The 55145-nt window shown below is 31.9% G+C and carries 56 protein-coding genes (1 of these 56 only partly in view); 17 read left to right on the forward strand and 39 right to left on the reverse strand.

The genetic code is table 11. The features are described from left to right. The 3 genes from AAC024_RS02415 to AAC024_RS02425 all read right to left on the reverse strand — a co-directional run. Window positions 1-328 carry the 5' end (the start) of an aminotransferase class I/II-fold pyridoxal phosphate-dependent enzyme gene (locus AAC024_RS02415; RefSeq protein ID WP_339893586.1) on the reverse strand. The gene continues 932 nt to the left of window position 1, outside the view, so 328 of the gene's 1260 nt are visible here — the first part of the coding sequence; it begins with the start codon at window positions 326-328; the stop codon falls past the left edge of the window. A gap of 447 nt (window positions 329-775) precedes the next feature. Beyond that, window positions 776-1816 (reverse strand): cysteine synthase family protein, encoded by a 1041-nt coding sequence (locus AAC024_RS02420; RefSeq protein WP_339893587.1) that lies wholly within the window; start codon window positions 1814-1816, stop codon window positions 776-778. A gap of 79 nt (window positions 1817-1895) precedes the next feature. Then, window positions 1896-3956: a S9 family peptidase gene (locus AAC024_RS02425; protein ID WP_339893588.1), complete on the reverse strand. Its 2061-nt coding sequence runs from the start codon at window positions 3954-3956 to the stop codon at window positions 1896-1898. Window positions 3957-4042: 86 nt separating this feature from the next. Here AAC024_RS02425 and AAC024_RS02430 point away from each other — a divergent pair, with 86 nt between their 5' ends. The 3 genes from AAC024_RS02430 to AAC024_RS02440 all read left to right on the forward strand — a co-directional run bounded on the left by AAC024_RS02430 (window position 4043) and on the right by AAC024_RS02440 (window position 7122). Beyond that, the gene (locus AAC024_RS02430) at window positions 4043-4366 is read left to right on the forward strand and encodes a YbaB/EbfC family nucleoid-associated protein (protein ID WP_339893589.1); all 324 of its coding nucleotides are present in this window, start codon (window positions 4043-4045) and stop codon (window positions 4364-4366) included. A 279-nt stretch (window positions 4367-4645) separates the two neighbouring features. Further along, the gene (locus AAC024_RS02435; protein WP_339893590.1) at window positions 4646-5878 is read left to right on the forward strand and encodes a hypothetical protein; all 1233 of its coding nucleotides are present in this window, start codon (window positions 4646-4648) and stop codon (window positions 5876-5878) included. 458 nt (window positions 5879-6336) lie between these two features. Continuing rightward, a complete protein-coding gene (locus AAC024_RS02440) occupies window positions 6337-7122 on the forward strand; it encodes a glycosyltransferase (RefSeq protein ID WP_339893591.1) in 786 nt (261 codons plus the stop codon). Between the two features lie 37 nt (window positions 7123-7159). Here AAC024_RS02440 and AAC024_RS02445 read toward each other — a convergent pair whose 3' ends face one another. From AAC024_RS02445 to AAC024_RS02465, 5 genes are all read right to left on the reverse strand, one after another. Then, complete coding sequence (locus AAC024_RS02445; protein WP_339893592.1) at window positions 7160-7828, reverse strand: HAD family hydrolase; 669 nt, start codon at window positions 7826-7828, stop codon at window positions 7160-7162. Continuing rightward, on the reverse strand, window positions 7821-8783 hold the full coding sequence (locus tag AAC024_RS02450; RefSeq protein WP_339893593.1) for an ATP-grasp domain-containing protein: 963 nt from the start codon (window positions 8781-8783) through the stop codon (window positions 7821-7823). The genes AAC024_RS02445 and AAC024_RS02450 overlap by 8 nt, the downstream gene beginning before the upstream one ends. Before the next feature lie 36 nt (window positions 8784-8819). Next, window positions 8820-9836, reverse strand: coding sequence for a glycosyltransferase (locus tag AAC024_RS02455; RefSeq protein WP_339893594.1), 1017 nt, complete (start codon window positions 9834-9836; stop codon window positions 8820-8822). Between the two features lie 76 nt (window positions 9837-9912). Continuing rightward, on the reverse strand, window positions 9913-10935 hold the full coding sequence (locus tag AAC024_RS02460) for a glycosyltransferase (RefSeq protein WP_339893595.1): 1023 nt from the start codon (window positions 10933-10935) through the stop codon (window positions 9913-9915). A 76-nt stretch (window positions 10936-11011) separates the two neighbouring features. Beyond that, a complete protein-coding gene (locus AAC024_RS02465) occupies window positions 11012-12040 on the reverse strand; it encodes a GntG family PLP-dependent aldolase (protein ID WP_339893596.1) in 1029 nt (342 codons plus the stop codon). A gap of 221 nt (window positions 12041-12261) precedes the next feature. Here AAC024_RS02465 and AAC024_RS02470 point away from each other — a divergent pair, with 221 nt between their 5' ends. The 5 genes from AAC024_RS02470 (at window position 12262) to AAC024_RS02490 (ending at window position 19029) form a co-directional block, all read left to right on the forward strand. Then, window positions 12262-14052, forward strand: a complete 1791-nt coding sequence (locus tag AAC024_RS02470) for a hypothetical protein (RefSeq protein ID WP_339893597.1) — start codon at window positions 12262-12264, stop codon at window positions 14050-14052. Window positions 14053-14390: 338 nt separating this feature from the next. Then, window positions 14391-15501, forward strand: a protein-coding gene (gene prfB, locus AAC024_RS02475; RefSeq protein WP_339893598.1) for a peptide chain release factor 2 whose coding sequence is annotated in 2 segments (ribosomal slippage) — window positions 14391-14453 and window positions 14455-15501 — 1110 coding nt in all. Because the reading frame shifts where the segments join, the coding sequence is not laid out codon by codon here. A 57-nt stretch (window positions 15502-15558) separates the two neighbouring features. After that, entirely contained in the window at window positions 15559-16179 is a 621-nt protein-coding gene (locus tag AAC024_RS02480) for an HAD family phosphatase (protein ID WP_339893599.1), read from the forward strand. Next, a complete protein-coding gene (arsC, locus tag AAC024_RS02485; protein ID WP_339893600.1) occupies window positions 16179-16520 on the forward strand; it encodes an arsenate reductase (glutaredoxin) in 342 nt (113 codons plus the stop codon). The genes AAC024_RS02480 and arsC overlap by 1 nt, the downstream gene beginning before the upstream one ends. An 88-nt stretch (window positions 16521-16608) precedes the next feature. Continuing rightward, window positions 16609-19029, forward strand: coding sequence for an outer membrane beta-barrel family protein (locus AAC024_RS02490; RefSeq protein WP_339893601.1), 2421 nt, complete (start codon window positions 16609-16611; stop codon window positions 19027-19029). Between the two features lie 15 nt (window positions 19030-19044). On the opposite strand, the gene AAC024_RS02495 is transcribed toward AAC024_RS02490, so the two are convergent. Together AAC024_RS02495 and AAC024_RS02500 are read right to left on the reverse strand one after the other, a co-directional pair. Beyond that, complete coding sequence (locus AAC024_RS02495; RefSeq protein WP_339893602.1) at window positions 19045-19218, reverse strand: hypothetical protein; 174 nt, start codon at window positions 19216-19218, stop codon at window positions 19045-19047. 94 nt (window positions 19219-19312) lie between these two features. Continuing rightward, a complete protein-coding gene (locus AAC024_RS02500; RefSeq protein ID WP_339893603.1) occupies window positions 19313-19954 on the reverse strand; it encodes a peroxiredoxin in 642 nt (213 codons plus the stop codon). A gap of 182 nt (window positions 19955-20136) precedes the next feature. Here AAC024_RS02500 and fumC point away from each other — a divergent pair, with 182 nt between their 5' ends. Continuing rightward, the gene (gene fumC / locus AAC024_RS02505) at window positions 20137-21534 is read left to right on the forward strand and encodes a class II fumarate hydratase (protein ID WP_339893604.1); all 1398 of its coding nucleotides are present in this window, start codon (window positions 20137-20139) and stop codon (window positions 21532-21534) included. Window positions 21535-22000: 466 nt separating this feature from the next. Here fumC and AAC024_RS02510 read toward each other — a convergent pair whose 3' ends face one another. Both AAC024_RS02510 and AAC024_RS02515 read right to left on the reverse strand, forming a co-directional pair. Beyond that, complete coding sequence (locus AAC024_RS02510; RefSeq protein WP_339893605.1) at window positions 22001-22594, reverse strand: Crp/Fnr family transcriptional regulator; 594 nt, start codon at window positions 22592-22594, stop codon at window positions 22001-22003. 5 nt (window positions 22595-22599) lie between these two features. Beyond that, window positions 22600-23292: an aspartate/glutamate racemase family protein gene (locus AAC024_RS02515; RefSeq protein WP_339893606.1), complete on the reverse strand. Its 693-nt coding sequence runs from the start codon at window positions 23290-23292 to the stop codon at window positions 22600-22602. 56 nt (window positions 23293-23348) lie between these two features. Between AAC024_RS02515 and hutI the strand changes: the two genes are divergently transcribed. Beyond that, complete coding sequence (gene hutI / locus AAC024_RS02520) at window positions 23349-24587, forward strand: imidazolonepropionase (protein ID WP_339893607.1); 1239 nt, start codon at window positions 23349-23351, stop codon at window positions 24585-24587. Between the two features lie 53 nt (window positions 24588-24640). Here hutI and AAC024_RS02525 read toward each other — a convergent pair whose 3' ends face one another. Beyond that, window positions 24641-25519, reverse strand: a complete 879-nt coding sequence (locus AAC024_RS02525; RefSeq protein WP_339893608.1) for a chromosome partitioning protein ParA — start codon at window positions 25517-25519, stop codon at window positions 24641-24643. Window positions 25520-25626: 107 nt separating this feature from the next. Here AAC024_RS02525 and AAC024_RS02530 point away from each other — a divergent pair, with 107 nt between their 5' ends. Further along, entirely contained in the window at window positions 25627-26646 is a 1020-nt protein-coding gene (locus AAC024_RS02530; RefSeq protein WP_339893609.1) for a formimidoylglutamase, read from the forward strand. Beyond that, window positions 26639-27100 (forward strand): GNAT family N-acetyltransferase, encoded by a 462-nt coding sequence (locus tag AAC024_RS02535; RefSeq protein WP_339893610.1) that lies wholly within the window; start codon window positions 26639-26641, stop codon window positions 27098-27100. Before AAC024_RS02530 ends, AAC024_RS02535 begins: the two co-directional genes overlap by 8 nt. On the opposite strand, the gene AAC024_RS02540 is transcribed toward AAC024_RS02535, so the two are convergent. The 10 genes from AAC024_RS02540 to AAC024_RS02585 form a co-directional block, all read right to left on the reverse strand. Continuing rightward, a complete protein-coding gene (locus tag AAC024_RS02540; protein ID WP_339893611.1) occupies window positions 27097-28791 on the reverse strand; it encodes a hypothetical protein in 1695 nt (564 codons plus the stop codon). The two genes, AAC024_RS02535 and AAC024_RS02540, sit on opposite strands and share 4 nt — an antisense overlap. A 99-nt stretch (window positions 28792-28890) precedes the next feature. Next, window positions 28891-29457: a hypothetical protein gene (locus AAC024_RS02545; RefSeq protein WP_339893612.1), complete on the reverse strand. Its 567-nt coding sequence runs from the start codon at window positions 29455-29457 to the stop codon at window positions 28891-28893. Window positions 29458-29473: 16 nt separating this feature from the next. Then, the gene (locus AAC024_RS02550; RefSeq protein ID WP_339893613.1) at window positions 29474-29662 is read right to left on the reverse strand and encodes a four helix bundle protein; all 189 of its coding nucleotides are present in this window, start codon (window positions 29660-29662) and stop codon (window positions 29474-29476) included. After that, complete coding sequence (locus AAC024_RS02555; protein WP_339893614.1) at window positions 29640-29831, reverse strand: four helix bundle protein; 192 nt, start codon at window positions 29829-29831, stop codon at window positions 29640-29642. The genes AAC024_RS02550 and AAC024_RS02555 overlap by 23 nt, the downstream gene beginning before the upstream one ends. A gap of 60 nt (window positions 29832-29891) precedes the next feature. Next, window positions 29892-31127, reverse strand: coding sequence for a DUF6638 family protein (locus AAC024_RS02560; protein WP_339893615.1), 1236 nt, complete (start codon window positions 31125-31127; stop codon window positions 29892-29894). Window positions 31128-31290: 163 nt separating this feature from the next. Beyond that, window positions 31291-31878: an NUDIX domain-containing protein gene (locus AAC024_RS02565; RefSeq protein WP_339893616.1), complete on the reverse strand. Its 588-nt coding sequence runs from the start codon at window positions 31876-31878 to the stop codon at window positions 31291-31293. 63 nt (window positions 31879-31941) lie between these two features. After that, window positions 31942-33906 carry an AAA family ATPase gene (locus tag AAC024_RS02570; protein WP_339893617.1) on the reverse strand — a complete coding sequence of 655 codons (1965 nt, stop codon included), beginning with the start codon at window positions 33904-33906 and terminating at the stop codon, window positions 31942-31944. Window positions 33907-34157: 251 nt separating this feature from the next. After that, on the reverse strand, window positions 34158-34388 hold the full coding sequence (locus AAC024_RS02575) for a four helix bundle protein (RefSeq protein WP_339893618.1): 231 nt from the start codon (window positions 34386-34388) through the stop codon (window positions 34158-34160). 88 nt (window positions 34389-34476) lie between these two features. Then, window positions 34477-35526 (reverse strand): hypothetical protein, encoded by a 1050-nt coding sequence (locus tag AAC024_RS02580; protein ID WP_339893619.1) that lies wholly within the window; start codon window positions 35524-35526, stop codon window positions 34477-34479. A gap of 273 nt (window positions 35527-35799) precedes the next feature. Further along, window positions 35800-37143, reverse strand: a complete 1344-nt coding sequence (locus AAC024_RS02585) for a microtubule-binding protein (protein WP_339893620.1) — start codon at window positions 37141-37143, stop codon at window positions 35800-35802. 228 nt (window positions 37144-37371) lie between these two features. Between AAC024_RS02585 and AAC024_RS02590 the strand changes: the two genes are divergently transcribed. Next, complete coding sequence (locus tag AAC024_RS02590) at window positions 37372-37608, forward strand: hypothetical protein (protein WP_339893621.1); 237 nt, start codon at window positions 37372-37374, stop codon at window positions 37606-37608. A 35-nt stretch (window positions 37609-37643) separates the two neighbouring features. On the opposite strand, the gene ettA is transcribed toward AAC024_RS02590, so the two are convergent. The 7 genes from ettA to AAC024_RS02625 form a co-directional block, all read right to left on the reverse strand. After that, entirely contained in the window at window positions 37644-39335 is a 1692-nt protein-coding gene (gene ettA / locus AAC024_RS02595; RefSeq protein ID WP_339893622.1) for an energy-dependent translational throttle protein EttA, read from the reverse strand. Window positions 39336-39424: 89 nt separating this feature from the next. Beyond that, window positions 39425-39607, reverse strand: coding sequence for a CAL67264 family membrane protein (locus AAC024_RS02600; protein ID WP_237230750.1), 183 nt, complete (start codon window positions 39605-39607; stop codon window positions 39425-39427). A gap of 103 nt (window positions 39608-39710) precedes the next feature. Next, window positions 39711-40427, reverse strand: coding sequence for a pirin family protein (locus AAC024_RS02605; RefSeq protein WP_339893623.1), 717 nt, complete (start codon window positions 40425-40427; stop codon window positions 39711-39713). Window positions 40428-40680: 253 nt separating this feature from the next. After that, entirely contained in the window at window positions 40681-41550 is an 870-nt protein-coding gene (locus AAC024_RS02610) for a pirin family protein (RefSeq protein WP_339893624.1), read from the reverse strand. A 50-nt stretch (window positions 41551-41600) separates the two neighbouring features. Further along, on the reverse strand, window positions 41601-42038 hold the full coding sequence (locus AAC024_RS02615; protein WP_339893625.1) for a MarR family transcriptional regulator: 438 nt from the start codon (window positions 42036-42038) through the stop codon (window positions 41601-41603). 35 nt (window positions 42039-42073) lie between these two features. Next, window positions 42074-42604: an NAD(P)H-dependent oxidoreductase gene (locus AAC024_RS02620; RefSeq protein WP_339893626.1), complete on the reverse strand. Its 531-nt coding sequence runs from the start codon at window positions 42602-42604 to the stop codon at window positions 42074-42076. A gap of 60 nt (window positions 42605-42664) precedes the next feature. Beyond that, window positions 42665-43021, reverse strand: coding sequence for a DoxX family protein (locus AAC024_RS02625; RefSeq protein ID WP_339893627.1), 357 nt, complete (start codon window positions 43019-43021; stop codon window positions 42665-42667). A 143-nt stretch (window positions 43022-43164) separates the two neighbouring features. Here AAC024_RS02625 and AAC024_RS02630 point away from each other — a divergent pair, with 143 nt between their 5' ends. Next, on the forward strand, window positions 43165-44793 hold the full coding sequence (locus AAC024_RS02630; protein ID WP_339893628.1) for a carboxyl transferase domain-containing protein: 1629 nt from the start codon (window positions 43165-43167) through the stop codon (window positions 44791-44793). A 1-nt stretch (window position 44794) separates the two neighbouring features. Beyond that, window positions 44795-46069 (forward strand): MFS transporter, encoded by a 1275-nt coding sequence (locus tag AAC024_RS02635; RefSeq protein ID WP_339893629.1) that lies wholly within the window; start codon window positions 44795-44797, stop codon window positions 46067-46069. 67 nt (window positions 46070-46136) lie between these two features. Here the strand turns inward: AAC024_RS02635 and AAC024_RS02640 are convergent, their stop codons facing one another. The 7 genes from AAC024_RS02640 to AAC024_RS02670 all read right to left on the reverse strand — a co-directional run bounded on the left by AAC024_RS02640 (window position 46137) and on the right by AAC024_RS02670 (window position 52201). Next, a complete protein-coding gene (locus AAC024_RS02640) occupies window positions 46137-46295 on the reverse strand; it encodes a hypothetical protein (RefSeq protein WP_339893630.1) in 159 nt (52 codons plus the stop codon). Between the two features lie 370 nt (window positions 46296-46665). Next, a complete protein-coding gene (locus AAC024_RS02645) occupies window positions 46666-47739 on the reverse strand; it encodes an AMP-binding protein (protein ID WP_339893631.1) in 1074 nt (357 codons plus the stop codon). 3 nt (window positions 47740-47742) lie between these two features. Next, window positions 47743-48702, reverse strand: coding sequence for a CPBP family intramembrane glutamic endopeptidase (locus AAC024_RS02650; RefSeq protein ID WP_339893632.1), 960 nt, complete (start codon window positions 48700-48702; stop codon window positions 47743-47745). Window positions 48703-48704: 2 nt separating this feature from the next. Then, window positions 48705-49742, reverse strand: a complete 1038-nt coding sequence (locus AAC024_RS02655; protein ID WP_339893633.1) for an o-succinylbenzoate synthase — start codon at window positions 49740-49742, stop codon at window positions 48705-48707. Then, the gene (locus tag AAC024_RS02660) at window positions 49743-50420 is read right to left on the reverse strand and encodes a metal-dependent hydrolase (protein ID WP_339893634.1); all 678 of its coding nucleotides are present in this window, start codon (window positions 50418-50420) and stop codon (window positions 49743-49745) included. 33 nt (window positions 50421-50453) lie between these two features. Further along, window positions 50454-51374: a 1,4-dihydroxy-2-naphthoate octaprenyltransferase gene (gene menA / locus AAC024_RS02665; protein ID WP_339893635.1), complete on the reverse strand. Its 921-nt coding sequence runs from the start codon at window positions 51372-51374 to the stop codon at window positions 50454-50456. Then, window positions 51362-52201: a 1,4-dihydroxy-2-naphthoyl-CoA synthase gene (locus tag AAC024_RS02670; RefSeq protein ID WP_339893636.1), complete on the reverse strand. Its 840-nt coding sequence runs from the start codon at window positions 52199-52201 to the stop codon at window positions 51362-51364. Before AAC024_RS02670 ends, menA begins: the two co-directional genes overlap by 13 nt. A 351-nt stretch (window positions 52202-52552) precedes the next feature. On the opposite strand from AAC024_RS02670, the gene AAC024_RS02675 reads away from it, so the two are divergent. After that, on the forward strand, window positions 52553-52729 hold the full coding sequence (locus AAC024_RS02675; RefSeq protein ID WP_339893637.1) for a hypothetical protein: 177 nt from the start codon (window positions 52553-52555) through the stop codon (window positions 52727-52729). Between the two features lie 178 nt (window positions 52730-52907). Here the strand turns inward: AAC024_RS02675 and ung are convergent, their stop codons facing one another. Together ung and holA are read right to left on the reverse strand one after the other, a co-directional pair. Continuing rightward, complete coding sequence (gene ung, locus AAC024_RS02680) at window positions 52908-53573, reverse strand: uracil-DNA glycosylase (RefSeq protein ID WP_339893638.1); 666 nt, start codon at window positions 53571-53573, stop codon at window positions 52908-52910. A gap of 8 nt (window positions 53574-53581) precedes the next feature. After that, complete coding sequence (gene holA, locus AAC024_RS02685) at window positions 53582-54586, reverse strand: DNA polymerase III subunit delta (RefSeq protein WP_339893639.1); 1005 nt, start codon at window positions 54584-54586, stop codon at window positions 53582-53584. 61 nt (window positions 54587-54647) lie between these two features. Here holA and AAC024_RS02690 point away from each other — a divergent pair. Then, window positions 54648-55145 (forward strand): type I restriction enzyme HsdR N-terminal domain-containing protein (locus tag AAC024_RS02690; protein WP_339893640.1); only part of this gene is annotated, 498 nt, incomplete at its 3' end.

The raw sequence follows: 55145 nt of genomic DNA on the forward strand, positions 1-55145 counted from the left end.
GGTATGCCGCTTCTTTGCTAACAAAATCAGCTAATTCATTTTGGAGCTTTTCATGTAAATCTGTGTGACCAGACATCATTCTTGCTCCCATTGGATAAGCTGAACCATATTTAGCACCAGCCTCAGCATCTACTTTACGTACTTCTGGGTGATTTGCTAAACCTAAATAGTCATTAATACTCCATGTAATAACATCTTTCCCTTGAAATTTCATACGGTTTGAAATCTCTCCTTCTAACTTAGGAAATACAAAGTAACCTTCTGCTTGTGCTGCCCATTTGCCTAATGGTCCTTTGTCTTTATAAATTTTTTCGAATAAATCTTTCATTTAGTAAATCTTATTGCTATTAAAATTAAGACGTAACTACAACTAGATAATTGCTTTTTAATAGGGATGCAAACATTAAAATGTTTAAAAATTCAAGAAGCCTTTAGTTCTTAGTTAGTTGATGCAAAACTAAATATTTATATGCTTTGAACATAATTTTTAATGCTCAATTATTAATTATACCAAATAAACTTCAAAATGATGGGTTAAATTCGTTTCTATTTCCTTTATACCTGCCTGCCGGCAGGCGGGTTTCATTATAAAACAGACCCGTTCCCGATAGCTATCGGGATATTGCTATGCTTATATTTTCTATCTTATCTAAAGAAAATATAATTCAAATTTACCATCAATAATTTTAAAATTTAATTGGTGTTAAATGCTAAAAGAGATGAAATTTTGCTTATCCAACAAAATCACATCTCTTTTTATAGGTTAATATTTCTATTATTTTATGTATTGTATATTTTGCGCAGCAGCTTCATTAATACTATCAAAGAAACCTTGTTCGCTCATCCATTTATCACTGTAAACCTTACTCATATACCGAGCTCCATGATCAGGAAAAATAACTACTACATAATCATCTTTCTTAAATCGGCCCTCTTCACCTAATTGTATTAAAGCTTGTGTTACTGCCCCTGACGTATATCCAACAAACATACCTTCAGTTTTTGCAATTAATCTTGCAGTATGCGCACTATCTTCATCTGTAACTTTTACAAATTCATCTATAACATCAAAATCTGTGGCTGTAGGAATTAAATTTTTACCTAAACCTTCTATTCTATATGGATAAATTTCTTTTTCATCAAACTCTCTAGTTTCATGATATTTCTTGATAACAGAACCAAAGGCATCAACACCAATAACTTTAATGTTAGGGTTTTGTTCTTTTAAATATTTAGCTGTACCAGAAATAGTTCCTCCTGTTCCACTACACGCTAATAGATGTGTTATTTTACCAGCAGTTTGTTCCCAAATTTCTGGACCTGTAGATTTATAATGTGCATCAATATTTAATTGATTAAAATATTGATTGATATAGACTGAACCTTTAATCTCGCCATGTAAACGCTTAGCTACTTCATAATAAGATCTCGGATCGTCTGCACTAACGTGTGCAGGACAAACATAAACCTTAGCGCCCATTGTTTTTAGCATGTCTATTTTGTCTGGAGACGATTTAGAGCTTACCGCTAAAACACAATCATAGCCCTTAATAATACTTACCATAGCAATACTAAAACCTGTATTACCAGATGTAGTTTCTATAATAGTATCGCCAGGAGAAAGAATACCTTCCTTTTCAGCTTGTTCAATTATGTAAAGTGCTATTCTATCTTTAGATGAGTGCCCTGGGTTAAAAGATTCAACTTTTGCATAAAAGTCACCTTTAAACTTGGAAGCTATTTTATTAAGTTTAACAAGCGGTGTGTTGCCTACTAAATCTAATACATTATCAAATACTTGATTTTTGTGTTTCATATAAGCTTTTTATAAACTGCGTGTTTTCAAAAAACACAAATACAGTCTAAACCGCACAAAAATAAAACATTTTTTTTTATTAACCATGAATTCCTTCTAAATCTAGCAAAAACGCATATTCCAGAGCAACTTCTTTTAGACTTTCAAAACGACCAGAAGCTCCTCCATGCCCCGATTCCATATCAGTATGCAACAATAATTTATTAGAATCTGTTTTCATCTCTCTTAGTTTAGCTACCCATTTTGCTGGCTCCCAGTACTGTACCTGTGAATCATGCAAACCAGTGGTAACAAGCATATTTGGATAGTCTTTGGCCTCAACATTATCATAAGGTGAATAAGACTTCATGTAATTGTAATACTTTAATTCATTCGGATTTCCCCATTCATCATACTCACCTGTAGTTAGAGGTATGGTATCGTCAAGCATCGTTGTTACAACGTCTACAAAAGGAACCGCTGCCAACACGCCATGATAAAGTTCTGGATTCATATTAATGATTGCCCCCATTAACAAACCTCCTGCAGAACCACCATAAGCGTATAAATGCTGGTTTGATGTATATTTCTGATGAATTAAATACTTTGAGCAAGTAATAAAATCTGTAAACGTGTTCTTTTTAGCAAGAAGCTTTCCATGCTCATACCATTCACGCCCTAAATACTCACTACCTCTAACATGCGAAATGGCATAAATAAAACCTCTATCTAACAAACTTAAACGAATACTTGAAAACGAAGGGTCTATGGTTGAACCGTAAGATCCATAAGCATATTGGAGTAACGGATTAGAACCATCTAGCTTAATCCCCTTTTTGTAAACTAGCGATATTGGTATTTTAACACCGTCACTAGCTGTAGCCCAAATACGTTTAGATTCGTAATTTTCTTTTTTAAACTTTCCTCCTAAAACCTCTTGCTCTTTCTTAATTTCGCTCTGCTTTGTTTTTAGGTTATAATCAATTACAGAACTTGGATCCGTTAACGAATTATAACCATAACGTAACAAGTCACTCTCAAAATCTGGGTTATTACCAATATAAGTTGTATAGGTTTCAGAGTTAAAAGGCAAATAATAGTCTTCTTCTTTGTTCCAACTAATTATTCTAAGTTTATTGAGTCCGTTTTCACGCTCATTCACTACTAAATAATCTTTAAAAATTTCGATATCTTCAATCAAAACAGATTTTCTATGCGGAATAACATCCTGCCAGTTTTCTTTCCCTGTAGTGTTTTCACTGGTTTTTGAAATCTTAAAATTAGTAGCATCATCTTTATTAGAAATGATATAGAAACTATCATTATAATGGGCTAGATTATATTCTAAATCTTCTGTTCGTTCTTGAAAAATCTTAAAATCGCCATCTGGTGTGTCAGCATTTAAAAAACGATATTCAGAGGACAATGTACTTGAAGACCCGATAATTATATACTTTTTAGATTTTGTTTTATAAACAAACGTATTAAAAGTTTCATCAACTTCATAAAACACTTCAATATCAGTTTCAGGATCAGAATATAATTTATGTTTAAATATTTTATGAGAACGCAAGGTTACTTCATCCTTCATAGCATAAAATAAAGTGTTATTATCATTTGCCCAAGTAGCACTACCTGTTGTGTTTAAAATTTTATCTGAATAAATCTCACCAGTAATCAAATTCTTGATTTGAATAGTGTATTGACGTCTACTAACGGTATCCGTTGAAAATGCTGCTAATGTATTATCTGGACTTATGGAAATTCCCCCTAAATTAAAATATGCATGGTCTTTTGCCATTTTGTTGCAATCAAACAATATGTCCTCGTTGGCTTCCAACGTTTCCTTTTTCCGCACGTAAATTGGATAATCTTTTCCTACCTCATATTTAGTAAGGTACCAATACCCGTTTAGTTTATATGGCACAGAGGTGTCATCCTCTTTAATTCTACCTTTGATTTCTTCAAATAAATCCTTCTGAAACCCTTCTGTATGGAGCGTCATTTGCTTTGTGTACGCATTTTCGGCATTCAAATAAGCTATAACATCCGAATTATTTTTATCGTTTAACCAATAATAATTATCAATTCTTTTATCATTATGAATGGTTAATTCTTTTGGTACTTTTTTAGCTAGAGGAACTTGAATAGTTGTTTTCAATGAGGGTGTTTTTATTCTTAAAAAATTAAGCTTTCAAAAATAGAAAAATTAAATAGCTTTGTGAACTAATAATTAATTTAAAAACTATGTTTGGAGATATGATGAATATGATGGGTAAACTTAAAGAAACCCAGAAGAAAGTGGAAGAAACGAAAAAACGCTTAGATACCGTTCTAGTTGATACATCAAGCAATGATGATAAACTTAAAATTACGTTGACAGCCAATAGAACAATTAAGTCTATAGAAATTGATGACGAATTACTTAAAGATAAAGAACAACTTGAAGATTACTTAATCCTTACTTTAAATAAAGCTATAGAAAAAGCCACAAAAGTTAACGAAACCGAATTGGCAGCAGTAGCAAAAGATGGTATGCCTAGTATTCCAGGAATGGATTTGTTTAAATAACAACAACTCCTTATGATATAATCAAATAAAAATTAGTTTTAGTGAAAATTTGCTAAGTGTAAATCATAATATATTATCAAATTGATAATTATATGATTTCTATACCGAGTTCATGTATTTCAATTTTTATATTTTAACCTTTTAAATGTAAATAAAACCGACAAAATGTAATCATAAATTCAGATATCTAATAGTTTGGTATTTTGTCTAAAAAAACCGCTACCAATATACTCGTCTCATATATTTGTTAGTGTAAATTGTAAAAAACTATTAAATATTATGAAACACATTACTAAACTTTTATTATTAGCGATACTTGTTGTATTTGCTTCGTGTCAAAATGAGACACTAAATGAGGGAGCTTCTTCAATAGTTGAAGATGAAGCGGCATTAGAAAACGAAATTTTAGTTTCTGATGGCGAAGAAGACGAAACATTCGTTTTAAATGAAGACAGTGAAGTCATGCCTACTCGTGAGCTTTCTTTTTCTATGTCTAGTAACTTATCAAATGGTTCTGCTGAAGTGGTTCAGGAGTATACCGTTATTGATGCAGATAGAGACCCTTTCGGTGCTAATCAACCAGCAGCTAACTTTTGGTGGCCAGAAACTTCAAGTAGTTATTTTTCTGGTTATTTTTCTTCAAGTGAGGAACATAAATTAACTTACACAGAGTACAATAATGGAACTGCCAATATTAAAGGCACTACGGTTAGGGGAACTTGTGTTGTAGAAGTTAATGTTTGGCTAAAGGATAAAAAATCTTGGAGCGAGTGGAATGCTATAGGTGGAGAACATAAAAGTGAAGGTACTGCAGGTCTTGCTGCAAATAAAGAAGATTTAAACTATTACGTTATTGACTCCGAAAGAAGTGTAATAACTGCAAATGGAGGAGATTGTTTAGAAGAAGGTACTTTTGGAGCTGAACAAAGACCTGATCCAAATGATTTAAATACACCTAACTACGGTGCTCATGTTGGTCCAGGAGGTGCAAATCTTGACTCTAATATTGGTGCTGACGGAATTAGTACTTGGGGATGGTTAACTAAAAATGGGCAACGTACTCAATGGATTTTTGATTTCAATTTCGTTATTGAACCAAAAGAAGTGCCTTGTAGTGATTGTGAAGGAAAAGTTACTGAACTAGAATTAGAATTCGACTGGCATTACGCTAAAAGAGTAAAAATTTACCAAAAGAAGGAGAACACATGTTACGGTGTTAAAATCTTTGATAAAGTTTTACAACCTGGTGAGAAGTTCACAATTGATGGTGCCAACCAAGATGGTTCAATAGGTAAATATGCATACATCTATATCAATGGATGTTATTACACTAAAATTAAAACCAATTGTTATATTAAAATTGGTCCTGGATATACTAAAGGTGTATTTAATGTAGTAAGTGGAACTAGTTCAGAAGGTGGAGAACTTTGTGAATATGTTAAGCCAGATTATAATAAATGTTACAGACACTGGAGTTGTAGATACTATAGCCGTTGTAGATATGGTTACTAAAAAATCAAGTTAACTTAATAAAGCATATTAACAGAAAGGTTGTCTTTAAATTTAAGGGCAACCTTTTCTGGTTAAAATTTTCGAAGTAATTCTTATTTTTAAGAATGTTTAGAAAATTAGTTTTGAAAGTTTGGGTAATACTCCTATCCTGTTGACTAGTATAACAACAGAACATTCTTAGTAATTAGTCATATTAATAATAACCTTAACACATAACGCATGCTGATTAGAACTTTTAATTGATTAAAGTAAAGCATTCTTTTTGACTGTATAATCGATAGTTCTTTTATTGAACTGCAAGATACAGAGAGGTATCCATAATATACACACAAAACCTTAACCTAGTATCTCTGTCTTTTACAAAGGTTTTAATTTGGACAAGTACCGCCTTGTTTGTATTTTAGTTTTGTTAAACAATAGCTAAAATGTACTTTACTTATTAAAAAATTAGCAAAATTATGATTCCAAAAATTATTCATTTTTGTTGGTTAAGTAATGAAGAATATCCTAAAACTATTAAAAAATGTATTTCTTCATGGAAAAACAAACTACCAGATTACGAATTTATCCTATGGGATACTAAGAAATTTGACATAAACTCAACACTCTGGACCAATCAGGCTTACGAAGCCAAAAAATATGCTTTTGTAGCGGATTATATTAGATTCTATGCTGTTTACAAATATGGCGGTATATATCTAGATATGGATGTTGAAGTCTTAAAAAAATTTGACGCCCTTCTAAATTTACCATATTTTATTGGAAGTCAATTCGATAATCTTATTGAAGCGGCTATTTTTGGTGCTGAAAAGAAAACTGATTGGGTTTTAGATTGTTTGAAATATTATGAGGATCGATCTTTTATTAAAGAAGATGGTCATTTAGATCTATTGGTTTTACCAGTAATTATGCAATTGCAAATCAAACAAGCTCGAAAGATAATATTGCTTAAGCCTAATGACATAAATAACATTTCCGAATTAATAGTGAATAGAAATTTATTTTTCTTATTTTCTTCAGAATACTTTAGTCCAAAAAACCATCAGACAGGAAAAGTATTGGTATCAAGAAAAACGTATACGATTCATCATTATAATAATTCTTGGCTGCCTTTTATATCTAAAATTCGCTTAAAACTTGTAAAGTTTATTGGAGTTAACAATACTGAAAAAATTATTAATTCGTTAAGTTTAAGAAAAGTTACTACTAAATTAAAAAGAAAAACCACCTTAAAAAAGACTTAACTGTCCTTTTGTTTTTTATAAATCACAATAAATTCACTTATTTTATAATAACCTTAATTTCATAAAAATTAGAAACTGTATATTTGGCATAATAGTACTTATTCTCTAAATCAATATTTTGATTGTGAATATTTAGTCCATTATCTTTTAAACAGATGGTGATCCAACCAAGTTTGTTTGGTGAAATGAAATCTTTTTTTAAATTGTCTCCAATGTAATAATATTGAGAACTCCCAAATACATCTTCAAAATATTTATAGTTATCAACACAAGGTTTTTTGCTTCCAAATTCTTCAGATACAATGATTTTAGAAAAATATTTTTCTAAGTTCAAAGCTTCAATTTTATTACGCTGTTGCACACTTCTACCATCAGTTAACAAACCAAGTGGTATTTTCTTTTTCTTTAGTATTTCTAGTACTTCAACAACATCAGGTGATAATTTAATATTTGGTTTATGATTTCTATAAACTACTAATAGATTATCAGTTGTTAAAGATGTCTTGTAAATACTCAATATACCTTCAAAAACATTTTGTTTTAAATTATATAATTCCACCATTTTTTCAAAAATAGTATTTTTATCTTCTGGAACTTCTAAAGAAATACTATGGGCTATACTAGAAAAGGCAGATTTTAAGAAATCTATTTCCTTGTATAATGTGTCATCTAAATCAAATACGACAACTATTGATGGGTTAGTCATTATGAATTAAAATTTCGTCATCATATCGAAGCATCAATAAATTATTTTCCCATTCGTCAAAATATTCAATTTCTTGATTAAGTAAATATTCTTCTATGATCCATTTCGGGTAGTTCCCTCCAGCAAGATAAGAAAGAGGAAAACCGCCTCCAAACCTAGGGTTAATTTCAATAGCAACAATTGTAGCTGTTTTTTCATTGAAAAATACCTGAAGTGTTATACAACCTTTAGCTCCATCAATTTTGGAGAATTTTTTTTCTACAAACGCTTTCACATCGTTTTTACAGGTAATTGCTTTTGAGACTTCTCCACCTCTTACCTCTAATCTTTTTCTTGGAATTACACATTTTAAGTTACTTTTTTGATCATAATATAAATCACATGTGTATTCATCATAAATATCATGATCTAAATACTCAAAAAATTGTAAATAATCATTTTCAAAATGATACGCCGAAAATTGATTTTCATTCCTTATTATAAAATTTTCTTTCCCTCCACTTCCAAAAACTGGTTTTATAAACAATGGGAGTTTGTAATTGTTCTTATTTAATATTTGAGCTGTTTTAACATTAAGAGAATCAAAAAAGCTTTTTGTTTTTATTTTGTTAATGGAAATCTCAATAAAATCAACGTCAGATAAAACTATAGAAACTCCTTTTTTAAAAAATTCTTGTCTATTTTTAGCTAAAACTGTAAGCTCTGTATCTATAGTAGGCACAATTAGTTTAATATTGTTTACTAAACATATTTTTAATAATAATTCAATATAGTTATCATCATCAATTTTACATGTTTTAAATGCTCTATCTACAATTTGTGCCGCCGATGATAGGTTAGGCTGAAAGTCAGATACGTATACACTTCCTTTAGGATTAATCTTAAAATATTCTTTTTTGAAGGCCCTCACTAAAGAGACTCTTCTTCCTACTGAAGTTATCAAAATATTACTCATTAATTTTTGTTTTAACAGGGGCTTTTTATTGAAAAATTATAACCTTTTTAAAATTGGATTAAAAATTATAAATATAAGATAGAAAACAGGTTTAATATTAAATAATTTAACTAATATAGCATAACTAGTTTTATTATAATCTTCACTAATAAATGAATTAAGCGGGTAAGCACTGACTTTTTTTAAATTGTTTAATGTTGATTTTATTTCTTTTAAAGTAATTGTTGATTTCAGCATTCTTATCATCATAAAAAACACAAACGACTGCTGTCTAGTTATTAATCGTTTTATACATAAGTTTCCTTTCGGGCTTAATGTATCGATACTTCCAATAATGGATTTAAATACTTCTGCCGCATTTGCATTATCTCTAATCACTCTCAAATAATGACTAGGTTCTTTATTTGTCATTGCAGATTGAGGAGTTACTGCATGTCTATGCACATCTATGGACACATTAGAAACTCTTTCTGCTTTAACAAATATTTCAGCTGTAAAAATAGCATCTTCCATCCATCTACCTTCGATAAACTTGAAGCCTAATTTTTTTAAAAAATCTCTTTTAATGAAATACCACCAGACTTCATTTTTGTAATAGTTATTTGCTATATACTCTATACCTGTTACAATTTTTATGTTTAATCCTTCTTTTTCCTTTGTTTTAGATTCTAACATATCTGGACTTAATGTTTTTTCTGACAAAAATGTTAAAATATCTAAGTCATTTCTTTCAGAATAATCAAGTAACAATAGAAGTGAATTCTTAGCTATATAATCATCAGGATCAATAAAGTAAATATATTTTCCTTTAGCCAAACTAATTCCTTTATTTCGAGCACTTCCAACACCTCTATTAATTTGTGTAATTACTTTAAGATTGGCATACTTTATAGCATATTTTTTAGCTATGTCAACACTATTATCCCTAGAGCCATCATTAACTACTAGTATCTCATAATCATTTTCAGCTAAATCTTGATTAACTAAACTATCAAGGCATCTTGCGATGTATTTCTCTACGTTATATACAGGAATGATGATACTTAATTTCATAGTTTCAATACTTTATAAAATACATAGATGCAAGAAGACAGCTTTATATAAACAACTTAATGTTAAAGCGTAATTCTCAAGGAAGCTTTATTAATTTAAATTTATAAAGAAATCGTATAGGATAAAGTATACTATAAAACAAAAACCTATGATTAAAAATATAAACAATTGACTTATAAAGTCTTGCCTCAATAAAGTATGATATGGGATAAGCTTTAATTTTTTTCAATTCATCCAAAATTGGATTAATCTTTTTTATAGAAATGCTTCCTTTCAAAAATCGGAAAAATAAAAAATACACATTTACATCTCTAAAATATTTTATTTTTTTAATTACTCTAAACAATTCTGGGTCATTTTTTTTGGACACCTCATTAATAATGGAATTATAACTATTTGTCACATCTAAATAGCTATCCACCATTTTTTCTAAATGTATAGAATCATCACTATTCATAATAGAAGTTGGCACTTTTACATACCTATGTACATCGTCATTTAAAACAACAACTTTTTTTGCTAAGTAAAATAATTTAAGGGTAAAAGGTCCATCCTCCAATGGATTGCTTTTTTCAAAACTAATATTGCTAGAAATAATAAATTCTCGCTTTACAATATACCACCAAACGGTAATATTATGAAATTTAGTATTTGACAAAAAATCAATACCACTGCAAACTTCAAAATTCCCAAATTTGCTTTCTGATTGAGAATTAACCAAATCGAGTCGAGACGTATTAAGAGATTCAAACCCCAAAATATCGAGACTATTATTAAAAGCAATTTTTAATAATCTACTTAAAGAATCATGCACTATATAGTCATCAGCATCTATATTATAAATATAATCCCCTTTAGCTAGCTTTAATAATTTATTTCTTGTTGGATACAGTCCTATATTATCTTGAGTAAACAAAAATATATTTTTATTTGTTTCAACATAATTATTCATAATTTGAAAAGAATTATCAGTAGAACCATCATCAATTACAATAATTTCATATTCATCTTCTACTAAATCTTGATTCAATAAACTGTCTATACAATTACTTATATAATTTTCAGCATTATACATAGGTATTAATATACTTAACTTCATATTAAAAATTGAAATTTCAAATCAAAAATATACGTATTATGAAGAACTGATAAATTTACTCGTTGATATGTATAATTTAGACTACAAAATCATAAGTCCTCAATTCATTAATTAATTTTTCATGCATAATATCTGTATAATCTAAATGAGTTACCATTCTAAGCTTCCCGCTTCCCATACTAATTATATGTATATTATTTTTGGTTAATTTTTGTACAAAATCTTTCTCATCAACATCATCATTTAGTTCAAAAATAATAATATTAGTCTCAATAGGTTCAACAATTTTAACAATAGATAGTTTGGTTAACTCCTTTCCTATTTCTATTGCTTTTTTATGATCTTCTTTTAACCTATCAATATTATTTTCTAAAGCATACAAACCAGCTGCAGCTAAATAACCTGCTTGCCTCATATTCCCTCCAAATATCTTTCTAATTCTTATTGCATCGTTCATTATTTCAGAATTTCCTACTAAAACGGAGCCAACAGGACACCCCATGCCTTTACTTAAACATACCGAAATGGTATCAAAAATCTCACCATATTGCTTAGTGTTTTCATTTTTAACTACTAACGCATTCCATAAACGTGCACCATCTAAATGAAAACCTAAATTATTATTTTCACAAACAGCTTTTATTTTCTTTATCTCATCAAAATCCCAACATGCACCACCACCTTTATTTGTAGTATTTTCAATCTCAACCAAACTTGTTTTGCTATAATAATAAGCATCTGGATTTATTGCTTCTTCAACTTGTTTTGCTGTAAACATACCTCGGTTGCCATCAATTAATTTACAAGAAATTCCACTATTAAAAGATGCACCTCCAGACTCATAATTATATATATGTGCGTATTTATCACAAATTACTTGATCTCCTGGGTTTGTATGCAGCTTCAAAGCCGTTTGATTTGCCATTGTTCCACTTGGAAAAAATAATGCCTGCTCTTTTCCAAACATTTTTGCGACTTTACTTTCCAATGTATTAACTGTTGGATCTTCTCTAAATACATCGTCACCAACTTTGGCTTGCATCATAGCATCCAACATGGCTTTTGAAGGTTTTGTAACTGTGTCACTTCTAAGGTCTATATTCATAACATTTATACCATTTTTGCAATTAACTTATTAATTTCAGTTTATAAATAAGCCAAAAATACCATTTAACGAAAATAATTGTTTTGCATCTATTCATCGAATTTATTAATGATTTAAGCTAAAAACATGATATTTATTTTCTTACTTTCTTTATATTTATAGAGGATATTACTAAATACCAACCGGTTAATGCTATTAACAAAATATAAACATTTAAAATTATGAAAAAAAGTATTTTAACGCTTGTAGGGATTTGTTTTTTAATCTTCTCTTGCCAAAATGAAATTATTGAAATACAAGAAGAATCTGTTTTCTCTGCTTCAATATCGAGCTCACAACAGTCGTCTTACGTAGAATGTGTTGTAATAGATGCTGATCGTGCCTGTTTTAATCAACCTGCTTCAAATTTTTGGTGGCCGGTAAACCCTGAAACTGATTATAATGACTATTATTTTTCTTCTACTGTAGATAATAAATTGTCTTTCACAGAATACGATAATGGTACAGCTAATATAAAAGGATCAACAGTCAGAGGAACATGTATCGTTGTAGTTGATGTTTGGTTAAAAGATAAAAAAGATTGGAATGCTTGGGATGCTTCAGGTGGAACAATTAAAGCAGAAGGTTGTGATCCTGATGCACTTGTTAAAGAAGATCTTCGTTTTTATGTTATAGATTCTTCTAAAAGTACTATTTCAGCATCCGGAGATTGTGGTGTAGGTAGAACAGGGGAGTTTGGTGTAGAACAAAGACCTGATCCTGCAAATGCTACCGATGGAGATCCTAGCACACTTCATTTAGGTGCCATAGTTGGTCCAGGAGCTGCTCTTTTCGATAGTAGCAGTATTAATTCTGATGGGTTAGCCACTTGGGGATGGTTAACTGATAAAACTACTGGTGAGCGTCTTCATTCAATCGATTTTAATTTCAATTTTGAGTGTACAGAAGTTGAATGTGATGAATGTGAAGGTAAAGTTACCGACTTAACATTACAATATAATGGTACTGAAAAGGCTAATATTAAAGTTAAAACTAAAAAAGAAGGTGAAGACGGTAGTAAAGTTGTTTTTGAAGGAATGGTTGAAGCAGGTGCTGAATTTACTTTTTCTGGTAACGATAAAAAAGGCACTTTAGGTACTGAAATCAAAATTTATGTAAATGGTGATGAAAACACTAAAATTCACACAAGTTGTTCAAAACCAATTGGTCCTGGATTAATTAGTGGAGACTTTGAAGTTATGAGTGGATCAAGTAGAGAAGGTGGTTATTTATGTCCAGTAGACACACCTCTAGGTGGTGACTGTGGAGAATGTGAAGGAAAAATTACAGACTTAGAATTACAATATAATGGTGATGCGGTAGCAGATATTGTAGTTAAAACCAAAGGAAAAGGTAAGAACAAGGAAGGTGCTGTTGTATTTGATGGAACTGTAATGCCAGGTGAATCCTTTAGCTTTACAGGTAACGATAAAAAAGGAACTTTAGGAACGGAAATAACTATTTATGTAGATGGTAATGTAAACACTAAAATACATACAAGTTGTTCAAAACCTATTGGTCCTGGATTAATTAGTGGAAGCTTTGAAGTTATAAGCGGATCAAGTCGTGAAGGTGGTGAGTTATGTCCAGTAGATGTTCCACCAACAGGAGGTGAAGATGATGATTGTAGTGAATGTGATGGTAAAATCACAAGATTGGATTTACAATATAATGGTAATATTGGTGCGAATATTAAAGTTGTTCAAAAGAAAGATGGAATAGTTGTTTTTTCTGGAAATGTTAATGCTGGTGAAACATTCACGTTTTCTGGTGAAGATAAAAAAGGAACTTTAGGAACGGAAATCATTATTTACATTAACGATACTGAGTCACAAAGAATACATACAAGTTGTTCTGTCTATATTGGTGCAGGAGTTGTGTTTGGAGATTTCACTGTTTTAGGTGGTGCAAGTCGTAATGGTGGTGAGTTATGTCCAGCTGATGTCCCAGCAGCAGCAAGTGGTGGGCATTAAGCCTGTGATTGGAAAATTGAAATTATAGAATATATAAAAAAGAGGCTGTCTGAAAAGTCAATTTTGGAGTAAATTGTCACATTGAGCGCAGTCGAAATGCATTGGAAATCAAGATTATAACGTTTTCGACTGCGCTCAAACTGACAACTCGAAAAACTTTTCAGACAGCCTCTTTTTTATATTCAAATTCCCTTTAGGTATATAAATTTTAGAATTTTATTTTTACCTTAAACTTTAATTTATGATTATGAAACAATTACTTTTAATATGTAAAATTCTATAATTAAATCTTTTTTGAAGCTTTTTTAAAACCTATTTTTGTTCAAAACAAATAACCTATGATTACATCAGATCAAATTAAAGATCTAAACACCCGCCTCGACAAACTTAGGCACTATCTTTGACATAGATGCCAAACTTATAGAAATACAAAACGAAGAAGAACAAACCTTCGATCCCAATTTCTGGAACGACCCAAAAACTGCCGAGGCTATTATGAAATCGCTTCGAGTTAAGAAAAAATGGGTGCAAGATTATAAAGACTTAAAAACTCTAATTGAAGACCTTGAAGTTATTTATGAATTCTTTAAGGAAGGGGAATCTACTGTTGAAGATTTAGAAAATCGATATAATAAAGCGTCAATTCTACTAGAAGATATTGAATTTAGAAATATGCTTTCTGAAGAAGGTGATAGCTTAAGTGCGGTATTGCAAATTACCGCAGGCGCCGGAGGTACAGAGAGTTGTGACTGGGCTAGTATGCTGATGCGCATGTACTTAATGTATGCAGAAAAAAGCGGCTTTAAAGTGAAGGAATTAAACTTTCAAGAAGGTGATGTTGCAGGCATTAAAACAGTAACTTTAGAGATTCAAGGCGATTTTGCCTTTGGTTGGTTAAAAGGAGAAAACGGCGTGCACCGCTTAGTGCGCATTTCGCCTTTTGATAGTAATGCAAAACGCCATACAAGTTTTGCTTCCGTTTATGTTTATCCTCTTGTGGACGACAGCATAGAAATTGAAATAAACCCAGCCGATATTGAAATTACTACAGCGCGCTCTAGTGGCGCCGGAGGACAAAATGTTAACAAAGTTGAAACTAAAGTTCAATTAACTCATAAACCTTCAGGAATTCAAATTTCATGCTCAGAAACCCGTTCTCAGCACGATAACAGATCTAGAGCTATGCAAATGCTAAAGTCGCAATTGTATGAAATTGAACTTCAGAAACAATTATCCCAACGTGAAGATATTGAAGCTGGTAAAATGAAAATTGAATGGGGAAGCCAGATTAGAAACTATGTGATGCATCCTTATAAATTAGTGAAAGATGTTAGAACAGCTCATGAAACAGGTAATGTTGATGCAGTTATGGATGGAAATATAGATGAGTTTTTAAAATCATATTTAATGGCCATGGGGCAAAAAGAAGAAGATACATCAACACTTTAATAAATTGAAATTGAAACTTAAAAAAAGACCCTCCTTAGGAGGGATTTAGGGAGCATTATGAAAAACAAAATAGATACGATAATATTCGACCTTGGAGGTGTGCTAATTGATTGGAATCCAGAATATGTTTTTTTAGATGTTTTCAATGGAGATCGAGAAAAAATGCAATGGTTTTTTGATACTATTTGTACGAGTAATTGGAACGAAAATCAAGATGCTGGTTACCCTATGGTTCAAGCAACAGAAGAGAGAGTTGCTCTTTTTCCTGAATATGAAAAAGAAATACGAATGTTTTATGGCAGATGGGTTGAAATGTTAGGAGATGCCATTACCGGAACCGTTGATATTCTAAAAAAGTTTATTGATTCAAAAGATTACAAAATTGTAGCATTAACTAATTGGAGTGCAGAAACCTTCCCTATTGCTTTAGAGCGTTTTGAGTTTTTACAATGGTTTGAAGGTATTATAGTTTCAGGTGAAGAAAAAACAAGAAAGCCTTTTGATGCTATTTATAACCTAACACTAGAACGTTTTAATATCAAAGCTGAAAATGCTATTTTTATTGATGACAATCTTAAAAATATTGAAACTGCTAATAATTTGGGTATTAACGGTATTCGTTTTCAATCTCCAGAACAACTCCTCATCCAATTAAAAACCTTTAATATTAATTTATAATGATTAAAATATACCATAATAATCGATGTTCTAAATCTAGATGCGGACTAGAAATTTTAGAAAAATCTGGTAAAGATTTTGAAGTTGTTAAGTATCTTGAAAATGTACCTACTGCTAAAGATTTAAAAAACATCATAAAGTTATTAAGAATAAAACCAATTGATTTAGTTAGAAAAAATGAATCCATTTGGAAAGACAACTTCAAAAATAAAGATTTAAATGATGCCGAAATCATTACTGCTATGATTGAAAACCCCAAGCTTATAGAGCGTCCAATTGTCATTAATGGAAATAAAGCCGTAATAGGTAGACCTCCTGAGTTAATACTAGATATTATCTAGCTTTCACCCATTTTCAATTAACAAAATTTTAACCATTTGGTATTAAACGTTAAACTAGATTTGCCGTCTAATTATCAAAACACTTTAAATGGCTAAATCCAAATTTTTGCTAATTCTATTTTGCTTGTTCACTGCATTTGGTTTTGCTCAAAAACCAGAAGGAAAAGAAGTTAAAGTTACAGGATCTGTTATTGACGAAGAGACCAAGCAACCCTTAGAATATGCAACCATAGCCTTTTTTAGTAAACTTCAAAACAAAATTATTACTGGAGGAATAACTGATACAAAAGGTAACTTTAGTATACCTGTTTTAACGGGTATTTATGATATTACAATTGAATATATTTCTTTTAAAACAATTACAATTCCAAACAAAAATATATTAAAAAACGAAAACCTTGGTCGTTTTTCCCTTGAAATCAATGCTGAGTCATTAGACGAAATAGAAATTATTGCTGAACGTACAACTGTTGAAATACGTCTAGATAAGAAAATATATAATGTTGGGAAAGACCTTACTGTGAGTGGTGGAAATGTGAGTGATGTATTAGATAATGTACCATCCGTTTCTGTAGATGCAGAAGGCAATGTAGCCTTAAGAGGTAACGATAATGTCCGTATCCTCATTAATGGTAAGCCTTCTGGGTTAGTTGGACTTAATTCTACTGAAGCATTAAGACAATTACCTGCGGAAGCTATTGAAAAAGTAGAAGTAATCACCTCGCCTTCCGCTAGATATGAAGCTGAAGGTACAGCGGGGATATTAAATATTATTTTACGTAGAAGTAAATTACTAGGTTTAAACGGTTCTATTACAGCAAATGTTGCAGATCCTGATGCAGCTGGAATTTCAGGAAACATAAATTATAGAACAGGAAATGTCAATATTTTTAATACGTCTTCATATCGATATGATGAAACAGTTGGCAGATGGTATAATGATGTTCTATATTTTAACAATAACGTCCCAAATTTAGATGAGAAACGTGACTGGACAAATATTAGAAAAGGAATTACTACAAACACAGGTATTGAATGGTATATTAACGACTCAGCATCAATAACATCTTCAGTTGTTTATCGAGATAATAATTCTGAAAACAACTCGATTAATAAACTAGTACAGTTTAATAAAATTAACAATACTACAAGTGAAAGTGAACGACGAGATCCAGAAATTCAGGAAGATAAAACGATTCAGTACGCTTTTAATTTCACAAAAAATTTTGAAGCTAGTGACCATAAATTATCTTTCGATTTTCAATATGAAGATTCTAATCAAGATCAAAATTCTCTCATTACTATTAATGGTTTAGAATCTGAAAAGGTTTCTACTCTTGAAGACCAACAAAATATTTTACTACAGAGTGATTACGTATTACCCATTGGTGAAAAAAGCCAAATAGAATTAGGATACAGGGGTGATTTTAATACAAGAGCTACAGATTTTAGGGTTGACATTCTAAACCTTGACACTCAAAAATTTGAAATAAATAACAATCTAACAAATCTTTTTAATTTTAAACAATATATTACTGCTATTTACGCTCAATTTGGTAGTAAAATTGATAAATTTTCATACCTATTAGGTTTAAGATATGAAAATACTCGAATCACTCTAGATCAACCAACTACAGGCGATTTTAGTAAAAAAATAATTGATGGATTATTTCCTACCGTTAACCTAAATTATGAAATAAGCGACTCACAAAGCTTTACTTTAGGATACAATAGAAGAACTAGAAGACCAAGAGGATTTATGCTTAACCCTTTCCCTTCTCGTTCTAGTATAACAAATGTCTTTCAAGGTAATCCGGATTTAAACCCGACATTTTCTGGTACTTTTGAATTGGGGTATTTAAATAAATTAGAAAAGTTAACTATTTCCTCATCAATCTATTATTCTCAATCAAAAGACATTATGACTTTTGTAAGTAGAAGAACTAATGAGTCTGTTATTGTTAATGGGGAAGAATTCCCTGTAATAGAAAGAGGCCCAGTTAATTTAGGTAAAGATAAACGCTATGGTTTTGAGTTGAATTTAAATTATAATCCGACTAGAAAGTGGCGAATTAATAGTGATTTAAACATTTTTAAATTTGAACGAAATGGAAGTTTTAATGGCGTGGACTTAAGTGCCAATAATTTAACATGGACAGCAAGATTGACAAATAAACTAACATTACCATATAATATAGATTGGCAGACCAACATAAATTACAGAGGGCCAAGTCAAGATGCACAAAACAGTAGAAAAGGAGTTTTATCAACTAATCTTGCTTTGAGTAAAGATTTATTTAAAGAAAAAGCTTCAATAGCTTTTAATATAAGAGATCTTTTCAATAGTGCTTTTTATAGTAATGATATTACAGCAGAAACATTTACCGCCTACCAAGAAATTCAATTTAGAGGAGGGCGCACTTTTAATCTAGCATTTACATATAGATTCAACCAGAAGAAAAAACGAGAGCGCCAAGGTGGTTTTGAAGGCGGAGGAATGGATATGTAACTTAAAAAATATGTTTTAAGCTTGACGTTTAGCTTTTTTTTCTTTTCTAACTTCTTTTAACCTTTCAATTAAAGAACCTGCTATCCAATAAGGAACAACAAACGTTATTAAAAATATCATTAACCAAAACCCCATTGTTAAGATAGTTAAAAATGCTAAAAAGCCTAAATACTGGTCAAAATCAAACATAATAGTAATTGTCTTTTATAAAATCTTTAACAAAGATAATGCAAAGGTATGTCTTATACAATATCAAGTTAAAAATTATTAACAGAGTTTTTAACTAATCCAAATTTGGCTGAGGAGTCATACGTAAATATGGTTTAACTTCCTTATATCCTTTTGGGAAAATATTGGGTATATCCTTGGTTGCAACAGCAGGAACTACCACACAATCATCCCCATTATTCCAATTAGCAGGTGTAGCCACTTTATGATATGCTGTTAACTGTAAAGAATCTATAACACGTAACAATTCATCAAAATTTCTACCGGTAGATGCTGGATAGATTATAATTAGTTTCACCTTTTTAGTGTTATCAATCACAAAAACGGAACGCACCGTTAGTTTGCTATCTGCATTAGGGTGAATCATATCATAAAGTTCAGAAACTTTCCTATCCTCATCAGCGATAATAGGGAAATTAACTGTTGTTCCTTGAGTTTCATTAATATCATTAATCCATCCTTTATGCGAATCTAAGCCATCAACACTAAGCGCAACAACTTTTACATGACGCTTATCAAACTCACCTTTGTATTTTGCTACTGTACCCAATTCTGTTGTACAAACTGGTGTATAATCTGCTGGGTGCGAAAATAAAACACCCCAACTATCTCCTAACCATTCATGGAAATTAATAGTTCCTTCTGTAGATTGTGTTGTGAAATTTGGAGCCTCGTCTCCTAATCTAATTGTTGCCATAATATATATTTTTAAATTTGAACTTAAAATAAAGTCCTACTAATTTAATTGATTTTAAAATCATAACGTAAATAATTCCGTTATTAATATATTAAAAAGAAGTGGTAAAAACTAACAAAAATCATAATTAAAAACATCATAAAAGAATTACCTTAGCAGCTTATAATTTAAGCATTATTAATATGAGTTACAGAATAGAAAAAGATACTATGGGCGAGGTAAAAGTGCCCGCTGATAAACTTTGGGGAGCACAAACAGAACGCTCTAGAAATAACTTCAAAATTGGCCCTTCAGGCTCGATGCCATTAGAAATCGTTTACGGATTTGCTTATTTAAAAAAAGCAGCTGCATATACCAATTGTGAATTAGGCGTTTTACCTATTGAAAAACGAGATTTAATAGCACAAGTTTGTGAAGAAATATTAGAAGGTAAACACGATAACCAATTTCCTTTAGTTATTTGGCAAACAGGTTCTGGTACACAAAGCAATATGAATGTTAATGAGGTTGTTGCAAATAGAGCGCACCAATTAGCTGGTAAAGTTATTGGGGAAGGCGAAAAAACAATTCAACCTAATGATGATGTCAATAAATCGCAATCTTCAAATGACACGTTTCCAACAGGTATGCATATTGCAGCTTATAAAAAAATTGCGGAGACTACAATTCCTGGTGTTAAACAATTGCGTAATACACTTAATGAAAAATCAATAGCATTTAAAAATGTTGTAAAAATAGGTAGAACACACCTTATGGACGCTACGCCTCTTACTTTAGGACAAGAACTATCTGGTTATGTAGCTCAGTTAGATCATGGTTTAAAAGCCCTTGAAAACACATTATCACATTTAAGTGAATTAGCACTTGGTGGTACAGCTGTTGGTACAGGTTTAAATACGCCTAAAGGATATAGCGAACTTGTGGCACAATACATCGCAGAATTTACTGAATTACCGTTTATAACCGCCCCTAATAAATTTGAAGCATTAGCGGCTCACGATGCCTTAGTTGAAACACATGGCGCATTGAAGCAATTGGCAGTATCCTTAAATAAAATTGCCAATGATATTAGAATGATGGCTTCAGGACCGCGTTCTGGTATTGGAGAGATTACAATTCCTGCAAATGAACCTGGAAGTTCTATTATGCCTGGAAAAGTAAACCCTACGCAATGTGAAGCTTTAACTATGGTTTGCGCCCAAGTTATGGGTAATGATGTAGCTGTTTCTGTTGGTGGTTTACAAGGACATTATGAATTGAATGTGTTTAAACCTGTAATGGCAGCTAACGTATTACAATCAGCACAATTAATTGGTGATGCCTGTGCTAGTTTTGAAGAAAATTGTGCAGTTGGGATTGAGCCTAACCATGCGGTTATTACAAAACTATTAAACAATTCATTAATGCTTGTAACCGCTTTAAATACAAAAATAGGGTATTATAAAGCTGCAGAAATAGCTAATACAGCTCATAAAAATGGAACGACTTTAAAAGAAGAAGCTATACGTTTAGGATATGTTACAGCTGAAGATTATGATGCTTGGGTAAAACCAGAAGACATGGTTGGAAGTCTTAAATAAAATTCTTAAATCTTGATAAAATAAAAAGACAGGTGAAATAAATTTACCTGTCTTTTTGGTTGGTTAGCTATCAATCCTTTGCAAATTGTAATATAAAAAGGAAATCGAGTCAAATATATAACTAACTAATCTGTTATAAGATAACATTTGTTAACTCCATTATAAAAAATAACTTTAAATCAATAGTGTCCGATTAAAATTTGTAAGATAGTCCGAACGATAGATTGGGTATAGGCTAAAAGATTTTTTTGAGATATGCCCCTTACTTTTACAACAAGTAAAAAATCAAAAGCTTTCTGAAATGACAAATCTATTGTAAATTGATTATCAATGCGTTAAAATTAAGTCTTAATTCTATATTCTATCAGCGCAGCGGTCTTGATTCTTTTATCGGACAACAATGACTTTAAATAAAAACATCTCGATTTTGATTACATTTTATCAATCAGAATATGTACAAATAGTCTTATCTGTCTTGTTTTATCTCTTCCGTTTTGATTTTTCTTCTAATTCTGCTCAATTGTACTGGAGTAATACTTAAATAAGATGCTATTTCGTACTGAGGAACAAGTCCTTCTATATTTGGTATTTTTTTTCGAAGGGCAAGATACCGAGCTTTGGCATCCATAGAAATGAGTTCTAATTGGCGCTCTTCGTACCTAATATAAACATGTTCGAGTATTCTATTATACAAGTTGCTTATGTTTATGTCACTTTTGCATAGTTCAGTTATATCATTAAAATTTACTTCATAAACTTTACATGTTGTGAGCGCTTCATAAGTTAATTTAGACGGTTGGTTTTGGATTAAAGCAGTAAGTGCTCCGACAAAACTAAAGGGCATGAAAAAGTTTTTATTAAACTCTTTTCCGTTTTCTGAACTTAAATAAGCTCTCATCATTCCTGAAACAAGCATATATATCTTGCTAGGAACTTCACCTGGTTTAGCTATTAGCGCACCAGCGTCAAGTTTTTTGTATACCGCTATACTCGTAAGTTTAGAAAAAGTTTCCTCGGAAACATCTAAAAACGAGTTTAGAAATACTAAGTTAGGGTTCATACTATTTATGTTTTTAACACTTCCATAAACGATTTGGCGGCGTGTATGGTTGTGGTATCAAAAACAGGTGTCGAAACATCTGATTGATTAATTAGTAAGGGTATTTCTGTACACCCCAAAATAACACCTTCTGCACCATTTTCTATTAATTTTTCTATAATTTGCAGATAAATTTGTTTAGATGCATCATTTAATATGCCTTTAGATAGTTCATCGTAAATTATCCGATGAACTGCGTTTCTATTTTCTAAATTTGGAACTATAGTTTTTATTCCAAAAGAACGCAACACCTCAATATAAAAATCTTTCTCCATGGTATATTTAGTTCCTAAAAGTGCAACTGTTTTTAATTTCTTTTCTATTATTTTTTCTGCAGTTGCTTCAGCAATATGAATAACCGGAATATCTACAGCTTCTCTTACAGCATCAATAGTAAGATGCATGGTATTTGCACAAATTAAAATGCATTTTGCACCAGCTAATTCTAGGCTTTTACCAGCATCAGCCATGATATCATCTAACTTATCCCATCTGTTTTCTTTTTGAAGATTAGAAATTTCAGCAAAATTAACTGAGTTAATAATGACTTTACATGAATGGTTTTCTCCAAAATGTTCACTAGCCAACCTATTCAAAACTTCATAATACATTATAGTTGACTGCGGCGTTATTCCTCCAATTAATCCTATCGTTTCCATTTTTTCTAATTTATTGTACCTAAATTTATAGCTTTAATTATATTGTTCAGCACTTTATGTCTATTTTAATTATTAATATAAAAGAATTAATTCAAGTAAGAGACCAAAATACGTTGAAGGTTTCAGGTAAAGACATGCAAAATTTGCCAACTATTAAGAATGCTTTCCTTTTTATTAAAAATGGTCAGATTTCTAATTTTGGGAGCATGGAAAGTTGCAAAAATATTGTAGCAGACAAGACTATTGATGCTGCTGATAAATTAGTTCTACCAACATGGTGCGACTCACACACACACATTGTTTATGCGGGAAACAGAGAACTAGAGTTTGTAGATAGAATAAACGGTTTGAGTTATACCGAAATAGCTAATCGTGGCGGTGGCATTTTAAACTCTGCAAAAACGCTTCAAAATACTTCAGAAGAAGATTTATTTAATCAATCTATTGAGCGGGTTAAAAGCATTATAAAACTTGGCACAGGCGCTTTAGAAATAAAGTCGGGTTATGGATTAACCGTTGAGTCTGAACTCAAAATGCTTCGTGTTATTAAACGCATTAAAAAAGAATTTCCTATTGAAATTAAGGCTACATTTCTGGGCGCTCATGCTTTTCCTGAAGCCTATTTAAACAACAAAAAAGGTTATGTTGATTTAATCATCAATGAAATGCTTCCAAAAATAGCTGAAGAGCACTTAGCTGATTTTATTGATGTTTTTTGTGAAGAAGGCTATTTTTCTTTAGAAGATACCGAAGCCATTTTATCAGCAGGAAAACAATATGGGCTAATTCCTAAAATACATGTTAATCAATTTAATGCCTTTGGAGGTGTTGCCATGAGTGTTAAACATAAGGCGCTATCTGTAGATCATTTAGAAGAACTAACTCTAGAGGATATTATTGCATTAAAAGGCAGTAAAACGATGCCTGTTGCGCTCCCCTCTTGTTCTTTCTTTTTAAGTATTCCTTACACACCTGCAAGACAAATTATTAATTCTGGTTTACCATTAGCATTAGCAACAGACTACAACCCTGGTTCTACTCCAAGTGGGAATATGAATTTTGTTCTGAGTACAGCGTGTATTAAAATGAAAATGACACCAGAGGAAGCCATAAACGCAGCAACTTTAAATGGTGCCTATGCTATGGGAATTTCAAAAGACTATGGAAGTATTACTATAGGAAAAAAGGCAAATCTTATAATTACAAAACCTATACCTAGCTATAATTATTTGCCCTATTCATTTGGAGAAAACAATATTGAAACGGTTATTATTAATGGAACTGTTATCGCATAAAAAAGCCCCAAACTTTACGCTTGAGGCTTTTGATCTGTAGTGTTATAATCGATTTACTTTAAAGTAAACTCTGAACTAGATACTAAATCTTTTTCGTTAAAAACATTTACTATATATCGTCCTTTTTCAAAATCTTTTTTAGAAGTTACAAACTCACATACGTTAAGGCTTGCATTCTCATAATTAAATTTACTAATCATACTATAGTTTAAAGATTTTTCACCAAAAGTAACTTGTTCATTTAAACCTAAAGTATTGTTTTTTGGATCAATAACTTGAACATATAATTCTTCATCGCCAGCTTGTACTAAAGCATTTTTTGCAACAGTAAAGCACACTCTAATTTTATCAGCTCTAGTAGCTCTTTCAGTTGGAATCAATTTACCAGAAGTTCTTTCAATAACTCCAAAACCTTTTAAACCAACGGTATTTAAGATAGCCGCATTTTCAACAACTTCAGCTAAAGCATTGTTTTGAACTAGTAAAGAATCTGTAAAAACAGTACGCTCTTCTAAACGCACACGTGTACTATCTAAAGATGTTGCTAAATATGAATTCTCAACTCTTAACGAATCATTTTGAGCCAATAACACATCCATTTCTTCTTGAAGTGAAGCATATTTTCTTTTATATCTCCATAAACTTTTTACGTTAGTTTCAGAAATTTTTAAAGAATCAATTAATCCTTGAATACGTCCTCTAGCTTCAACTAAATTAGCATTTGAAACTTCATTCTCACCAATAGCTTCATCATATTGTTTCGCCATAGCGTTTAAATCATTCATTACTAATTGCTTCTCTTCAGTTAGCTCATTCTGTACTTTTTTGCTACTATTATACAAATTCATAGTATAAAATCCTGTCGCTAAAAATAAAACTAGCGCAATACCCAATCCTACTTTAAGTCCCATGTTGCTTTTGTTGTCTTCCATAATTACTTGTTTTAATGTTTGTTAAGGTTAATCTAAATTTTTGTTGTTCGTTTTAATGCTATAAATAAATAATGATGTACTTTTAATATTCAAAATTCATCTAATTTATGGATAAACTGGTTTTATTTAACAATGCTACTCGAAATAAATTATTAAACAAACGTTCTGGTGAATCCAAATTTGGTCAACACGTTCAAATATTAACCAGTATTTCTAACATATACGTACAACTTGAAAATTTGGATGTTACACATGTAATTTTAGGTTTGCCTGAAGATGTTGGTGTATTTGCAAACCACGGAAAAACTGGAGCTTCAAAAGCTTGGGAAGCGACCCTTAAAATTTTGTTAAACATTCAAAGCAATGAATTCACAAAGGCTAGCAAGGTTTTAATATTAGGTCATTTAGATTTTACACAAGAACAATTGGCCGTTTCAAAATTAAATTCATCCCGAAAAAAAGATGTTTTAAAAGCTAGAAAAATAGTAACTAAAATTGATGAATATGTAACTCATATAATCCATCAAATTGTTATGGCTGGTAAAAAACCAATACTAATTGGGGGCGGACATAATAATGCCTACGGAAATATAAAAGGTTCATCCTTAGCTATTGGAAAGCCAATTAATGTTATAAATTTTGATGCACACTCCGATTTTAGAGATGAAGAAGGGCGCCATAGTGGTAATGGATTTAAGTACGCTTTCGCGGAAGGATTTTTAGCCAATTACTTTGTTTTCGGATTGCATGAAAATTATACTTCTGATAAGATTTTTAAAGCACTAGATAAATCAAAATCTATCGAGTACAATACTTTTGATGCTTTAGAAATTAGAAATGAACTGAAGTTTAAAAAAGAATTAGAACGTGCTTACCTGCATGTTTCGAATAGTAATTTTGGAATTGAAATTGATTGTGATGCCATTGAAAATATTCCAAGTAGTGCCATGACACCAAGTGGTTTTAGCGTAAATAAAACACGACAATTTCTTAACTATTTTGCAAGACATAAAAACGCAACATACTTGCATATTTGCGAAGCTGCTCCAACTAAAAAAACGACTACTCAAGTTGGAAAACTTATTACATATCTAATAACAGATTTTATTAAAGCGCATCATGGTTGATATCATTTCTTTTAATAAACAATATTCTAAAGATTTCTATGAATTAAATGTAGAATGGTTAAAAACCTTTTTTTATGTAGAACCTTATGATGAAGAAGTTTTAAGCAAACCAGAAAAATATATTATAAATAAAGGTGGACACATATTTTTTGCAAAACTTGAAGATGATGTAGTTGGCACCGTGGCTTTAATGCCAATAGGGAACGAAGGCCTTTTTGAATTAACCAAAATGGCGATATCTCCAAAGCATCGCGGACATAAAATTGGACAAAAACTTATGCAATACTGTATTGATTATGCAAAATCTATTGGATTGCCAAAACTTCTACTCTACTCCAATACTAATTTAGAAAATGCTATATATATCTATAGAAAGTATGGTTTTATTCAAGTTCCTGTAGAACCTGATTGTCCTTATAAACGTTGTAATATAAAAATGGAGTTGGTGTTTTAATTCCCAATTGCCTTCAAAGAGTCAATCTGCTTTTGCAGTCTCTTAATCTCATCATCCTTTTTATCCACTTGAGGAATAGCTATTATAGAATCTATCACTTCTTGTGCAATATCAATTTCTTTCGTTTCCTCAACAAAATAATATCCAATTTTTTCGCTTGAGCGCCATGCTTCATTAAGTTGGTCATAAACCGTTTTATCCCATTGGCTTGGGTGTTTTACATCAATCCAAACCACATCACGATATTCGCTATCAACAAGAACTAAATCTGGTGTAGCAGAACCATCAAACTGCTTCGAATCTGTATCGCTAATAGAAGATACTGTACCCATAAAAAACATACGCTTTTTACCAGCTAAATTTTTAATATAGGGTCTAAATTCCACCGGTGTATTGGCAGTCCAATCATATTCTTTACGTGATTCTTTTACTTTTAAAGGCATTGCCGAAACGCCTGCATAACCTTGCTTTTTTGCAGCATGATTATAATAATATAATTTATCTGTTCCATCGGCAGGTATAAACACACTGTAGCTTAAACTGGTACGCTCCTCACCTACTGGCTCTAATCCAAACCAATGGTATAAACCACTATAACCATCAGATTCTGTATCGGAAAAATCAAAATCAGTTACATAGGGTTGTTGGTTTTGGTCTTTTGGCATTTCTGGTATTTTTACTGCAGTTTCCATATTCCAAGGTAATGGATCACTAAATCCACCTAAGAATTTTAAAGACTCCGCTTGTAAACGTGATACTTTTTCAGCCAATGTATTTTGCCCAATCAAAAATGGAAAGTTTTTCATTTCTTCTGGACTCACATAGTTTCCTTTTCCAATTAAAATACGCTCTATATAATCGCTAAAATCATGCTCACCATTATCAATTACCATAACACCTCCAAAGGTTGGATACGGAAATAAAAATCCTTTCCATTTTATTAAACTAACCACCTGTACCCATTGTCCTGTATCATTTTTCATGTAATACGTATCACTAGGTTCCATTGTGAATAATTGGAAGAAGTTGAAACGCTGTACCACAGCATTATACGTGTTTCTACTAAACTTTAAAGATTCACCTATAGAAAACGTTACTGGAATTCTATTTTCACTTGAAAACCTTGGAAATGGCGTTGTACTCGATACCGAAAAAACTTCTTCGGTATTATCGGTCATTCCTTGCCACATATATTTTTCGGTAGGTTGGATAGCCATAGTCCATTTATTTTCATTATCTATTCTCACTAAATGTGGTAAGGAAACATCTTTGGTCTCTCCTACACTTTCATTTGCCATAGAGAATATATTTCGTAAGGGTTGAATCCGTTCGTTTTGAGTTAATGGCAATTCATTTATTTCAACTTTATTTAAATGATTGAAAACATTATAAGTTTTCATGTAATCGTACATTTTAAAATGCCATCCAAGAGCATATAAAATTCCGAAGAAAACCACTAACAATCCCAATATTCCCAGTCTAGATCCTGTACTTGCAGATTTTCTGAATTTCCGTAAACCTAAAAACAATATAATTCCACTAAATAAAATGATAAAAATGAACTTTCTAACAAATAATAATGCTGGTTGATAATCATCTCTTAAGACGAACAACACTATTAATAAGATTAGTGAAACAATTATAGTTATCGTTTTTTGTTTCTTTCCTTTATTCCAATAAGTTTTAATCATGTTTAATATCTTTTTATGCCACGAATACACGAATGTTTTTTTACTGAATACTGAGACTGAGACTGAGACTGAGACTGAGACTGAGACTGAGACTGAATACTACAACAATCCTTTATCCTTCAAACGATCTCTCGCACTCTTCTCCTCGACTTTTGGTGCTTCTTTAGCGTCTTCAAAAACTTCTTCTGTTTCTTTAGTTTTTAAATCTTCAATAAAGTTTTTCCCTTTTTCAATAGTGTCATGAACCATATCTTCCAAAGAATCACTTTTTTCGTCAATTACTTCAGTTGATTTAAATATGAAATTTGCCAAATAAGTTCCTACTATAGTTCCAACAATCATAGATGCAAAAATTGAAATAGTTGCAATATCTATGGGAATTAAAAAACGTGTAATTACAATTCCTATTAAAAATAAGAACCCAACAAAAACCAAGCGTAGTAAAAACGTTTGTTGATAAACAAAACCAGTTTTGTCTTCAGGTTTTATTTGAAGCTCTTTCGAATTTATAATTTTATTAAAAAAACGATAAAGCCCATTGCCTTTAGATTCCCTCCAATACAGAAAGATTCCGAATAGTATAGCGCCGATAAATACAATGAGTTCTAGTGTCATAATTTTAAAAGTTTGAAGTACGGAATTGGAAGCTTGAAGTTGCTTACTCATCTCGATACTGTTATCATTAATGTTTTATTTTATTTCTGAAGGCTATTGTCATATTCATAATATCAAAACAATCTTTGTAATATTTTAAAAAATCTTCTTCCTTTAAATAATTTCTTCTTTTTGCTTTGTGCAAACAAGTTACAACCTCTGCTAAAGAGCGAATTGAATACCCTAAGAATTTTCTATACTCTGGTCCAGATTGCAAAATTGAACCTTCTGAAAATATTTAAAGCTATAGAATCTGCGGCTCTTCGTAACTGAGAAGATAAGTTATAAAGTTCTTGCTTCGGAAATTTAGATGCTAAAACATTCATATCCTCTCCTAAATCCATTCCTTTTTGCCAAATAATTAAATCTTCAAACTTAAATTTCATCTTCTAATACTATTTATAAAGATAGAAAACTTCTAACTTCCTACTTCGTGCTTTCAACTTTTAAATATTGTTACTAATAGTTTCAACTGCCCATTCTTTTAGCGAATCATCCCAAGTTTTAAAACTGGTATAAAAAGCTTCTTTATCATACCAATACCAATATAAAATATCTTTTTCAGAGATATTAACCAATAATTTCCATATTAAATCTTGATGCTTAGCATCTAATGAGGAATGTGGCTGATGCAAAGCTTCAAATAGTTTAACATCAACAATATCGGCAATTTTGTATTGATTACTGGTCTCCAATTTTTCTAGATAACGCTCAACACTCATCACTTTCTTTCTAGCCTTTATATCGAGTTTATTTAAATAGCTCTTAAACAAAATAGGATCATTTAAAATATTTTTAATGGGATGCTTTGTCTTTTTTAAATACTGAGCCATTTCAAATTTCTTGATACGCTGATATCGCTTAGTTTCAATTACCTTTTCTAAATCATGTTCAATAATTACATGATCTCGAAGTTTATCCATAAGCTCTGGTTGTGCAATATGGTAAATCAAAACATCATGATTCGTGTCTTTTATAGCTTCCTTATGCCAAGTTTCATCTTCAAAAACAACAATTGGTTTTATAAAATCTCTCAAAACATAAACACCACCAAAAGACCTTGTGAAGAATGTATCTGTAGTGTATTGAAGTTCGTGTAAATCTAAATTTCGATTGCGCAAATCGCCATAGGTCATAGCTGAATCTAAAAGTTGCTGATGTAAGGTTTCATCAATAAAATTATTAGCTCTATTAAAAGTCTCTACAAGTTCAAGTTGTTCTTTTTGAACCTTTTTTAAATTATTGATTAAATGAAAATTAATAGCAATTTTTTTGTACTTCAAAACATCTAATGGCTCATAAAAGGCGTCAATACCTTGGTCGAAATCTAAACATATAGCGCAATCTCTTGTAATATCCTTTATCTGTTCACCATGAATTTTAAATACATATTTCATGAGGTCTCTATCAAACGTATGATAAGGTAAATACACGGGTTTACCTTTTTGAACTGGTGAAATGATGATTCCATGTGGATTTGCTTCACCATTATTTAGATAATGCAAATCTCCTTTTTCTTCGGCAACTTCTGGGCTCCAACCTATTCCATCAATATGAAACGTTTTTAGCTTTGTTTTTGTGAAACCAAGTTTTACTAAGCATTTGTTATAACGCTCAACAAGTTTTCCACTTATGGGTATAAGTTCACTTCTATATAAATTGGCTTGTTTTAGTTTGTTCATTTTATTGTAACACTGAGATTCTCAGAGAAACACTGAGTTTTACTGAGAGATTATATATATTATGATTTATTCCGAAAACCATTTAACATTCTAATATTATTTCTTCTAAATTCTCTTTGAGAAACTCTGCGGAAACTCCGTGTATCTCAGTGAAATAATTCTATTATTCTAACAACTTATGAATAATTGCATACTGTAACAACACAATTGTTCTAGTATCAACTATTTTTCCATTATTCAACATATCAACTGCATTAATAAAAGGCATTTCTATTACCTCAATATCTTCATGTTCACTTTCTAAACCGCCTCCTTCATTCACCTTCATGTCATCGGTATATTCACCAACAAAAAAATGCATTTTCTCAGTCATTACTCCAGGTGATGAATAGCCTTCATAAATCTTTTTCACCGACTTTAAACGATATCCAACCTCTTCTTCAGTTTCTCTGATAATACATGCTTCCGGATTATCTTTGTCTAGCAAACCTGCACAAACTTCAACTAAAAAACCATCTTTATTATCGTTTAAATAAGTAGGCATTCTGAATTGTTTAGTTAAAATAACCGTTTGCTTTTGTTTGTTGTATAATAAAATTCCAGCGCCATCTCCTCTATCATAAACCTCTCGCATTTGGTTTACCCATGCGCCACTTTTCATTAAATAATCAAAAGTGACTCTATTAAGAATATAATAATTATCTGAAAGTAGAGTACTTTTAATATTTTTTAATCTGTCAGATTTATGCATTTAATCAACTTTTTAGTTACATCAAATTAAATAGGTCTCGACTGCGCTCGACCTGACAATAATTTAACTTCTATTTTCAAACGTTTTTCTGGCTTCAGTTTCTATATTTAATTGATTCACTCTTGCGTCAACTTTTCGTTTAAAATCAGTATCCGCAATAGTTGCTACGTTATCTAAATAACGTACGACTTCCTGTCTTCTAATCTCAGAAAAATCTAATCCCTTCATATTACCTCGCATTAATTCTTGAAGCATATTAAACTTGGTCTCATAGTCTTGTTTGAAATAGATTTCTTGATTTTCAAACCAATCTTCTTCCAAATCAAAATCGGTTAAACGTAATGATATAGCAGACTGAATATTACGAACATCGCGCGATGAAAAGAATGGAAACACTGCTTGCATTTCCTTATAAAGATTCGCATAAAACAAATGTTGATTGGTTTTAAACTGCTTTTCTACTCTGTCATAAACGTGGTGAACACGAGCTTCTGATGGTTTTTCAACGTTACTTAAAATATCACCCATGTTTTTTGCCAGTCCTTGATCTTGCAAATAACTATAGTTTTCTGGTCCTTGCATGTTTACGAAATCAGGCATAGTATCGTCTAGTTTACGCCACCATATATGGTCTTGATCTAAAAAATCATGCTCTGTTCTTGCTCCGTCAATTTTAAATCGCCCTTGCACACGAGATATCACGGCTTTATCTAACATTTCTGGAAGATTCGTAAATAAACCGATTGAACTATTACCATAATTAACAGCGTAAGCACCCTCTGTATATCTTAAAAACACACCAATAACTTCCTTTACACCTGCGGAAACCCCTTGAGCAGTTCGTTCTTGCAAATTATTTTCGGCATCATCAATTGGTGCGAAAATTAATTTTGAAGAATCTTGCATAGGCTTCATCCATTCTACCATTTTTTCTGCTGAACCACCTTGAAAGGTTGAAATCAATGTATCTGGCATGGGGTGAAATAAAAATGGAATATCTAAAGTGTCACAATGTTCTTTTAATCTGGTGGCAATGGCTGCAATTAACATACTTTTTCCAGTACCTGGAATACCATATCCCATAAACACTGGCATGAAACCACCCAATTCTTGAAACGGATTTTTCTTAGCAGTAAAATCGTAACTCAACATACGCTCAGTTAAACGACGAGCAAAATGCTTTGCATCACGGTTACCAACTATTTGTTCAAACTGAATTTTATTAAACTCAATACTTTTAGCTGTTCCTTGAAACACATTACTCCAACCAGAAACCGCAAATTCTGATTTTTCTAACTTATAGGTTCTATCTTCAATAGTTTCGGTATATTCTAATGAGCTTTTTCTGAGTTGAATTTCATCAATCAATGCTTCGAAATACACTACTGTAAAATCTATAACGTCTTTATCAGATTTGATAATTTCAGGATGTCCTAAATATTTATCATAATAAAATAAACTGCATGCAAGTCCTTTAAGCGGAGACATAAGAGAGACCTCTGGAATACCCGCAAATTTCTGCTTCATTACACTTAAATCGTCTGATGCATGTGGTTTTAAATCATGTAATATTTTATACCCTTGAGAGAATAACATAAACGCCGTAGCGGTATGCATTTTACTTTCAAACTCACGCTTTCCATTGTTGTCTAACGCTGATTTATTTTCGTTCAAACTAGACAATCCTGATGCATCGTAGTAACTATCTTTAATCCAAATACCAAGTGTAATACCTTCCTGAACCGCATATAACGTTTGGTTTAAATAAATAGGAATTGCTACAGAATCTGGTAATAATTGTTTTTTTAATTTTAGAATAGTTTTTGATACCGAAGTAATATTCGCGGCACTTGAGCCATTATTGGCACGAGACAAATACAATAAGATAGATTCATCTTTAGCATCATTCTCTCTTTTTTTTGCACGAGATCCTTGCTCCCATTGTACACTTTTTAGGTACGATGAAGCTTCATCACGAAGCATGTCGAGTTCAGATAATTTTATTGGGAATGTTGAGTTGTGTTCCATGTTTCAGTATTCAGTTGGCAGTATTCAGTAGGCAGTTTTCAGTTTTCAGTTTTCAGTTCTTACTCTTATGGACCTACTCTGCCATTTATTTTTAAATTTACTATGTGTTTTATTTCCTATTAAACTCCAAATTTATTTGGGTTATTCATCATGTAATTTAGAAGTTTGCCTATTTCTTCACTTTTACTTTGTAATTCTATTCTTTTTTCTTCCGAAATATATTCGCATGCTAAAGCAAAATCTAACCAAAGTTAAGTTTCTGAATTTTCTCCATCAGCATCAGAGAGTTTACTTTTAAAATGTTTTTCATATTGACGTTTTCTATATCCTTCAGTGATATTTGAACAAACCGTCCGACTTGAACGAACCATTTGTGAAGTAAGCCCGAACATTTCAGATTTTGGAAATTCTTTTTTAATATGAAAAATCTCCATAGCCAAATCAAATCCTTTCTGATAAGCGAGTAATGTTTTAAAACTCATATTTAATTTTTACTTTTTTCACTAATTACTACTAACTGCGAACTGCCTACTGTTTACTGTTTACTGTTTACTATTTACTGTTTACTGCCTACTGAATACTGCTTACTTCAATCGGCGGTTTAGCCAATGTATTCATCATTTCAGGTGTTTTATTATACAATAATTGAATAATACGATGCGGTGCTAAAACATATTTTTGTTTAAAAACTTCGTCCCATCGTTGTAAAACTTGTTTGCTAAAAAAGCCCCCTTCTTTGAATTCACTTTTTGAAGCTACTTCGTTTACTCTTAAAGAAAATGCATAAGATTCTAACGGAATTTCTTTTTTACCAATACTCTCTAAAATGGTGTGGGTTACTTGGTGTTCATCTTTTGCAAAAACATTGTGTAAAGGTCCTAAATCGATACGTTTAATAAGTTTTGGTGATACTTTTGGTAATTTTCTATCTATGGTGTACGCCATCGTATCAAGCAACATATCTCTATCTGCTACCGTTTTTAAAACCTCATAAATTTCATCTCTGTAATCGTTTATGTTATTTCCATCATATTTGAAATACATAAAACAGATAAAAGGTCTATTATGAGATACATCATAAAAACTCCAACTTGTCATGTATTTAATATCTATAGATTCTGGCGCATTTATAATTTTCCCCTGAACAAAACGATTAAAAATATATTCCTTTTTTACTGAAGAATAATACACTATCGATGCCGCCTGAAAGAGTTTACGTTTATTAATCGATTCCTTTTTTCGTAATAATGTATCTAAAAACGCTTCTTTAAGTTCCGCAATGGGCGTTAACTTTCCAAGATATTCATCACGCAATTCTAAATCGTTAAACAAATAGCGGAATTCTAAATAATTAGGAAACCCAGAATCTGTTAAGTCCACCTTCATATTATCTTCTTCATCATACATATACTTAACCCGTATGGCTTCAATAGAATACAACAATAAATCACAGTATTGCTTGAACAATTGCACTTCAATATCATCACAAATTTTTTCTCGTTGCACAGCTACAATCAATTCTTTGAAAGCAAAATCTACCATTTTATGATAAAACACGTAATGTTCTTTGGAATCTAAGATTGCAGAATCTAATGGTGTGACTATGTGGTTTATTGACATTTTTTATTAATTGTTACACAGAGATTCACGGAGAATCACAGAGTTTCACAGAGGTTTTTTGACACGTCCCGATAACTATTGGGATCACGGGTTATCACAGATTCAAATATTATGAAATGACCTTTGGGTTGGCCACGCGTTAAGGATTGAGGCATTTGTTGAAGCTCCTCGTAGAGAGCGACTGCCGAAAGCCTGACCCCGATTTTTCATCGGGGTAACGCCCGCTTCTCGATACAATTTGTTCGTTCCTCATAATTCACTCGAAGTGACATATTAACTTAGCAAATCGTCGTTGTTAGTTTCTGGTTTTGGTTTCCCTTCTGGTTCGCTATTATCTCCAGATGGTGCATTGGTATCCGCATTGTAATAATCTTCAAAAATTTCTTTCATATCGATACCGTAACGCTCAGCAAAATTCTTTTGGATTTCGCCATCTTTTGCTCTAATTTCTTGTAAAGCCTCAGCATAACTGCTATAAACCCCTTGCATCACTTTTTCGTGCACTGGAATATTATCCATCATATCTTGACGTGCTTTGGCACTTGCTGTATGCATAGACGCCAAGGTTTCTCCAATATGTTCATCAGTTTTTACGCCTAAATGCTCCAAAATAGCAGCAAATTCTTGATCGGTTCTTGCTTTTAAAGCTACAACGTAACCATCATAATACTTAAGTCGTTCTTCCGTGTCACTCTTCAATTTAGCACGATGCGTTTGCAGGTTGCTACGTAACGACGTCAACACTTTTATGGTTAAGTTATGTTTGTGTACAAAGCTATCTTTACTAGCCGCCAAAGTGGTGTAAGCGTTTTTAAGTCCTTCTAACTCCTCTACTTTTTGCTCTAAAGTTGTCATTTTACCAATAGCCTCAGAATATTCGGTAGATTGCTTATCTGCAATATCCTCCAATTCTTGGCGCGCTTGTTTCAATAAAGCATAATTCTCTTCTAGCTTCGCTTCAACTTCTTTCTTCTTTTCTAGTGCTTTTGTATGATTTTTAGAAGCTTCAACAATTGCGTCTCTTAGCTTTTCTTCTACTTCTTTTATTTCTACTTCACGATTTTTTAAACGCGTAACCGCAGCCTGAGATTTATATGATAATTCACTTAACAGCGTTTGTATATCTGCACTTTCTATTCGCGTTTGAAACATGGCTTTTGCCTTATTATCGGCTCCTGCTCTAGTTTTTTCGGCAACTTTAAATTCTTCCTCTTCTTTTTTAATTTTGCTTTTACGCCCCCAAAGGTTATTCCACCAGGTGTCTGGTTTGTTTTTTGCATCTTCTAATTCAATTCTTGCACGCTCTAACCCTTTTTGTGCATCGTCTATTATTTTCTGTTCGTTTGGATTTAGAGCAGAAAACTTTTCAAACATAATACCAACTTCATCTTGATAATCTGTTAAATCTTTAATAGCGTCAAGAAGTGTTGTCCTATCCTTTTCTGCCATATGTACCACATCATCCAAAGTAGCGTTCAGTATTTTTTGACGCATTTCTGGGTCGTCTTCTTGCGATAGTTTAGATTTCATAGTGTCAATGGCTTTCCCCCAATTAACATCTACTTTTTCGGTTTTTTCATTTGAATTGGTTTCTAATAAATCAAAATCATCAGACATGGTATATTTTGTGTTTTAAGTTGAACAATTTAACGGACAAGCAATTTCGTTAAAAAATCTCAATTTTGAAACGTAAATGAATATTTACTTTTGAAATTTTATTATTATTTAATGCTCAAGTAATAAGTATATAAAATTAATAAATTGTTACACTTGTTAATAAATTCATACAATTTTGAAAAGATATACTATATTTGTTTTTAACAAAATGCTTATTTTGCACTCATTATGTTAACAAACTATTTTTTTTTAACTTCGACAACTATTCCTTTAATTACGCAATCACAGGTTGTAGTTGCACTTATTGTAGTTGTTATATTTTTCGGAATTATATTGCTGTTAGGGGTTAGAAAATCCTATTTACTTAAAAAAGAGAATGAGCGATTAGAACAGATGAACACTTCTATAAATGACGATGAAGAATATAAAGATTTTACTGATGGCCATATGTATGGTGATAATTAAAAAAAAGCCCACCTTTCAGTGAGCTTTTAAATCTCCTATCGTACTAACTTTCTATATTTTATTCGTTTCGGCATTAAATCTCCACCAAGACGTTTCTTCTTATTTTCTTCATAATCAGAAAAACCACCTTCAAAGAAATACACCTGAGAATCGCCTTCAAAAGCTAAAATATGCGTGCAAATTCTATCTAAAAACCAACGGTCGTGACTAATTACTACGGCGCAACCTGCAAAGTTTTCTAAACCTTCTTCTAATGCTCGTAAGGTATTCACATCAAGGTCATTAGTAGGCTCATCTAAAAGTAATACATTACCTTCTTCTTTAAGCGTCATTGCTAGATGCAAACGGTTACGCTCACCACCAGAAAGCAGTTTTACTTTTTTATTTTGTTCGCCTCCAGAAAAGTTAAATCGACTTAAATAAGCTCTAGAATTTACTTCCTTGCCACCCATCAAAATCAGTTCTTGCTCGTCACTAAAGTTTTGCCAAATGGTTTTCTCAGGATCTATATTTGAGTGCTTTTGGTCAACATAAGCTAGTTGAGCGGTATCTCCAACAACAAACTCGCCTTTATCAGGAGTTTCTTCTCCCATAATCATTCTGAAAATAGTGGTTTTACCTGCACCATTTGGTCCAATAATACCAACTATTCCGGCTTGTGGTAAGCTGAAGTTTAAATCGTCATATAATAATTTATCATCATAACCTTTAGCAACACCTTTGGCATCAATAACATTTGTTCCTAAACGCGGGCCGTTAGGAATATATATTTCAAGTTTTTCGTCAAGTTGTTTTTGGTCTTGACTCATTAACTTATCGTAATTCTTTAAACGTGCCTTTTGCTTTGTTTGACGGCCTTTTGCACCTTGTCGAACCCATTCTAACTCACGTTCTAATGTTTTTTGACGCTTAGAAGCCACTTTACCTTCCTGCGCCATACGTTTCGATTTTTGATCTAACCAAGACGAATAGTTCCCTTTCCAAGGAATCCCTTCACCTCTATCTAACTCTAAAATCCAACCTGCTACGTTATCTAAAAAGTATCTATCGTGTGTTACTGCTATTACAGTGCCTTTGTATTGTGCTAAATGGTGTTCTAACCAATGCACAGACTCTGCATCTAAATGGTTGGTAGGCTCATCTAAAAGCAACACATCGGGTTCTTGTAAAAGTAAACGACATAATGCCACACGGCGACGTTCTCCACCAGATAAAACACTTATTTTTTTATCTCCGTCTGGAGTGCGCAATGCATCCATTGCAATTTCCAGTTTGGTATCTAACTCCCAAGCATTTGCTGCATCAATTTCATCTTGAAGCACCGCTTGTCTGTCCATTAATTTCTGCATCTTATCTGCGTCAGAGTAAACCTCCTCTAACCCAAACATATCGTTAATTTTATTGTATTCGTCAAGAATAGCAACCGTTTCAGAAGCACCTTCACGAACAATTTCCATAACCGTTTTGTTTTCATCCAGTTTTGGTTCTTGCTCTAAAAACCCAACTGAATAGTCTTGTAAAAAGGTAACATCGCCTTGGAAATTTTTATCAACTCCCGCAATAATCTTTAGCAAAGTAGATTTACCAGAACCATTAAGACCTAGGATGCCAATTTTTGCTCCATAAAAGAAGCTTAAATAAATATTTTTTAAAACTGGTGTATTTGCACCAGGAAATGTCTTAGTTAAACCAGACATTGAAAATATTACTTTTTTATCGTCACTCATTTTTTACGTTTATTCGTTGATATGTTTAATTGTTAATCATTTTTTGGAAAATCAGAAATCTGCAATCGCTATTCGTAAATCTAAAATCTCTAAACCCGTCCTTTTAAAGCATTAAACACCCATGCAATTGCAAAAAAGCCAATACCTACGGTTGCAAAACCCCATCCCGCAACATCATCATATCTATATGCGCCCATTAAAATCAGTATAATTCCCATAATAATCATTAAAACAGTTGCCCAAGCTAGTACCGTATTTTTATTCATTGCCATAATCTATTCTTTATTTTGGTTAGTCTAAAAGCAAATATCGTAGTTTTAAATAAAAAAGCATCCAAAAATGGATGCTTTTTCGCTATTAATCAAATAAACAATCTTAGTTCATAGGAACTTCGACAATAATGATTTCCGAATTTTTTTTAGCTACAATTTCTAAACGTTCAGCTTCCCAAACTCCAATAGCATCTCTTTTCCCTAACAAATTACCAGAAATTTCTACGGCACCTTCAACTATAAAAACATAAAATCCATGGTTATTACTTTTTGAATTTAAGGTTATGGCATGTCCACTATCTAAATCTGTACTATAAATGTATGCCTGCTGACTAATTGGCAAAGCATTACCTTCCAACTTATCCATAGGAGCAACAACAGTTTGCAGCTTGTTTTTCTGTTTCTCAGCACCAAACTCACGTTGCTCATAATTAGGTTCCACATCCATTTCTTCTGGAACAATCCATAATTGTAAAAAGTTTACCTCGTCAGTTTTACTATCGTTAAATTCCGAATGCGTTAATCCAGTTCCAGCACTCATAACTTGAACTTCTCCTACCTCAATAGCGCGCTTATTCCCCATACTATCTTTATGCGACAACGCTCCTTTTAAAGGAATAGAAATAATTTCCATGTTTTTATGCGGATGTGTTCCAAACCCCATTTTGGGCTGTACCACATCATCATTAAGGACGCGTAACATACCAAAATTCATACGTTCAGCATCTTGATAACTTGCAAAACTAAACGTGTGATGCGATTTTAACCAACCATGATTTGCAAAACCTCTCGTTTCTGCTTTATGAATTATTGTTTTCATATTAAAATATTTATTTTTTTATTTCCTTGAAGAAGGAAATCTTGTCTTTATTCGTTTTTTGGGCGTTACCACAAGGGTCGGGCTTTACGTTACAAGTCCTCGCACCTCCTTCTTCGGGCTGTGGGCTTTCCACTGCAATCCCTAACGCGGAAGCCTCCCCTAACCCCTCCAAAGAAGGGGAACACCTACTCTTATTCAAAACCTGCAAGGTTTTTAAAACCTTGCAGGTTAACCATGTATTCCCGCTTTGGGCTTAGGGGGCTAAAAAACCCATTTTACCCATTTGGTAATCGCGCATAGCTTCCATAATTTCCGTTTGTGTATTCATTACATAAGGCCCATAAGTTTTTACAGGCTCGTTAATAGGTTCTCCTGAAATAAATAATAGTTTACTCGTTTCATTAGCTTCAATAGAAAAACCTTCACCATCTTGATTAAACTGAATTAATTGATTGTTGTTTAATTTTAAAATTTCAGAATCATTTATCAAAACATTCCCTTTTAATAGATATACTGTTGATTGATGTGAATTTGGAACTTTAATACTGTAAGTTCCTCCCGCTTTAATATCAATCATAAAAGCATTTACTGGTGTTTGCGTTTGAATGCGTCCGTAAACACCTTCCAATTCACCCGCTATAATTTGAATGTTCACTTTGTTATCTTCGGAAGAAACCACTCTAAAATCTTCATTTTTTACATGCTGATAATTAGCGGGCATCATCTTCTTTTCTGATGGTAAATTCAACCATAACTGAATGCCTTCAAGAGTGCCTCCTTTTTGCACAAATTCTTTTGTGGGTGCTTCTGAATGAATAATACCTCTTCCTGCGGTTGTCCATTGCACATCTCCAGCTTTTACAACACTTTCGTTACCTAAAGAATCACGATGTAATTGTTCGCCTTCAACTAAAAAAGTAATAGGTTCAAATCCACGATGTGGATGTGGCCCGAAATCAAAAGGATTATTCTGTTCTGAAATGTCATAAGGTCCATAATGATGTAAAAGTATAAACGGATCTATATTATCAATGCGCTGTGTTGGAATAGGTTGCCGCAATTGAATGGGACCCATATTTACGAAATCACTTCGTCCTACTTTATTTATTGTATTTAGTTTCATAATGTTTATTTTTTTTTAATTTCCATGGAAACTATTTATTTAAATTTTTTTTATCTAATCTTATCTAATAAATCACTTAACAGAGATGCTTCATTTTCTGTTAAATTTTCTAGTAAATCTTCTTTAAAATTTTTATCAATATCCTTTAACAATAACAAACCAGGATCTGTTATTTGGATATGAACAACTCTTCGATCTTCCGGACAAGGCAATCTATTTATAAAACCTTTATCGCAAAGTTTGTCCATCAATCTTGTGGCATTAGGTGCTCGTTCAATCATTCGTTCTTTAATAGTTTGAACTTTAATTGGCTCTCCCGCGCCACGAAGAATTCTTAATATATTAAACTGTTGAGGAGATATTCCATAAGGTTTAAAAAACTCGTTCTGGTGGCTACTAATCCAATTTGCTGTATAAATGATATTCAATAATGCTTTCACCTTATTATTAGCAAAGTTTGAATTAATATCTTGTGAAATATCTCCCATGTTTTCAGTATTCAGTATTCAGTCTCAGTATGCAGTTACAATGCTTTTTTAAATGTTTCAACTTTACTTTTTAATTCTAAATGTAATTCTTCATTAACCAATTTTCCTTCTTTAAAATTATCAAAAAATGATGGCAAACTAAAATCTGCAACAATATTTCCTCCCATAAATGGGAAACGTCCTTTGGCAATTTCTAATACCGTAGCTCCTCCTCTGACTCCAGGAGATGAGGCCATTAATAACATAGGTTTTTCACTCCAAAGCTTTCCATCAATTCTAGACATCCAGTCAAAAATATTTTTAAATACTGTAGCATAAGCGCCATTATGTTCTGCTAAAGATAATACGATGCCATCAGATGATTTCATAGTATCTAAAAACTTTTGTGCATTATCTGGAATACCTTTTTCATTTTCTAAATCCATACCATAAACTGGCAATTCAAAATCATTTAAATCTAAAATACTGACGTTAACATTTTTTACTAGACTTGATGCATAAACAGCTAACTGCTTATTTATTGATGTTTTACTATTACTTCCTGCAAAAGCTATTATATTTTTCATTGAATTATTTTTTATTCATTTCCTCGAAGGAGGGAATCTCTAGTTATTTTTATTAAATATTTACTTACTGTTTCTTTTATAAAATATATAAGACACAATTAAAGTTATTAGTGCTACTACAGCTGTTCCTTGTTGCCCATCTCCAATCATGTAATGAGCAAAAAACGCTAATATAAAAGCATAAAAGAAACCTGCATAAGCCCATTCCTTAAGAACTTTAAAACTAGGCGTCCATATAGCTACTAGCCCTAATAACTTTACTGTAGCGTAAGGATAAATTAAGTATGTTGGATACCCAAAACTTTCAAAAGCTTGTGAAATTGCTTCATACTTAAAGAAATACATACTTATTGAAAAAAGCATAACAGCCGTAAGCAAACCAGTAGCAATGTAATAAATTATTTTATCTCGTTTCATTTCTCATTATTTAAATTATAGTACAAACTTACAATAAAAATATTTATATTCCAAGGAATATAATTCCATGTAATATTATTTAACAAAATATTCACTTTTTATACAGGAATTGGTTTTGTAAATTCGTGACAAATAATCACTCTATGGATATCAACTTCAATAAAAACGAAGATCATAATAAACTTTTACTTTCAGAACTGAACAAAAGACTTGCAAAAGTGAGTTTGGGTGGTGGGAAATCACGTATTGAAAAGCTTCATAGTAAAGGTAAAATGACCGCTAGAGAACGTATTCATTATTTATTGGATGCTAAAGCAAAATCCATTGAGATTGCGGCTTTTGCTGGAGAAGGCATGTATGCGCAACATGGTGGTTGTCCGTCTGGTGGTGTGGTTATAAAAATAGGATATATAAAAGGTAAACAATGTATTGTTGTTGCTAATGATGCTACTGTTAAAGCTGGTGCATGGTTTCCCATTACTGCAAAAAAGAACCTTCGTGCTCAAGAAATAGCTATTGAAAATAAATTGCCCATTATCTATTTAGTTGATAGTGCTGGTGTCTATCTTCCATTGCAAGATGAAATTTTTCCTGACAAAGAACATTTTGGACGCATTTTTAGAAATAATGCCATAATGAGTAGTATGGGTATTACGCAAATTGCTGCAGTTATGGGCAGTTGTGTTGCTGGTGGCGCTTACCTTCCTATTATGAGTGATGAAGCTTTAATAGTTGATAAAACTGGAAGCATTTTCCTTGCAGGAAGTTATTTGGTAAAAGCTGCTATAGGAGAAAGCATAGATAATGAAACTTTAGGCGGAGCAACAACACATTGCGAGATATCTGGCGTTATCGACTATAAATCCAAAGACGATAAAGATGCTTTAGAAACTATAAAGAATATTATTGATAAAATTGGCGATTATGATAAGGCCGGATTTAACCGAAGTAAATCTAAAAAACCAATAGAAAACCCTGAAGACATTTATGGTATTGTTCCAAAATCGAGAGCAGATCAATACGATATGTATGCCATTATTAAACGTTTAGTTGATAATTCGGAATACGATGAATATAAAGCTGGTTATGGAAAAACTATCATCACTTGTTACGCTAGGATAGATGGTTGGGCAGTAGGTATTGTTGCTAACCAACGTAAACTAGTTAAAACCAAAAAAGGTGAAATGCAGTTTGGTGGGGTCATTTATAATGATAGCGCAGATAAATCAACAAGGTTTATTGCTAATTGCAACCAAAAGAAAATTCCATTAGTCTTTCTGCAAGATGTTACAGGGTTTATGGTAGGCAGTAAAAGTGAGCACTCTGGTATTATAAAAGATGGCGCAAAAATGGTAAATGCTGTTAGTAATTCGGTAGTGCCTAAATTCACAGTAATTATAGGTAATAGTTACGGTGCTGGTAATTACGCGATGTGTGGAAAAGCTTATGACCCAAGATTGATTGTAGCATGGCCAAGTGCAGAACTTGCGGTTATGAGTGGTAATTCTGCCGCTAAAGTATTATTACAAATAGAAAAGGCATCACTCGAAAAACAAGGTGAAAAAATTACCCCTGAAAAAGAAAAGGAATTATTTAATAAAATAAAAGACCGTTACGATAACCAAGTTTCTCCGTATTATGCAGCAGCAAGAATCTGGACAGATGCTATTATTAACCCACTAGACACTAGAACTTGGATTTCTATGGGTATTGAAGCTGCTAACCACGCTCCTATTGAAAAGAAATTTAATATGGGGATTTTACAAGTTTAACATGCAGAAAGAAAACACTAAAAAGCAGCCTCCGTATGTCATAATTTTATTAATATTAGCAGCAGAAGCTGTTTTTATTTTGCCTTTTGTTCTTCAACGCATTTTTAGACCAACCTTCCTAGAAAGTTTTTCTATTAACAATGAAGATTTAGGTTATTGCTTTTCTGTTTATGGCATTATTGCTTTATTTTCTTATTTATTTGGGGGACCATTAGCAGATAAATTTCATCCAAAAAATTTAATGTCCGCTTCATTATTATTAACGGCTCTAGGAGGACTTTATTTAGCTACATTTCCTTCTTTAGAAAATTTACATTTTCTTTATGGGTATTGGGGTTTTACAACAATATTTTTATTTTGGGCAGCTATGATAAAGGCTACCAGAATATGGGGAGGAAAAAATAAACAAGGAATCGCTTTTGGTTTTTTAGATGGAGGTCGTGGATTAGTTGCAGCTGCCTTTGGGTCTGTTGGTGTCTTGATATTTTCATTATTTATTGATGTAGATATTTCTGAAACAACATTACAAGAACGCCAATATGCTTTCAAACAAGTTATACTCATCTGCTCTATGATTGTTGGCATTATTGCCATTTTGGTATATCTATTCTTAAAGCCGTTAGCGAGTGACGAAGTTAAATCTCAAAGACCATATTTTAATCGTGAGAGTTTTATTATTCTTCTAAAAATTCCTTCAATACGCTTATTAATGCTAATAATACTATGCGCTTATACAGGGTATAAAGCAACAGATTTGTTTACACTTTATGCAAAAGACATCATGGGTTATGATGCCATAAAATCTGCTAGTGTTGGCACGTCTTTGCTGTATATTAGACCAGTTATTGGTGTCGCAATTGGGTTAATGGCTGATAGAACTAGAGCTTCATTATGGCTAATTATCGGTTTCTTACTTACAACTTCGGCTAGTATTATTTTTGCCCTTGGTATTATTAATGATAGCACAACAGCTTTATTTGTTATCAATATTCTTATAATGGCAATTGGCGTATATTCTGCTCGTGTATTGTATTTTGCAACACTTGAAGAAGCAGAAATCCCTATAGCTCTAACGGGAACAGCTGTTGGATTAGTCTCTATTGTTGGTTATACTCCAGATATTTTTTCGGGTCCCATGTTTGGTATTTTAGTTGATAATCCTGATAAAATATTAGGTCTTCAAAATGCATTTATTGTTCTAACAGTATTCAGTGCTGTTGGACTCATTGCTTCAATTTTATTTTTCAAACTTTCTAAAGAAAAGAAATTGTTATAAACGCCTTAAGCTAGAAGCTTATTTTTTATTACTGAAATAATTTCTGGAAGCAAAATAATAGCTGCTACTAGTAATACACTATTCTTAGCTTTATTTTTATATCATTTTCTAAATTAGTAATTGGATTGGTTTCAGCATTTGGATTTCTAACCATAATCACAGTATTTACTGCCTTATTATTAACCTGAGTTCGCCGTAAGAACAAACATAATCTAATGAAAATCATTTATTTATGTTTCAATGTCAGGTTGAGCGCAGTCGAAACCCAAAGAATTTATCGATTTTAATGACCTTTCGACTGCGCTCAAGGTGACAACCCAACTATTTTGTTGATTTCACCCTTAAAATGGAGATTTTTATATCGAACTCAGGTTATTAAGACGTGACAAAAATTATTTTTGAGAAATTCACTACTCACAATTTTCAGGATAACAAAAACCTGACAGGTTTTCAAAACCTGTCAGGTCAACGTAACGAAAAATCCGTAATACCCTATATGTGTGCAGTTTATAGTTCTATTCTAAATTTTTGTCATGTATTAAAAAAATTCCTCACTAATTTTTTTATTAGCATTTAAGACTATAATGAAGTTGTCTTTAAACAAGATTTAGTGCCTCTAAAGTTTTTTTGCGATGAATTTTACCCGAAGTAGTTTCTTTAAATTTTGATATGGCATAAATTTCTTTTGGCTTTTCATATTTCTCTAAGCCCTCAAAAATCGTATCATCTATATCGTTTTTATTCCCTTCTATAACTAGAATAAGCTTTTCACCTAAAGTATCATCTTCTTTTGAAGCTATAAAAAATTCACCCTTAATTTTATCTTGAAGTTTACTTTCAATTTGCTCTGGAAATAATTTAACACCTCCGGAATTTACTACATTATCATAACGCCCTAACCATTCAAAACTCGAATCAGATTTCAGTTCAACTATGTCGTTAGTAACAATTTTAGAATCAGATAAATTGGGAGCATCTATAACCAAACATCCTCTTTCGTCTTGAGATAATTTAATTCCTGGAAGTGTTGCAAAATATTGCTCTTCTTCTTGCCCTAAAAAATTGTTTAACTTTTTAACTGCAATATGCGAAACGGTTTCTGTCATACCATAAGTTTCGTAAACATGCGGTTTTTTATCTTTAATTAAATCAATAATAGCATTTGAAACACGACCTCCACCAACAATTACGGTTTTAATACTTTTCAAATATTTAGCAAAATTTTTGAGTTGCATAGGTGTGAAAGCACAAAAATCATAATCTTTTTCATAATCAATACGTGGTAGTACAGATGGTTCAACCATATCTAATTCCAGGCCTAAAATTATAGCTCTTACAATCATCATTTTACCAGCTATAAAATTTGATGGTAAACAGTGAAGCACTTTATTCCCTGGTTTTAAATTAAAAAAATCACCTGTTGCTATAGCAGAATTTACCATAGCTTCTTTCTTAATTTTTAATTTTTTTGGTTTCCCTGTAGAACCAGAGGTTTTTACAATAACATAATCTTTATCATCTAACCAATCCAATAAGAAATTTCCAAGTTCATACTGATAAGGTAATCCTTCCTTAACATAGCTGTAGGCAACTTCCATAAGGTCTTCATAAGTATAACTTAAATTATCAAGTTTAAATTTTAAGTGTACGTTAGTATAATTTGGTATCATATTTTAATTTAAAATTTTATAATCTTCTTTCGGAGGTTCAACTACTTGGCCTAAAAGTTTGTCTTTCCAGTTACTCCAGTTGTATTTTTTTGCAAGTATAAAAAGTAAAATTGGAAACACAACAAAAACTGGGACGAATATTTCTGCTAACCCCATTTCTGATGGATCTGATAAATCTTTTAATATAGAATGTGTTTGAAAAACTGTCCAATCAGCAGTTACTAAAAGTGCTGTGAATAGATTATTGGCGGCATGAAAACCTAAAGCCAATTCTAAGCCATCATCCATAAGGGTTATGATACCTAAAAACAAGCCTGTTCCTATATAATATACCATAATAACATACCCCAGCTTATCTACTTCTGGATTAGCAATATGAAGCAACCCAAAAACTATAGATGTTATAATTAATGGTAGCCATCTATTTTTAGCCAAAACACCTATGCCTTGCATTAAATAACCTCTAAACAGGTACTCTTCAAAACTAGTTTGTAATGGAACTAAAAACACTGCTATAACACTAAGAATTAGAAATGGTATTAAATTAAAATTCCATTGATAATCTTCAGGTGACATAAAGTAATCTGTCAAAACAAGACTACTAGAAACTATTCCCCATAATAAAAAGATGAACCAAAATCGTTTCCAATCTATTTTTTTTCTGGTAGTAGTCAAATCTTTTACAGATTGTTTATGCAAAAATTTAACCGCCAATAGTAGCGCTATTAGTCCTCCTGCGAATGGTAACAGTATAAACACTAAATTTATATTTGGTTCAAATAAACCCATAATATAACTTGTATTATCCAATTGAGACAAATCTATATTACCATTTGCTGTTTCAATAGCTATAGCTATTAGGTGCGGCATTGAAAAAACAACAACTCCTATAATGGCTATTATAACACCTATTACATAACGCCAAAATTCGTGTAACCCATAATATGCTCTCGCTATATACATAATTATAAACTAAATTTCCAATTTTCTAAATTACTGTAGTGCAATGTCCCATTATTTACTTGTAAAGGGCATTCAAAATTGTTTGTAAACAAACTACCTGTACCCAAACCTTGCGGTAAACCACTTTGCTTGGTATAGGTATATTGTGCAATAGCATTTAAGCCAATATTACTTTCCAAAGCACTTGTTATCCACCATCCAATATTTTGTTTTTCAGCCAAATTAATCCATGCATCACTTCCTGTAAATCCACCTACCAAACTTGGCTTTAAAATAATATACTGTGGATTTATGATTTGTAGCAATTCTTGCTTCTTTGTTACAGAAAAAGTACCAATTAATTCTTCATCTAAAGCGATTGGTAATGGCGTTTTTTCGCATAATATGGCCATAGCATCCATTTGTCCTTGTTTTATAGGTTGCTCAATAGAATGTAAATCTAAATCTGATAAAATTTTTAGCTTTTCTAAAGCATCTGTTGGATGAAATGCGCCATTGGCATCCACACGTAATTCGATGTCTTTTGAAGAAATTTGATTTCTGATGGATTTTAACAGATTTATTTCTTGCTGAAAATCTATGGCTCCAATTTTCATTTTAATACAACTAAAACCAGCTTTAATTTTATCGGCAATTTGCGCTTTCATGAACCCTTCACTACCCATCCACACGAGTCCGTTAATAGAAATTGAAGCTTCACCTCTAGTAAACTTTGAAGGAAATAATTCAAAAGAGTCTTTACTTTCTAAAGATTTAAAAGCCATTTCTAAACCTATTTGGATACTAGGAAACGCTGTTAATTCCAACAGTAATTCATCTAAACCTAAATCAACATGCTTACAAACCCACTTTAGTTTGTCTTCGTAGTCAGGTCTGTCGTCTATTGATAAGCCTCTAAATAATCCACATTCACCTATACCTCGCCTGCCTTCCGATTTTAAAATAAGAAACCAGGTTTCTTTAGTTCTTAGTATCCCGCGAGATGTTCCACTGGGGTGTTTGAAGTTTAAAATGTACTTTTTATAGGTTGCTTGTGTCATCTATAATTCAATAAAATCACCTATTTCTAGCAACATTAAGTCTTTGTTTTGTTTAAAAAATTTTCGCTTAGCCTCTTCGTGATCTATTTCAATATAGCCAAATGTATCGTAGTGATATCCTAAAACTTTATCACAGGCAACAAAATCACTGGCAAAAATAGCATCATCAACGCCCATGGTAAAATTATCTCCTATTGGTAAAATGGCTAAATCTAATTTTGTCTGCAACGGTATTAACTTCATATCAAAAGTTAGGGCTGTATCTCCTGCTATATAAATATTCTTGTGTTCGCCTTCAATCACAAAACCTCCTGGTTGCCCACCGTAACTTCCGTCTGGAAACGAAGACGTGTGAATAGCATTTACATATTTAACAGTACCAAACTCGAAATCCCATTTCCCGCCATGATTCATAGGATGCCCTTCAATATCTAATTTACCAAAATAATTAACAATCTCGAAGTTAGAAATCACTACTGCTCCTGTTCTTTTAGCAATAGATTCAACATCTGCAATATGATCTTGATGTGCATGAGTAACTAAAATATAATCAGCTTTAAGCGAGTTTACATCAATATGAGAAGCTTTTTCATTGGGTGAAATAAATGGATCAACAAGAATATTTATATCCTTTATTTGAATGCCCAAACTAGCATGACCGTAAAATGTGATTTTCATATTAAAAAATTTAGTTTTAGAATATTAAATTTACTAAAATGGCAGTAAATGTCCAATTCCCATTAAGATTGCCAATAACACTGTTGTTAGTGCAAGTTTTTTAAGTTCTGGATCTAACAATTTAGGATCTATATTACCATTTACTCTTTTTAAATGTAGAAGTAAAGGGATATAAGTGATTATAAAAATTAAATTATATAACGAGGTAAAATATAGAAGTCCAAATAACCCAGATAGAATTATTGCCCCCAAAACTAAAATGTTATGATATATTTTAACATTTTTTTCTCCTAATTTAACAGCTAAGGTAATTTTGTTTGATTTTTTATCAGACAATCTATCTCTCATGTTATTCAAATTTAATACAGCTGTACTCAATAAACCTATAGTAATTGCAGGTAAAAAAATAACATGGTCTATTTGTTTTGCAAATAAAACATAACAACCAATAACACTTACTAAACCAAAAAAAACAAATACAAAAACATCACCCATCCCTTTATAACCATAGGCATTATTGCCCATTGTGTAGCGAATAGCTGAAATAATAGATCCTATACCAAGTGAAAAGAAAAAAATAGTAAGTAAAAAATGTTTTACACCAAACGCACTAAATATAAGTGTGAATGCTAAAATAATTGATATAACTATATTTAATTTAATGGCATTCATCAATTCTTCTGGTGAAATTTCACCAGATTGTATGGCACGTTCTGGACCTATTCTGTTTTCATTATCCGTTCCCTTTACACCATCACCATAATCATTTGCAAGATTCGAAAGAATTTGAAAACTAAGTGTTGTAAGTATAGCAAGAATGAATATTTTCCACTCAAATACACCGTTATAATGTGCTAAAAATGCCGCTAATATAATACCAGCGATTGATAGTGGAAGCGTTCTTAAACGCATTGTAGATATCCAAATAGAAATATTCTGCATTATGGAATCCATTTTTTATCAAAATTAGGTTTCCGCTTTTCTAAGAACGCGTTTCTACCTTCTTTTGCTTCATCTGTCATATATGCTAAACGTGTTGCTTCACCAGCAAAAACTTGTTGTCCAACCATACCATCATCTGTCAAATTCATAGCGAATTTAAGCATTTTAATAGATGTAGGTGATTTTGTTAATATTTCTTGAGCCCATTCATAGGCAGTACTTTCTAGGTCTTCATGGGGTACAACGGCATTTACCATGCCCATGTCATGAGCTTCTTGCGCCGAATAATTTCTACCTAAGAAAAAAATTTCTCTAGCCTTTTTTTGTCCCACCATTTTTGCTAAATAAGCAGATCCATAACCTCCATCAAAACTTGTAACATCAGCATCTGTTTGCTTAAAAATGGCATGTTCTTTACTGGCAAGTGTTAAATCGCAAATTACATGTAAACTATGCCCACCTCCAACAGCCCAACCAGGGACAACAGCAATAACAACTTTTGGCATAAAACGGATTAATCGCTGAACTTCTAAAATATTTAAACGATGATAGCCATCTTCACCAACATAACCTTGATGACCTCTTGCTTTTTGATCTCCTCCACTACAAAAAGAATAAATACCATCTTTTGTTGAAGGCCCTTCACCAGATAACAAGACCACTCCTATATTTACATCTTCATTAGCATCATAGAAAGCATCATATAATTCGCTTGTTGTTTTTGGACGAAAAGCATTTCGAACATTTGGTCTATTAAACGCTATTCTAGCCACACCATTACACTTTTTATAAGTGATATCCTGGTATTCTTTAACAACGACCCATTCAGGTTGATTCATGTTAGTTTTTATTTTATTCAAAAATAAATTTATTTCATTAAACAAGCGTTTTCATTTCAAAAAATTTTTAGCAAACACAGAAATTACTCAAATTATAAAGTAGTCAAAGATTATGTTATAAAATTACATTCTATATAAAAAAACATATTTACAATTAATAAGACAACAATTATTTATAGCATAGATTGAAAATATTCTAAAAATATAAAAATAGGTATAAGTACGTATTGTTTGTAACCATTTATTTGTTAATTTTGTAAGGTTATATGGAGATATTAACATTTTGTTCACAAAAAATTGCGTTTTAACGAATAATAATGTATTTTGCCGAACAATTAATCCCAAATGCCTATGTTATTAACAATTACTCTAATTCTTTCTGGACTTGTAACCATCAATTTGTTATTGCTAAAATTTAGCTGTAATAAAACTGCTAGAGTTACTAAAATTGATAAAAAACCTGTGGTTTTAAGAACACGTAATATTACGCCTTCAACATCGCAAATACTTGCGCCTACAGGGAGTTAACTTTTACGCTTTTTTTAAATGACGTAGTGACCGCTATTTGCTTTTGTGTCTTAATTTGCGAATAAAAGACTTTAGAATAAGGATATTTATGTGATCCGTTTTTATATTTGCTTCTATATTTTTAGCTCTTTTTTGCTCTTGCACGTTCATTTTAGAAATAAAAACACATAACCAAGACCTACCATACTATGGGCTGTAATTCTTTGCTTTTCAACCATTTGCTTGTATCAAAAAAGTTCTTGTTTCCAAACCAATAGCCTCTATTAGCACTTAATGGAGAAGGATGTCCTGAGGTTAAAACTTGATGCTTGTTTACATCAATCAATTTAACTTTCTTCTTTGCATAACCACCCCAAAGTAAAAACACGATATTCTCTTTTCTGTCACTTATAGTTTTTATAACCGAATCTGTAAAAGTTTCCCATCCTTTATTTTGATGACTACCAGCTTCATGTGCTTTAACTGTTAAAGTAGCATTTAACAACAAAACGCCTTGATTCGCCCAACGCATTAAATTACCGCTCTTTGGATATGGAATTCCTAAATCGGATTCTATTTCTTTAAAGATATTTTTTAATGAAGGCGGATGACTAATACCATCATTTACAGAAAAACACAAACCATTAGCTTGACCATCACCATGATATGGGTCTTGACCAATAATAACCACTTTTATAGCTTCAAAATGACAGTGATTAAAGGCATTAAAAATTTGACTTTCTGGCGGAAAACAGGTGTGGTTTTCATATTCAGAATTCACAAATTCAACTAAATCTGAAAAATAAGGTTTTTTAAGCTCGTCTTCTAAATAAGATTTCCAACTGTCATGAATATTAATATTCATACCACCAACTAATTAAATATTCTTACTAATAATTCCTTTAGTAAATCGCCTTGAGGTACTGCATTAGAACCAACCCCTTTACTTTTTACATCAAACTCTCTTAGGGTTGAAACAACAGCACTTACTTTTCGCATAGGAAAGTTTCTAGCCGCAGTAATGTATTCATTCACAAAATAAGGATTGATTTTTAATGCAGAGGCGACACTTCGCGGAGATTTATCTTTTAATCCATGAAAATGAAGAAGTTGGGAGAAAAAATTAAATAATAACGATACTGTTACCACCATAGGATGGTCCTTAGGATTGTTAGCAAAATAATTAACTATTTTATGGGCTTTAATGGCATTTCGTTCGCCAACAGCTTTACGTAATTCAAAATTATTATAATCTTTACTAATACCAATATTTTCCTCAATATGATCTGGAGAAATTTGGGTGCCTTCTGGTAAAATAATTTGAAGTTTTTCTAGTTCGTTATTTATTTTACTCAAATCTGTCCCTAAAAACTCCACAAGCATTTGTGCCGCTTTAGGTGATATTGTATATTTTTTAGGAGATAGAACCCGACGAATCCAATCGGCTACTTGATTTTCATAAAGCTTTTTACTTTCATAAACCACACCTGTTTTTTTAAGGGTTTTATATAAAGCTTTGCGTTTATCAATTTTTTTGTATTTATAATTAACCACTAAAACCGTTGTAGGCTGAGGATTTTCAGCATATTTAGCCAACTTTTCAATGGTACGAGATAAGTCTTGAGCTTCCTTTACTATAACAACCTGATATTCAGCCATCATTGGATAACGCTTTGCATTCCCAACTATATCTTCTACGGATACATCTCTACCATACAAAACCATTTGATTAAAACCACGCTCCTCTTCAGCCAATACTGTTGCTTCGATAAAATCTGAGATTTTATCAATATAATATGCCTCTTCACCCATTAAAAAATAAATAGGTTTCAGTTTTTTGTTTTTTATGTCAGTAACTAATTGTTTGACTTCGTCCAAATCGTAATAAAAATTTCTATGAAAATCACTTGAAGTGACATTATAATGATAAATTTGTGAGGTGCAAAATTTAAATTTCCACACATATAACTTCCGATTCAAAAATAGCGAAAATAAAGTTTCTATTTTTGATCCTATACGTAAAAAATTTATCGTTTTACAACCCGAAGAATGGGTGCGCCAACATTGCATTCAGTTTTTAATTCAAGAAAAAGGGTATCCAAAATCTTTAATTAATGTTGAAAAGGAACTGGTAATTAACGCATTAAAAAAACGCTATGATATTGTTATTTACAATCCAGATGGCAGTATTCACCTCATAGTAGAATGTAAAGCACCAAAAATAAACATCAAACAAAATACATTTGATCAAATAGCACGTTATAATTTAGAGTTAAATGCTACCTTCTTGATGGTAACCAATGGATTAAATCATTATTATTGTCAAATGGATTTTGAAAATGAACGTTATCAATTTTTAGAGGATATTCCGGAATACAGTAGGCAGTCGCAGTCGCAGTCGCAGTCGCAGTCGCAGTCGCATAAAACTATAAAAAAC

This window comes from uncultured Algibacter sp. (assembly GCF_963976535.1).
Lineage (GTDB): Bacteria > Bacteroidota > Bacteroidia > Flavobacteriales > Flavobacteriaceae > Algibacter_B.

What these genes read in the sequence shown, in the direction of transcription:
- AAC024_RS02610 (WP_339893624.1), bottom strand. Translation starts at nt 41,550, where the DNA reads ATGAAACTAAATACAATAAATAAAGTAGGACGAAGTGATTTCGTAAAT.
- AAC024_RS02620 (WP_339893626.1), bottom strand. Translation starts at nt 42,604, where the DNA reads ATGAAAAATATAATAGCTTTTGCAGGAAGTAATAGTAAAACATCAATA.
- AAC024_RS02545 (WP_339893612.1), bottom strand. Translation starts at nt 29,457, where the DNA reads ATGAGTAAGCAACTTCAAGCTTCCAATTCCGTACTTCAAACTTTTAAA.
- AAC024_RS02600 (WP_237230750.1), bottom strand. Translation starts at nt 39,607, where the DNA reads ATGGCAATGAATAAAAATACGGTACTAGCTTGGGCAACTGTTTTAATG.
- AAC024_RS02625 (WP_339893627.1), bottom strand. Translation starts at nt 43,021, where the DNA reads ATGAAACGAGATAAAATAATTTATTACATTGCTACTGGTTTGCTTACG.
- AAC024_RS02440 (WP_339893591.1), top strand. Translation starts at nt 6,337, where the DNA reads ATGATTCCAAAAATTATTCATTTTTGTTGGTTAAGTAATGAAGAATAT.
- AAC024_RS02560 (WP_339893615.1), bottom strand. Translation starts at nt 31,127, where the DNA reads ATGAACAAACTAAAACAAGCCAATTTATATAGAAGTGAACTTATACCC.
- AAC024_RS02455 (WP_339893594.1), bottom strand. Translation starts at nt 9,836, where the DNA reads ATGAAATTAAGTATCATCATTCCTGTATATAACGTAGAGAAATACATC.
- AAC024_RS02525 (WP_339893608.1), bottom strand. Translation starts at nt 25,519, where the DNA reads ATGGAAGACAACAAAAGCAACATGGGACTTAAAGTAGGATTGGGTATT.
- AAC024_RS02500 (WP_339893603.1), bottom strand. Translation starts at nt 19,954, where the DNA reads ATGGCAACAATTAGATTAGGAGACGAGGCTCCAAATTTCACAACACAA.
- AAC024_RS02605 (WP_339893623.1), bottom strand. Translation starts at nt 40,427, where the DNA reads ATGAAAACAATAATTCATAAAGCAGAAACGAGAGGTTTTGCAAATCAT.
- AAC024_RS02450 (WP_339893593.1), bottom strand. Translation starts at nt 8,783, where the DNA reads ATGAGTAATATTTTGATAACTTCAGTAGGAAGAAGAGTCTCTTTAGTG.
- AAC024_RS02435 (WP_339893590.1), top strand. Translation starts at nt 4,646, where the DNA reads ATGAAACACATTACTAAACTTTTATTATTAGCGATACTTGTTGTATTT.
- AAC024_RS02465 (WP_339893596.1), bottom strand. Translation starts at nt 12,040, where the DNA reads ATGAATATAGACCTTAGAAGTGACACAGTTACAAAACCTTCAAAAGCC.
- ettA (WP_339893622.1), bottom strand. Translation starts at nt 39,335, where the DNA reads ATGAGTGACGATAAAAAAGTAATATTTTCAATGTCTGGTTTAACTAAG.
- AAC024_RS02460 (WP_339893595.1), bottom strand. Translation starts at nt 10,935, where the DNA reads ATGAAGTTAAGTATATTAATACCTATGTATAATGCTGAAAATTATATA.
- AAC024_RS02655 (WP_339893633.1), bottom strand. Translation starts at nt 49,742, where the DNA reads ATGACACAAGCAACCTATAAAAAGTACATTTTAAACTTCAAACACCCC.
- AAC024_RS02585 (WP_339893620.1), bottom strand. Translation starts at nt 37,143, where the DNA reads ATGTCTGATGATTTTGATTTATTAGAAACCAATTCAAATGAAAAAACC.
- hutI (WP_339893607.1), top strand. Translation starts at nt 23,349, where the DNA reads ATGTCTATTTTAATTATTAATATAAAAGAATTAATTCAAGTAAGAGAC.
- AAC024_RS02580 (WP_339893619.1), bottom strand. Translation starts at nt 35,526, where the DNA reads ATGTCAATAAACCACATAGTCACACCATTAGATTCTGCAATCTTAGAT.
- AAC024_RS02420 (WP_339893587.1), bottom strand. Translation starts at nt 1,816, where the DNA reads ATGAAACACAAAAATCAAGTATTTGATAATGTATTAGATTTAGTAGGC.
- AAC024_RS02515 (WP_339893606.1), bottom strand. Translation starts at nt 23,292, where the DNA reads ATGGAAACGATAGGATTAATTGGAGGAATAACGCCGCAGTCAACTATA.
- ung (WP_339893638.1), bottom strand. Translation starts at nt 53,573, where the DNA reads ATGAATATTAATATTCATGACAGTTGGAAATCTTATTTAGAAGACGAG.
- AAC024_RS02480 (WP_339893599.1), top strand. Translation starts at nt 15,559, where the DNA reads ATGAAAAACAAAATAGATACGATAATATTCGACCTTGGAGGTGTGCTA.
- AAC024_RS02670 (WP_339893636.1), bottom strand. Translation starts at nt 52,201, where the DNA reads ATGAATCAACCTGAATGGGTCGTTGTTAAAGAATACCAGGATATCACT.
- AAC024_RS02640 (WP_339893630.1), bottom strand. Translation starts at nt 46,295, where the DNA reads ATGATTTTCATTAGATTATGTTTGTTCTTACGGCGAACTCAGGTTAAT.
- AAC024_RS02530 (WP_339893609.1), top strand. Translation starts at nt 25,627, where the DNA reads ATGGATAAACTGGTTTTATTTAACAATGCTACTCGAAATAAATTATTA.
- menA (WP_339893635.1), bottom strand. Translation starts at nt 51,374, where the DNA reads ATGGATTCCATAATGCAGAATATTTCTATTTGGATATCTACAATGCGT.
- AAC024_RS02470 (WP_339893597.1), top strand. Translation starts at nt 12,262, where the DNA reads ATGAAAAAAAGTATTTTAACGCTTGTAGGGATTTGTTTTTTAATCTTC.
- AAC024_RS02540 (WP_339893611.1), bottom strand. Translation starts at nt 28,791, where the DNA reads ATGATTAAAACTTATTGGAATAAAGGAAAGAAACAAAAAACGATAACT.
- AAC024_RS02445 (WP_339893592.1), bottom strand. Translation starts at nt 7,828, where the DNA reads ATGACTAACCCATCAATAGTTGTCGTATTTGATTTAGATGACACATTA.
- AAC024_RS02590 (WP_339893621.1), top strand. Translation starts at nt 37,372, where the DNA reads ATGTTAACAAACTATTTTTTTTTAACTTCGACAACTATTCCTTTAATT.
- AAC024_RS02675 (WP_339893637.1), top strand. Translation starts at nt 52,553, where the DNA reads ATGTTATTAACAATTACTCTAATTCTTTCTGGACTTGTAACCATCAAT.
- fumC (WP_339893604.1), top strand. Translation starts at nt 20,137, where the DNA reads ATGAGTTACAGAATAGAAAAAGATACTATGGGCGAGGTAAAAGTGCCC.
- AAC024_RS02575 (WP_339893618.1), bottom strand. Translation starts at nt 34,388, where the DNA reads ATGAGTTTTAAAACATTACTCGCTTATCAGAAAGGATTTGATTTGGCT.
- AAC024_RS02630 (WP_339893628.1), top strand. Translation starts at nt 43,165, where the DNA reads ATGGATATCAACTTCAATAAAAACGAAGATCATAATAAACTTTTACTT.
- arsC (WP_339893600.1), top strand. Translation starts at nt 16,179, where the DNA reads ATGATTAAAATATACCATAATAATCGATGTTCTAAATCTAGATGCGGA.
- AAC024_RS02535 (WP_339893610.1), top strand. Translation starts at nt 26,639, where the DNA reads ATGGTTGATATCATTTCTTTTAATAAACAATATTCTAAAGATTTCTAT.
- AAC024_RS02555 (WP_339893614.1), bottom strand. Translation starts at nt 29,831, where the DNA reads ATGAAATTTAAGTTTGAAGATTTAATTATTTGGCAAAAAGGAATGGAT.
- AAC024_RS02660 (WP_339893634.1), bottom strand. Translation starts at nt 50,420, where the DNA reads ATGAAAATCACATTTTACGGTCATGCTAGTTTGGGCATTCAAATAAAG.
- AAC024_RS02570 (WP_339893617.1), bottom strand. Translation starts at nt 33,906, where the DNA reads ATGGAACACAACTCAACATTCCCAATAAAATTATCTGAACTCGACATG.
- AAC024_RS02635 (WP_339893629.1), top strand. Translation starts at nt 44,795, where the DNA reads ATGCAGAAAGAAAACACTAAAAAGCAGCCTCCGTATGTCATAATTTTA.
- AAC024_RS02650 (WP_339893632.1), bottom strand. Translation starts at nt 48,702, where the DNA reads ATGTATATAGCGAGAGCATATTATGGGTTACACGAATTTTGGCGTTAT.
- AAC024_RS02565 (WP_339893616.1), bottom strand. Translation starts at nt 31,878, where the DNA reads ATGCATAAATCTGACAGATTAAAAAATATTAAAAGTACTCTACTTTCA.
- AAC024_RS02615 (WP_339893625.1), bottom strand. Translation starts at nt 42,038, where the DNA reads ATGGGAGATATTTCACAAGATATTAATTCAAACTTTGCTAATAATAAG.
- AAC024_RS02495 (WP_339893602.1), bottom strand. Translation starts at nt 19,218, where the DNA reads ATGTTTGATTTTGACCAGTATTTAGGCTTTTTAGCATTTTTAACTATC.
- AAC024_RS02510 (WP_339893605.1), bottom strand. Translation starts at nt 22,594, where the DNA reads ATGAACCCTAACTTAGTATTTCTAAACTCGTTTTTAGATGTTTCCGAG.
- AAC024_RS02490 (WP_339893601.1), top strand. Translation starts at nt 16,609, where the DNA reads ATGGCTAAATCCAAATTTTTGCTAATTCTATTTTGCTTGTTCACTGCA.
- AAC024_RS02645 (WP_339893631.1), bottom strand. Translation starts at nt 47,739, where the DNA reads ATGATACCAAATTATACTAACGTACACTTAAAATTTAAACTTGATAAT.
- AAC024_RS02430 (WP_339893589.1), top strand. Translation starts at nt 4,043, where the DNA reads ATGTTTGGAGATATGATGAATATGATGGGTAAACTTAAAGAAACCCAG.